General features: G+C 58.5%; 53 protein-coding genes and 4 pseudogenes (2 of these 57 cut by a window edge). 27 read left to right on the top strand and 30 right to left on the bottom strand.

What is annotated here, in order from left to right:
• From FIU86_RS20545 to FIU86_RS20535, 3 genes are all read right to left on the bottom strand, one after another.
• Window positions 1-20 carry the 5' end (the start) of a DUF6010 family protein gene (locus FIU86_RS20545; RefSeq protein ID WP_057796901.1) on the bottom strand. 409 nt of this gene lie to the left of the window's left edge, so only the first 20 of its 429 coding nucleotides appear in the window; it begins with the start codon at window positions 18-20; its stop codon lies off the left edge, out of view.
• Between the two features lie 323 nt (window positions 21-343).
• Window positions 344-1,045: a copper resistance protein B gene (locus FIU86_RS20540; RefSeq protein ID WP_057796902.1), complete on the bottom strand. Its 702-nt coding sequence runs from the start codon at window positions 1,043-1,045 to the stop codon at window positions 344-346.
• 26 nt (window positions 1,046-1,071) lie between these two features.
• A complete protein-coding gene (locus FIU86_RS20535; protein WP_057796908.1) occupies window positions 1,072-2,724 on the bottom strand; it encodes a copper resistance system multicopper oxidase in 1,653 nt (550 codons plus the stop codon).
• A 984-nt stretch (window positions 2,725-3,708) separates the two neighbouring features.
• Between FIU86_RS20535 and FIU86_RS20525 the strand changes: the two are divergent.
• The 4 genes and pseudogenes from FIU86_RS20525 to FIU86_RS20515 all read left to right on the top strand — a co-directional run.
• A pseudogene (locus FIU86_RS20525) lies at window positions 3,709-4,236 on the top strand (multicopper oxidase domain-containing protein); the annotation flags it as partial.
• Window positions 4,237-4,282: 46 nt separating this feature from the next.
• Window positions 4,283-5,008 (top strand): copper-binding protein, encoded by a 726-nt coding sequence (locus FIU86_RS20520; RefSeq protein ID WP_152477313.1) that lies wholly within the window; start codon window positions 4,283-4,285, stop codon window positions 5,006-5,008.
• Window positions 5,009-5,160: 152 nt separating this feature from the next.
• Window positions 5,161-5,334, top strand: a pseudogene (locus FIU86_RS22925) (helix-turn-helix domain-containing protein); the annotation flags it as partial.
• Between the two features lie 18 nt (window positions 5,335-5,352).
• Window positions 5,353-5,717 (top strand): annotated as a pseudogene (locus FIU86_RS20515) (IS3 family transposase); the annotation flags it as partial.
• A gap of 41 nt (window positions 5,718-5,758) precedes the next feature.
• Here the strand turns inward: FIU86_RS20515 and FIU86_RS20510 are convergent.
• Window positions 5,759-6,520, bottom strand: a complete 762-nt coding sequence (locus tag FIU86_RS20510; protein WP_152494673.1) for a hypothetical protein — start codon at window positions 6,518-6,520, stop codon at window positions 5,759-5,761.
• Window positions 6,521-7,019: 499 nt separating this feature from the next.
• Here FIU86_RS20510 and FIU86_RS20505 point away from each other — a divergent pair, with 499 nt between their 5' ends.
• The 4 genes from FIU86_RS20505 to FIU86_RS20485 all read left to right on the top strand — a co-directional run bounded on the left by FIU86_RS20505 (window position 7,020) and on the right by FIU86_RS20485 (window position 12,087).
• Window positions 7,020-7,553 (top strand): L,D-transpeptidase, encoded by a 534-nt coding sequence (locus tag FIU86_RS20505; protein WP_144435632.1) that lies wholly within the window; start codon window positions 7,020-7,022, stop codon window positions 7,551-7,553.
• 466 nt (window positions 7,554-8,019) lie between these two features.
• Window positions 8,020-8,682, top strand: a complete 663-nt coding sequence (locus FIU86_RS20500; protein ID WP_057796563.1) for a L,D-transpeptidase — start codon at window positions 8,020-8,022, stop codon at window positions 8,680-8,682.
• Window positions 8,683-9,324: 642 nt separating this feature from the next.
• Window positions 9,325-11,511 carry a cation-translocating P-type ATPase gene (locus FIU86_RS20490; protein ID WP_057796565.1) on the top strand — a complete coding sequence of 729 codons (2,187 nt, stop codon included), beginning with the start codon at window positions 9,325-9,327 and terminating at the stop codon, window positions 11,509-11,511.
• Window positions 11,512-11,577: 66 nt separating this feature from the next.
• Window positions 11,578-12,087 (top strand): murein L,D-transpeptidase family protein, encoded by a 510-nt coding sequence (locus FIU86_RS20485; RefSeq protein ID WP_057796567.1) that lies wholly within the window; start codon window positions 11,578-11,580, stop codon window positions 12,085-12,087.
• Window positions 12,088-12,090: 3 nt separating this feature from the next.
• Here the strand turns inward: FIU86_RS20485 and phnE are convergent, their stop codons facing one another.
• Genes phnE through FIU86_RS20465 form a run of 4 tightly spaced genes read right to left on the bottom strand, consistent with a single transcriptional unit; the run spans window position 12,091 to window position 16,380 of the window.
• Window positions 12,091-12,849 (bottom strand): phosphonate ABC transporter, permease protein PhnE, encoded by a 759-nt coding sequence (phnE, locus tag FIU86_RS20480; protein WP_057796635.1) that lies wholly within the window; start codon window positions 12,847-12,849, stop codon window positions 12,091-12,093.
• Window positions 12,849-13,631 carry a phosphonate ABC transporter ATP-binding protein gene (locus tag FIU86_RS20475; RefSeq protein ID WP_057796569.1) on the bottom strand — a complete coding sequence of 261 codons (783 nt, stop codon included), beginning with the start codon at window positions 13,629-13,631 and terminating at the stop codon, window positions 12,849-12,851. The genes phnE and FIU86_RS20475 overlap by 1 nt, the downstream gene beginning before the upstream one ends.
• A complete protein-coding gene (locus tag FIU86_RS20470; protein WP_057796571.1) occupies window positions 13,628-14,503 on the bottom strand; it encodes a phosphate/phosphite/phosphonate ABC transporter substrate-binding protein in 876 nt (291 codons plus the stop codon). Before FIU86_RS20470 ends, FIU86_RS20475 begins: the two co-directional genes overlap by 4 nt.
• Entirely contained in the window at window positions 14,503-16,380 is a 1,878-nt protein-coding gene (locus FIU86_RS20465; RefSeq protein ID WP_144435633.1) for a cytochrome c peroxidase, read from the bottom strand. Before FIU86_RS20465 ends, FIU86_RS20470 begins: the two co-directional genes overlap by 1 nt.
• A 96-nt stretch (window positions 16,381-16,476) precedes the next feature.
• On the opposite strand from FIU86_RS20465, the gene mntR reads away from it, so the two are divergent.
• Together mntR and FIU86_RS20455 are read left to right on the top strand one after the other, a co-directional pair.
• Window positions 16,477-16,947, top strand: coding sequence for a manganese-binding transcriptional regulator MntR (mntR, locus tag FIU86_RS20460; protein ID WP_057796575.1), 471 nt, complete (start codon window positions 16,477-16,479; stop codon window positions 16,945-16,947).
• A 280-nt stretch (window positions 16,948-17,227) separates the two neighbouring features.
• Window positions 17,228-18,136, top strand: a complete 909-nt coding sequence (locus tag FIU86_RS20455) for a cytochrome c oxidase assembly protein (RefSeq protein ID WP_057796576.1) — start codon at window positions 17,228-17,230, stop codon at window positions 18,134-18,136.
• 3 nt (window positions 18,137-18,139) lie between these two features.
• Here the strand turns inward: FIU86_RS20455 and FIU86_RS20450 are convergent, their stop codons facing one another.
• The 14 genes from FIU86_RS20450 to FIU86_RS20390 form a co-directional block, all read right to left on the bottom strand.
• Window positions 18,140-18,766 carry an SCO family protein gene (locus tag FIU86_RS20450; RefSeq protein WP_082631146.1) on the bottom strand — a complete coding sequence of 209 codons (627 nt, stop codon included), beginning with the start codon at window positions 18,764-18,766 and terminating at the stop codon, window positions 18,140-18,142.
• Between the two features lie 281 nt (window positions 18,767-19,047).
• Complete coding sequence (locus tag FIU86_RS20445; protein ID WP_236544575.1) at window positions 19,048-19,989, bottom strand: cytochrome c oxidase assembly protein; 942 nt, start codon at window positions 19,987-19,989, stop codon at window positions 19,048-19,050.
• A gap of 47 nt (window positions 19,990-20,036) precedes the next feature.
• Window positions 20,037-21,962: a penicillin acylase family protein gene (locus tag FIU86_RS20440; protein ID WP_057796578.1), complete on the bottom strand. Its 1,926-nt coding sequence runs from the start codon at window positions 21,960-21,962 to the stop codon at window positions 20,037-20,039.
• A gap of 24 nt (window positions 21,963-21,986) precedes the next feature.
• Complete coding sequence (locus tag FIU86_RS22655) at window positions 21,987-22,154, bottom strand: hypothetical protein (RefSeq protein WP_057796579.1); 168 nt, start codon at window positions 22,152-22,154, stop codon at window positions 21,987-21,989.
• Window positions 22,154-23,725 carry an apolipoprotein N-acyltransferase gene (lnt, locus tag FIU86_RS20435; protein ID WP_057796580.1) on the bottom strand — a complete coding sequence of 524 codons (1,572 nt, stop codon included), beginning with the start codon at window positions 23,723-23,725 and terminating at the stop codon, window positions 22,154-22,156. The genes FIU86_RS22655 and lnt overlap by 1 nt, the downstream gene beginning before the upstream one ends.
• Entirely contained in the window at window positions 23,722-24,192 is a 471-nt protein-coding gene (lspA, locus tag FIU86_RS20430) for a signal peptidase II (RefSeq protein ID WP_057796581.1), read from the bottom strand. Before lspA ends, lnt begins: the two co-directional genes overlap by 4 nt.
• 4 nt (window positions 24,193-24,196) lie before the next feature.
• Window positions 24,197-24,979 carry a ZIP family metal transporter gene (locus FIU86_RS20425; protein WP_057796582.1) on the bottom strand — a complete coding sequence of 261 codons (783 nt, stop codon included), beginning with the start codon at window positions 24,977-24,979 and terminating at the stop codon, window positions 24,197-24,199.
• A 22-nt stretch (window positions 24,980-25,001) separates the two neighbouring features.
• Window positions 25,002-25,460, bottom strand: coding sequence for a DUF411 domain-containing protein (locus tag FIU86_RS20420; protein ID WP_057796583.1), 459 nt, complete (start codon window positions 25,458-25,460; stop codon window positions 25,002-25,004).
• Between the two features lie 3 nt (window positions 25,461-25,463).
• Window positions 25,464-26,837, bottom strand: coding sequence for a M23 family metallopeptidase (locus FIU86_RS20415; RefSeq protein WP_057796584.1), 1,374 nt, complete (start codon window positions 26,835-26,837; stop codon window positions 25,464-25,466).
• Window positions 26,834-27,460, bottom strand: a complete 627-nt coding sequence (locus FIU86_RS20410; RefSeq protein WP_057796585.1) for an SCO family protein — start codon at window positions 27,458-27,460, stop codon at window positions 26,834-26,836. Before FIU86_RS20410 ends, FIU86_RS20415 begins: the two co-directional genes overlap by 4 nt.
• The gene (locus FIU86_RS20405; RefSeq protein ID WP_236544576.1) at window positions 27,460-27,927 is read right to left on the bottom strand and encodes a copper chaperone PCu(A)C; all 468 of its coding nucleotides are present in this window, start codon (window positions 27,925-27,927) and stop codon (window positions 27,460-27,462) included. Before FIU86_RS20405 ends, FIU86_RS20410 begins: the two co-directional genes overlap by 1 nt.
• A gap of 28 nt (window positions 27,928-27,955) precedes the next feature.
• Complete coding sequence (locus FIU86_RS20400) at window positions 27,956-28,615, bottom strand: thioredoxin domain-containing protein (protein ID WP_152477312.1); 660 nt, start codon at window positions 28,613-28,615, stop codon at window positions 27,956-27,958.
• On the bottom strand, window positions 28,612-29,034 hold the full coding sequence (locus tag FIU86_RS20395; RefSeq protein ID WP_057796587.1) for a disulfide bond formation protein B: 423 nt from the start codon (window positions 29,032-29,034) through the stop codon (window positions 28,612-28,614). The genes FIU86_RS20400 and FIU86_RS20395 overlap by 4 nt, the downstream gene beginning before the upstream one ends.
• A gap of 4 nt (window positions 29,035-29,038) precedes the next feature.
• On the bottom strand, window positions 29,039-29,608 hold the full coding sequence (locus FIU86_RS20390) for an SCO family protein (RefSeq protein WP_172977597.1): 570 nt from the start codon (window positions 29,606-29,608) through the stop codon (window positions 29,039-29,041).
• Between the two features lie 552 nt (window positions 29,609-30,160).
• On the opposite strand from FIU86_RS20390, the gene FIU86_RS20385 reads away from it, so the two are divergent.
• The 4 genes from FIU86_RS20385 to ccmI are packed head-to-tail and all read left to right on the top strand — an operon-like array spanning window position 30,161 to window position 34,338.
• Window positions 30,161-32,152, top strand: a complete 1,992-nt coding sequence (locus FIU86_RS20385) for a heme lyase CcmF/NrfE family subunit (protein WP_057796639.1) — start codon at window positions 30,161-30,163, stop codon at window positions 32,150-32,152.
• 4 nt (window positions 32,153-32,156) lie between these two features.
• Window positions 32,157-32,708: a DsbE family thiol:disulfide interchange protein gene (locus tag FIU86_RS20380; protein WP_057796588.1), complete on the top strand. Its 552-nt coding sequence runs from the start codon at window positions 32,157-32,159 to the stop codon at window positions 32,706-32,708.
• Window positions 32,705-33,190, top strand: a complete 486-nt coding sequence (locus FIU86_RS20375; RefSeq protein ID WP_057796589.1) for a cytochrome c-type biogenesis protein — start codon at window positions 32,705-32,707, stop codon at window positions 33,188-33,190. Before FIU86_RS20380 ends, FIU86_RS20375 begins: the two co-directional genes overlap by 4 nt.
• The gene (ccmI, locus tag FIU86_RS20370; RefSeq protein WP_057796590.1) at window positions 33,187-34,338 is read left to right on the top strand and encodes a c-type cytochrome biogenesis protein CcmI; all 1,152 of its coding nucleotides are present in this window, start codon (window positions 33,187-33,189) and stop codon (window positions 34,336-34,338) included. Before FIU86_RS20375 ends, ccmI begins: the two co-directional genes overlap by 4 nt.
• Window positions 34,339-34,436: 98 nt before the next feature.
• Here the strand turns inward: ccmI and FIU86_RS20365 are convergent, their stop codons facing one another.
• Window positions 34,437-36,539, bottom strand: a complete 2,103-nt coding sequence (locus tag FIU86_RS20365) for a protein-disulfide reductase DsbD (protein ID WP_057796591.1) — start codon at window positions 36,537-36,539, stop codon at window positions 34,437-34,439.
• 106 nt (window positions 36,540-36,645) lie between these two features.
• Here FIU86_RS20365 and FIU86_RS20360 point away from each other — a divergent pair, with 106 nt between their 5' ends.
• The 4 genes from FIU86_RS20360 to FIU86_RS20345 all read left to right on the top strand — a co-directional run bounded on the left by FIU86_RS20360 (window position 36,646) and on the right by FIU86_RS20345 (window position 39,754).
• Window positions 36,646-36,837, top strand: coding sequence for a hypothetical protein (locus FIU86_RS20360; protein WP_144435627.1), 192 nt, complete (start codon window positions 36,646-36,648; stop codon window positions 36,835-36,837).
• A 179-nt stretch (window positions 36,838-37,016) separates the two neighbouring features.
• Window positions 37,017-37,445 (top strand): helix-turn-helix domain-containing protein, encoded by a 429-nt coding sequence (locus FIU86_RS20355; RefSeq protein ID WP_057796592.1) that lies wholly within the window; start codon window positions 37,017-37,019, stop codon window positions 37,443-37,445.
• A gap of 616 nt (window positions 37,446-38,061) precedes the next feature.
• Complete coding sequence (locus FIU86_RS20350) at window positions 38,062-38,832, top strand: transglutaminase family protein (RefSeq protein WP_057796593.1); 771 nt, start codon at window positions 38,062-38,064, stop codon at window positions 38,830-38,832.
• Window positions 38,822-39,754: a cation diffusion facilitator family transporter gene (locus FIU86_RS20345; protein ID WP_057796594.1), complete on the top strand. Its 933-nt coding sequence runs from the start codon at window positions 38,822-38,824 to the stop codon at window positions 39,752-39,754. Before FIU86_RS20350 ends, FIU86_RS20345 begins: the two co-directional genes overlap by 11 nt.
• A gap of 544 nt (window positions 39,755-40,298) precedes the next feature.
• On the opposite strand, the pseudogene FIU86_RS20335 reads toward FIU86_RS20345, so the two are convergent.
• A pseudogene (locus tag FIU86_RS20335) lies at window positions 40,299-41,062 on the bottom strand (transposase); the annotation flags it as partial.
• 163 nt (window positions 41,063-41,225) lie between these two features.
• Between FIU86_RS20335 and FIU86_RS20330 the strand changes: the two are divergent.
• Complete coding sequence (locus FIU86_RS20330) at window positions 41,226-41,798, top strand: L,D-transpeptidase (RefSeq protein ID WP_082631147.1); 573 nt, start codon at window positions 41,226-41,228, stop codon at window positions 41,796-41,798.
• A 130-nt stretch (window positions 41,799-41,928) separates the two neighbouring features.
• Window positions 41,929-43,293, top strand: coding sequence for an ISNCY family transposase (locus FIU86_RS20325; protein WP_152477311.1), 1,365 nt, complete (start codon window positions 41,929-41,931; stop codon window positions 43,291-43,293).
• Window positions 43,294-43,298: 5 nt separating this feature from the next.
• On the opposite strand, the gene FIU86_RS20320 is transcribed toward FIU86_RS20325, so the two are convergent.
• Complete coding sequence (locus FIU86_RS20320) at window positions 43,299-43,643, bottom strand: hypothetical protein (RefSeq protein ID WP_057795665.1); 345 nt, start codon at window positions 43,641-43,643, stop codon at window positions 43,299-43,301.
• Between the two features lie 318 nt (window positions 43,644-43,961).
• On the opposite strand from FIU86_RS20320, the gene FIU86_RS22915 reads away from it, so the two are divergent.
• Window positions 43,962-44,258 (top strand): helix-turn-helix domain-containing protein, encoded by a 297-nt coding sequence (locus tag FIU86_RS22915; RefSeq protein WP_254704044.1) that lies wholly within the window; start codon window positions 43,962-43,964, stop codon window positions 44,256-44,258.
• Between the two features lie 521 nt (window positions 44,259-44,779).
• On the opposite strand, the gene FIU86_RS20310 is transcribed toward FIU86_RS22915, so the two are convergent.
• Complete coding sequence (locus tag FIU86_RS20310; RefSeq protein WP_152477310.1) at window positions 44,780-47,254, bottom strand: hypothetical protein; 2,475 nt, start codon at window positions 47,252-47,254, stop codon at window positions 44,780-44,782.
• The gene (locus FIU86_RS20305) at window positions 47,251-47,979 is read right to left on the bottom strand and encodes a hypothetical protein (RefSeq protein ID WP_172977591.1); all 729 of its coding nucleotides are present in this window, start codon (window positions 47,977-47,979) and stop codon (window positions 47,251-47,253) included. The genes FIU86_RS20310 and FIU86_RS20305 overlap by 4 nt, the downstream gene beginning before the upstream one ends.
• A 141-nt stretch (window positions 47,980-48,120) precedes the next feature.
• Between FIU86_RS20305 and FIU86_RS20300 the strand changes: the two genes are divergently transcribed.
• The 6 genes from FIU86_RS20300 to FIU86_RS20275 all read left to right on the top strand — a co-directional run bounded on the left by FIU86_RS20300 (window position 48,121) and on the right by FIU86_RS20275 (window position 53,935).
• Window positions 48,121-49,056: a helix-turn-helix transcriptional regulator gene (locus tag FIU86_RS20300; protein WP_172977590.1), complete on the top strand. Its 936-nt coding sequence runs from the start codon at window positions 48,121-48,123 to the stop codon at window positions 49,054-49,056.
• A gap of 92 nt (window positions 49,057-49,148) precedes the next feature.
• The gene (locus FIU86_RS20295) at window positions 49,149-49,931 is read left to right on the top strand and encodes a hypothetical protein (protein WP_152477307.1); all 783 of its coding nucleotides are present in this window, start codon (window positions 49,149-49,151) and stop codon (window positions 49,929-49,931) included.
• Window positions 49,932-49,933: 2 nt separating this feature from the next.
• Complete coding sequence (locus FIU86_RS22910; RefSeq protein WP_152477306.1) at window positions 49,934-51,298, top strand: VWA domain-containing protein; 1,365 nt, start codon at window positions 49,934-49,936, stop codon at window positions 51,296-51,298.
• Between the two features lie 21 nt (window positions 51,299-51,319).
• On the top strand, window positions 51,320-52,135 hold the full coding sequence (locus FIU86_RS20285) for a hypothetical protein (RefSeq protein ID WP_152477305.1): 816 nt from the start codon (window positions 51,320-51,322) through the stop codon (window positions 52,133-52,135).
• Between the two features lie 132 nt (window positions 52,136-52,267).
• A complete protein-coding gene (locus FIU86_RS20280; RefSeq protein ID WP_152477304.1) occupies window positions 52,268-53,263 on the top strand; it encodes a hypothetical protein in 996 nt (331 codons plus the stop codon).
• Between the two features lie 96 nt (window positions 53,264-53,359).
• On the top strand, window positions 53,360-53,935 hold the full coding sequence (locus FIU86_RS20275; protein ID WP_152477303.1) for a hypothetical protein: 576 nt from the start codon (window positions 53,360-53,362) through the stop codon (window positions 53,933-53,935).
• A gap of 344 nt (window positions 53,936-54,279) precedes the next feature.
• Here the strand turns inward: FIU86_RS20275 and FIU86_RS20270 are convergent, their stop codons facing one another.
• From FIU86_RS20270 to FIU86_RS20260, 3 genes are all read right to left on the bottom strand, one after another.
• Window positions 54,280-55,563, bottom strand: coding sequence for an MFS transporter (locus FIU86_RS20270; protein ID WP_172977589.1), 1,284 nt, complete (start codon window positions 55,561-55,563; stop codon window positions 54,280-54,282).
• 136 nt (window positions 55,564-55,699) lie between these two features.
• Window positions 55,700-56,851, bottom strand: a complete 1,152-nt coding sequence (locus tag FIU86_RS20265) for an HPP family protein (protein WP_152477301.1) — start codon at window positions 56,849-56,851, stop codon at window positions 55,700-55,702.
• Between the two features lie 238 nt (window positions 56,852-57,089).
• Window positions 57,090-57,185 carry the 3' portion of a DMT family transporter gene (locus tag FIU86_RS20260; protein ID WP_152477300.1) on the bottom strand. It continues 822 nt past the right edge of the window, so only the last 96 of its 918 coding nucleotides appear in the window; the start codon falls outside the window, past its right edge; it ends in the stop codon at window positions 57,090-57,092.

Below are 57,185 nucleotides of genomic sequence, written 5' to 3'. Positions count from 1 at the left end.
TGGCTTCTATCGTTCGACATCGAGCGGTGCGTCCTCGTATTTGGCGGGGTTGCGTCCGGGTCGCTACGACCCTAGGGCTTCCAGCTAATGGAAGCTCAAGACGTAATCGTAGAATCTCCATTTCACGCGGCGTCGACGGCCTGGCCCATCATCTCGCGCACTTCGACAGCGATCTCGTTAAGCTGACATTGCCATGCTGCGTCCGCTCTACCGCATGTGACCCGCGTGTCCCCGTCCACTCATCACGGTTTCGTTTCAAGTTTGGCTGTTAATCTCTCACGCTCCCTTTGGGAATTGCATAGTTTGAAGGTCGCCCGGGCTTGCAGCCGGGGCGACAAAATTTTCAGAACATTAGGCTCGTACCGAAGACGATCGAAAATGCATCAGTATCTTCACCATTTGCTTTGACGATGTCCTTCGTGTCGCCATAAGAGGCCTCGTAGTTAACGCCGACATAAGGAGAAAAAGCGCGGTCGATGACGTCATAGCTAAGCCGCGCTCCGATCTCCACTATAGCACCGCCAGCGCCGCGTTCGCGCGCCAGATCATCCTTCAGGGGCATATCAACTTCGATGCTCGGCGTGAAAATCAGGCGGTTGGTCAACAGTGCCTCATACTCTGCCTCGAAACGGAAGAATGGGTGATCAGACACGAAAAGATCGGCATCGATCTCGAACCACTGCGGCGCGAGGCCTTTGAGGCCGACCACACCAGCGTAGCGGTCAGGTGCCCCACCCGGCGTATCCGCATAAGCCCCCACTACGGCATCAAAGAAAGGCGAAACTGGAAACTGAAGTCGCGCCTGGTTTTCCAATTTTTCGAAATCATCCGATGTGAGGCCAAGCTCGGCTTCGCTTCTCCAGACGAATTTCAACTCATCCGATCCCGCGAGAGCATCAAAATCCCATACGAAGGCATCCTCACCATCCATCGCGCGATATTCGAACTGCTCCGCTTGGAAACCCCAGATAAGCGGCTCGGCGTATGTGACCTGAGCCCAGGGCAGAAAGAGGCCGGCAAGTCCGGCCAGTTTGAAACGTTTCATCTTGATTTTCCTTTTTTCTGACTGGTTCAGGCTGGGCGCCCTCTGACTACGACTTTGCGGAACATGCCACCGTCAGCGTGGTAAGAGAGGTGACAATGGAAAGCCCACTGTCCAGGGGCATCGACCTCGACCTCTATGTCGGTTGTCGTGCCGGGTTGGACGCTCACCGTGTGCTTGATGGGGTTACGCGCGCCCTGACCGGTATCGATGATCGACCACATCCCGTGCAGGTGCATTGGATGCGCCATCATTGTCTCATTGATGAAGCGGATGCGCACCCGTTCGCCATAATTCAGCACGATTGGGTCGGCATCCTCGTATTTTACTCCGTTGATCGACCAGATGTAACGCTCCATGTTGCCCGTCAGACGCAGTTCAATGGTGCGCGAGGCAGCGCGGTTCCGGTAAAGCGGCCGCGCAGCGCGCAGATCCGTGTAGGACAGGAACTTGCCGCCGTTATAGGCCTTGGGTGTCAGCCCGCTGCCTGGCGCATAGAATGGGTCGCCATTGCCTGACATATTCATGCCAGAGTGCTCCATGCCGTTCATGCCGGGCTTATTCATACCCTGCATTTTTGAGTGCTCCATTCCACTCATGGTCTGCATGCCACTTGCGTTCTGCATGACGTGGTCACCCATATCCATCCCCATCATGCCGCTCATGTCGGCCATTGTGAGCAATGGCTTGGACCTGAGCCGCGGCACGGCCCCGGCATAACCTTCTTTTGGCGATAGAGTCCCACGAACGAGCGCAGTGCGACCCATTGATTCGGCAATGATGCTATAAACTTTGTTTTCCCGCGGCTGGACGATGACGTCAAAAGTCTCCGCCACGGCAACACGCAGTTCATCCACCGTGACCGGCTTGACGTCGTTGCCGTCAGCCTGGACCACGCTCATCTTCAGGCCCGGGATACGCATGTCGAAATAGGTCATGGCCGAAGAATTGACTATTCGCAGGCGGACCTTCTCACCGGGCCGGAACAGCCCTGTCCAGTTTTGCGATGTGCTCCGCCCATTGATCAGAGCGGTAAATCCCTGCACATCCTCAATGTCCGTTGGCATCATCCGCATCCGCCCCCACATCCCGCGATCCTTTAGGGCTGCTTTCAGACTATCCTGGCGCGCGTCCTCGATCAGGGTTTGCAAGGTGCGTTGCGAGCGATTGTAGTAATCCGGCATCCTCTTGAGATTCCGCATAATCCGGCTGCCCGGATGCGGGTGCTTGTCGGCCAGTTGCACGACATAATCACGATCCGCCCGAATCCGTTCACCGTCGCGCGGCTCGATTATGATGGCCCCGTAGGCACCATCGGGTTCCTGAAAGCCCGAGTGGCTGTGGAACCAGTAAGTTCCCGCTTGCTGGATCGGAAACCGGTAGGTGAAGGTTTCACCCGGAGCGATACCGTTGAAGCTGATACCGGGGACGCCGTCCTGCTGGAAGGGCAGGATCAGCCCATGCCAATGAATTGAGGTGCTCTCGCGGAGGTTGTTGGTCACGTTTATGGTGACTTCCTCGCCTTCCTTGAACCGCAGGATCGTTGGAATCTGGCTCTTGTTGTAACCGACCCCCATTTTCCGAAAGTTCCCAGTGTCGATCCGAACCCGGTCGACAGTGATATCATAGGTCCCTTTCGATGTGATCTTTGGCGATCCGTGCGCGCGCAATGCCGTCGGCATGGCAAGCGCGGCAGCCGCAGTCAAACCGAACTGACGCCGGGACAGACCTTTTGCCAGATGTTCCGACGAACTGAGCGCTGTATCGGAAAGCGCGCACTGTTTTGCTTTGAAGAGTCGCATACTCTTCTCCTTTGCGATGATTGAGTCGAAGGTTCGCCCGATCACGGCAGACCTCGAGTAGCTTCTGAGAAGTGATCCCGCGAGTACCCGAGGTGTTTCAGGACCACCCGAACAGGGGAGCCCTTCACACGTTCACGCCGTTTCTTATTTGGACGAGACCGGAAACCTGAGCCGTAAGATGCAGGGATGAGAATCGAAGCGCGTTCAGACTCGCGGAGGGGGCGAAGACGCTTCCGGCTTCAAGCCTTCTGCGTCGACCGCGCGAGACCCATGATAAACGTGCACGACAAAGAGCTTCGGTTCGGGTAGTGCATGATCGGCGTTAGAAAAAGTGACGCAATGCACCATCATACCAGGGCAACCGGGGATAGTATCGTCCGACACAAGATGTGCGTCACAATCACGAACGTCCATCGCGGCAACGTGGCTCCAATCTTCTTGCGGCGAGCCAGCTTCAGGTCCGACAAACGGCATGGCCGCTACCATCAAGACGATGAGCGACAGAATATGAGCCATTCGTGTCAATCTGAAAAAACGCATACATCCCGAACCTTTCACAATTAAAAAAGCGCGATTGCCAACAAAGATCAAGGATACATTTCGTTACAAAAATTATGCTTCTAAAGCATTGGTTTTTCTTGACCTTCCAGCGCCGGAGCATAGCCTGCTCGATCAGGACCCACGCTTCAAAAGGCTGAATATGCTACTTTCACCAATGCTATTCTTTGAAAGGCACAGGTTTCATTCGGCCGCTAAGGCAGTCGCGGCGAGCCGCAAGTTTTTGCAAGCGCAGCCGGTGGAGAACATGCGGCAGGCGAAACCAGTCCGTCGCATAGATTTATCGTTCATACTGATCGACCGGGCTGCACAGGCGGTGGCTGGGTTCCACCTGAAGCCCAATGGCCGGAGGTCAGCATCGACATCCCCGTGGGCGCGATGCGCGCCTATGAGTTCGTCGCGGACCATCTGGGTGACTGGGCGATCCACTGTCACAAGTCACACCACACGATGAACGCCATGGGCCATGACGTGCCGACGTTCATCGGGGTCAACAAGAAGCCGCTGACGCAGAAGATCCGTCAGTTTCAGCCGGAATACATGCCTATGGGCACGAACGGGATGGGCGATATGGCGAAAATGGAAATGCCGCTGCCCGACAATACCATCCCGATGATGACGGGTTGGGGTCCTTACGGCCCCATCGAGATGGGCGGCATGTTTTCGGTCGTAAAGGTGCGGGACGGCATCGACGCGGACGATTACTCCGATCCCGGCTGGTACGAGAACCCCCCGGGCGAGATGGCCTACGAATGGACCGGCGAGTTGCCTGAATTCGCCTCCAACAACAGCCCCAGGACCATTCTCACACAGAAACCAGCCTCGAAGGGCTGAGCAGCCCTTCGTCATCTCTAACCAAACCAACCTACAGGAAAATGAAATGAAAAACCTTCTTCTGACATTAAGCCTCGCGATCGCGCTTTCCACACAGGCCTATGCTACAGGCACGCACGGCGGTGGACATGATGAAAACCAGCCTACCGAACAGACAGAAATGATGGTCGGCATGCCGGGTGACCCCGCCAAGGTGGATCGCACAATCGACGTCACTTTGCTCGAAAACGATGAGGGCCAGATGCTGATCGAGAGCGAAGAGATGACCATCAAGGAGGGTGAAACCATCCGCTTCAACATCACCAACAAGGGTGAGTTGGAGCATGAGTTCGTACTCGACACGGTCGAGCGCAATGCCGAGCACAAGATCGAAATGGCCAAGATGGACATGGAACACGACGATCCGAACCGTATCCGTCTCGATGCGGGCGCGTCGGGTGAGGTTGTCTGGACTTTCGCGAATTCTGGTACGTTCGAAGCAGCATGCCTGATCCCGGGCCACTACGAAGCCGGCATGCATCGTGAGGTAGCGGTCGGTGACCAGATAGCTCAGGCTGACGTGGAGTACACGAGCGGGACCATCAAGAAAATCGACGCGGAGGCCGGCAAAGTCACAATCATTCACGGCCCTCTCGTTAACCTTGATATGCCCGCGATGACCATGGTGTTCCGCGCTGACGAAGCAATGATGGCCAAGATGGCGGAGGGTCAGGAAATCGAGTTCGTTGCCGACCGGGTTGAGGGAAAGCTTACTGTCACGCAGATGAAGTGAAGATAGACAATGGGGCCGAGGCGAACACGCCCGGCCCCAACGATTTGAGGCAATAAAATCAAGCGCTACGGAGGTAGCCGAGCAATGTAGATATGCCGTTACTCGCGGGACATTTTCTTTAACCTCCGAGGTTTGGGAAGAAGGAGATGTTCATGACCAAGGACCAACGCAAGTTGAGGATACTTCGACATGCGGAGGAGATCGGTCACGTCGCGAGGACTTGCCGCTATTTCGGGATAGGTCGATCCAGCTTCTACCGTTGGCGTCAAGACGTCTTACGAAGCGCTCAGAGAGAAGCTATAATCAACAAACGGGATGTCCCACGAGTAACCGCACCTTACACCCTCCAACAGGCCGTTCTTCAGAGACAACCCGGATCAGGCCTGGTGCTTCACTCGGATCGCGGATCGCAATATCTGTCCATTCGCTATACCGAGTGACTCGCAGAGGCGGGGTAGAACCTTCCGTGGGAAGCGTTTGCGACAGTTATGACAATGCCCTGGCCGAGACGGCCAATGGCCTGTTCAATGCTGAGGTCATCCACCGACGCGGGCCATGGCGCAGTTTCGATGCAGTGGAATACGCGACCCTGTATTGGGTGAATTGGTTCAACAACCGTCGTCTTCTCGAACCCATCGTATACATTCCGCCAAGAGAGGTCGAAGCAAACTATTACGCGACCCTGGAAACATCAGACATGGCCGCGTAGCTAAGATCAATCAGCCTCCGGCAAACCCGGCGCGGCTCATATCACGCCTCCAAGAAAGTCGTGTGTTTACTGTTCTGCGGCAGGAGGAAGATCGAGGTTGCCAGGAGCGAGAAGACCAACTCGTAGACCTCCCATTTACGAGGAACGTCGATGACCGCAATCACCAGGCTTGCTGTAACGGCGAGCATTGCGTGACGTGTGCCGGGCACCGGGGCGGCAATGTGATTGGCGGCACGTTTGATCCAGCCGACGCGCAAGTAGAGCAGTGGCAGCACGGTAATGTAGACCAGCACGATTAACGTTAGGATCGGACCGAAGAGCGTCTTGGCGAGGTGGAAATCGCCCCAAGGCGTGGGCACAATCAGGTTGTGCAGGTTCGTTTCCTGCTGCTTATTCATCTCCTCGAAGGTCTCGCCGGTTTCCCAGCCGATTATACGTTGGCCCCAGGAAATCTCTTCGCCGGCGGCAAAGAAGAAGACAAGCGCATAGAACAGCGTGCAGGCGAAGGCGAGGCCCGCGCCGCGCGCCTTTAGCGACCGCGCGTTCATCACCAGGACGACGCTGGCCACGCAGAGAAAGAGAGCAGTGCTGTATTCCACCAAGCCGTCTTCACGCGCGTAGGTGAGCGAGAAATAGTCGGTGCTGTAGAAATAAATAACGACCGAAAGTAACAGCACGGCGGCGACAATGCCGAGCAGGATTTTGTCGATACGCAGGATTGTGGACAGAGTCATATAAGGCGTGCCTTTCTCAGCAGATTTGGCGCCGGAATATGCGAGGCGGGACCGCGCATCAAGCGCCAAGCTTTTTACTGAGTCGAACCTACGTTGGGCACAGGTGTGAAACCACATCTTGACGCTGGACTCACGATAGGTTGAAGCAATATCCAACCTTCGAAAAGTCATCGTTCACACGTAGTGGCCTTTCCAGTAGCTCTCGCTCGTGATTTGGATGCAAAATCAGGAGCAAGTTTACGAACACGTTTCTATCGAAGTACTTGAGCGTCTCGCCACTATCGCCCGTGACCGAATAGGCAAGATTGTATCACGCTGGAGAGCGGTGTTGAGGATTGCCACGCAGATATCCACTAAGTGCTCGGCATGCTTTGGGCAAATAACCCTTCCGAAAGTTCGGATCGTATCCTCGGAGCAACAGTCAAACAGCTCGCAGTTGTGAACACACGATCGTGTGTTCTACATATCGACGCAATGTGTTCGCAATTTCATGCAACGCAAACTAGTAGGGTACATCAAAATGAAAGGCTTTAGCAGGCGAGTGTTCGTATCTACCAGTGCAGCCAGCATGTTGGCTCCTACGATTGGTGCAGCAAGTCAACCCTCTTTTCCAGAGCGCTTTCTTCCTCAACTGGTAAACGCACGTCGGACGGATTGGCTGCCCGGAGATCTGCATTTAGTACCGGATGATTTTTTTTTGTATTTCATGCTCGAAGAAGGTATGGCGATCCGCTACGGAGTAGGAGTTGGACGCAAGGATTTGTACGAATCAGGCGTGTTCACAGTAGCGCGCAAAGCCAAATGGCCGTGGTGGCGGCCGACCAACGCCATGATCCAAAGAGAGCCGAATAAGTATGCACGATTTAGAAACGGTTTGAAGGGAGGACCGAATAATCCTCTCGGCGCGCGAGCGATCTATTTATACGATGATGACGGCCGAGACACCTATCTTCGAATCCATGGAACCAATGCACCAGAAACCATCGGGTCGGCCGTTTCAAACGGATGTGCCCGCCTCACCAATAAGCACGTAAAGGACCTGTACGATCGTGTTGCGATAGGTGCACGCGTTTATCTTTACCCCAAACTGAACGGCATTTGAAAAAGTCGTTTGCAACTTGAGGTCAGCGAAACGAAAGTACGCGGTGCATGTCTCACCCCGTGAGGTTTTGATACCCACATGAATGATGCAATCGTATCCTGTTCGCATGCAGAATTTGGACCAATTTTTCACGTCGAAGCCTACTTTCGCAAGGATCAACCAATCGCTAGCCTATCTGACCCTGACTAGAGGCTGTGGCTCGGAAATATGTTGAAAAGAGCTTCGTCAGCCCCTTGAGAAGTAATTGGATCAGCTGGTTTTTCACGCGACGAGGCTGGGTTAGTGGGAACCGTGTTCGCAGAACTTTTTTCTTGAACCTTTAGGAGCTTTAGGAGTTACGACGCAAATGTACCGAACTAGACCTTGGGAAGGTTGCTGACGATGCCTTATTCCTTACCTGGGTAAGTAGAGGCACGATAAGGATATATTTTATCCTTTAGTAAAATCTTGCGAAGGAAACAGAAAAATGCTGACGAGACGCCACTTCATCCAAACAACGACTGCGCTATTCTCGGCCTCAATCGGTCAGCCGCTCTTTGCCGATACGTGGCCAACAGAATCACAAAAGGCGGCTTGGGACAAGCAAGTCACACCGTTCGGCTACGAGCCAGCCACGACTAACCCATGGGGTCTGCATCCAAGGTTTTTGCCGCAGCGCGTCGTCGCGAAGCGCAATCTCGTGCCGGGCGACATCCACGTGGACGCAGTGGCGCGATACCTCTATCACATCGAAAAAGGTGGAACTGCAATGCGCTACGGCGTGGCCATTGCAAAGGGCGACCTTTATGAGCCGGGAACTTATACGATTAAGCGGAAGGTGAAATGGCCTCATTGGACGCCAACCAAAAACATGATTGAACGCAATCCGGAGTACGAGCAATACGCAGATGGTATGGAACCTGGCCCGACCAACGCACTTGGGTCACGTGCGCTTTATCTTTTTGTCGGCAGTAGGGATAGCTATCTACGTATCCATGGCACACCGTATCCAAAAAGCATCGGCGGTCGCGCAAGTTCTGGCTGCGTCCGGATGGTCATGGCTCACATCAACGAACTTTATCCCAACGTCAAGATAGGTTCGACAGCGTTTCTTTACTCGGCCGAGGATAGTGTGACAGCGCAAAGTTGAAGGCGTGCACTGAACTCGACGCATCCGCGACCCTCTGGACAAGCAAATCAAGACTGGAGAGACGTGCAGATTGGTCCGCCGCCGGCCGCGCGAAGAGGTACCAAAGTGGTCTCTACTGGTCCACTGTGCTGATACCAGTAGCACCCATCTTCCGGAAGTCGACGAGCCGACGTGAGATCCTGACCGGGTGCAGCAAGGGCCGCTACAGACGCGGGAACATTGCCAACCTTGTTCTGAGCGCCATCATCTGTCGGCGGCACCGCGCAGCCGGCGAGTACCAGAATTGCTGCAATGATAGGCGCTTGTCGTTTTTGCATTTTTAACCCGCTCTTTCTGATTTCATCGCGCCTTAGTGGTGCGGTGAACGTTCGGACGCTGCAATTTTCTGCATGAAACGTCCTATTCTAACTCTTGATGCTCTAGTTGCTTTAGGAGCTATAGCAATGTGGAATCAATGAATCCCGAGGTCAATCCATGTCTTTTGATGGCAACCGCAACGATCACAGCCACCGGAGTGATCAAAAGCAACCTCACGCAACAGGCAAATCCTGTTGCGATGCGAAAAGAGATGTTGCGTCGGCTGGGCTAGCGCCGTCCGGCGGAAGGAGCTTTCAGGTATCCGGGCTCGATTGCGCCGAAGAGGTGGCGATCCTGAACCGGGTTGTCGGGCCGAAAGTGGGCGGAACCGAACACCTGGCATTCGACGTTATCAACGGGCGAATGACCATCCTCGATAGCGCCAAGAGGATACCAGACGACGAGGTCACGCAGTTGGTCGCAACGACCGGCATGAGCGCGAAGCCTTGGGATGCCGACAACGCAGCAGAGGACCAGGCGGCGCATCTGGCACGTCAGAAGCGCTTTACCTCGTTGAGCGGCGGCTTCTGGGGGGCGGGATTCCTTTTTCACATGGTCGAGACCGGCATGGGTGGCGCGCTCGGGCTCTTTGCGGGCCATGGCGATGTGCCGATGCCCATGGCGGAAGCAGGGATCTTCGCCCTCGCGATTCTTTTCGGAGTTTGGCTTGTCGCGCCCAAGGCCTGGTCTTCGGCGCGGAGGCTTAGCCCCGACATGAACCTGCTCATGGTGCTGGCCGTCGCCGGCGCCATCAGCCTCGGAGAGTTTTTTGAGGCTGCGACGGTCGCCTTCTTTTTTTCGCTCTCTCTCTATCTTGAGAGCTGGAGCGTGGGGCGGGCGCGTAACGCGGTTTCCGCGCTCCTCGATCTGGCGCCGCCAACGGCGCGGGTCCTTTACGAAGACGGATCGGAATCCGACGTTCCGGCTGCGGCTGTGGCAGTCAATGCAAGGTTTATCGTGCGCGGCGGCGACCGTATCCCCCTCGACGGTGAGGTCGTGGACGGGGCAGGGGCCGTCGATCAGGCCCCAATTACTGGGGAAAGCGCGCTAGTACCCAAGGAACCCGGCGAAGAGGTCTATGCCGGCACGATCAACGGCGAGGGCACACTGACGGTGCGGGCGACGAAGGCCGCCTCGGATACGGTGCTCGCGAAAATCATTCGCATGGTAGGCGATGCCCATGCCCGCCGCGCGCCGGTCGAACAGTGGGTGGCCAAGTTCGCGCGCATCTACACACCAATCGTGATGGCTCTGGCGATCACCATCGCGCTGGTGCCACCACTCCTGCTCGGCGGCGCCTGGGACTACTGGTTCTACAATGCCCTGGTCCTTCTGGTCATCGCATGTCCTTGCGCGTTGGTCATTTCTACGCCGGTTTCCATCGTTGCGGCGCTGACCGCGTCGGCACGGGCGGGGGTGCTCATCAAGGGCGGCGCCTATGTCGAAGCGCCGGGGCGGACCACGGCACTGGCGATGGACAAGACCGGGACGATCACCATGGGAGAGCCTGAGGTGGCGGCGGTTCACCCACTGGTCGGTGTTTCCGCACGCGATCTCATGGCGCTGGCAGCAAGCCTGGAGGTGCGGTCTTCACACCCGCTGGCACGCGCCATACTCTCGCGCGCCAAAGCCGATGGTGTTTCCGTGTCTGCCGCAGAGGACACCCGCACCGTGCCCGGGCGCGGTCTGGAAGGACGCGCCGACGGGCGCGCTATCTGGCTCGGCTCGGATCGGTTCGCCGAAGAGAAAGGGTTCGGCAATGCCATTCCGGCGGATCTGCGGGATCAGATCGGGGAGACAGGGAGCACCCTCGTTGCCGTGGGTGACAAGGCCGGCGTGACCGGCGTACTGGAGCTTCGCGACCGCATCCGCCCAGATGCAAAGGGTATCGTTGCGCGCCTGCATGCGCAGGGTGTGGAGACCATCGTGATGTTGACGGGCGACAACGAACGCACCGCGCGCGCGGTGGCAGCCGAAGTCGGCATCGACGAGGTGCGCGCCGAACTTTTGCCGGAAGACAAGGTGACGGCCATTGAGGAACTCGTCGAAAGCCACGACATGGTAGCGATGATCGGCGACGGTGTGAATGACGCACCGGCCATGGCGCGTGCGCATTATGCCATCGCCATGGGCGCTGTCGGATCGGATGCCGCTATCGAGACGGCCGACATCGCGCTTATGACCGACGACATCGGCAAGGTACCTTGGCTTATTGGCCATTCGCGCCGGGCCATGACGATCATCCACCAGAATATCGGCATATCGCTGGCGACCAAGGCGCTGTTCGTCGGGCTGACCGCGTTCGGGATGGCCTCAATGTGGGGCGCCATTGCTGCGGATGTAGGCGTGTCTCTGCTTGTCGTGGCCAACGCGCTTCGGCTCCTGAACGGCCACCGGGTCGAAGCGGGGCCCTCGGGCGGTGAACCGATTGGCGAGCGGATGGCGAAGGGAGCACTCGCGCACGGTCATTGATCCGGCGGTTTCGGTAGGGTAACGTCTGACATCATCCAGACCTCGCAAAAGGGGCGTCGAGCAGTGATGAATACCAGAATTTCACGGCGGGTCTTGCTGTTGGGCGGTTTGGCCGCCTTCCTTTCAGGCTGTGCCAGCAAGTTCCGGTCGTACAACGGACCACAAGTGACCCGGTTACGCATGTACAAGGCGCAGCGGCTGTTAGTTCTTGACGGCGCGGATGACGTCTTGCGGACCTATCCCATCGGATTGGGCTTCGCGCCCGAAGGCCACAAGCAGTTTGAGGGGGACGGCCGCACGCCGGAGGGCTCCTACCTGATTGACCGGCGCAACCCAAACAGCCTCTTCCACCTCTCCATCGGCATTTCATATCCCAATGAAGCCGACATCGCGTTTGCAGAGGCGCAAGGAAAATCGCCGGGTGGCGACATCTTCATCCACGGGGGGCCCCGCAAGGGGATCGACCCGATGAACAAACGCGACTGGACCGCGGGCTGCATCTCCGTCACGGACCGGCAGATCGAGGATATCTACGCCATGGTCAGGGACGGGACACCGATCGACATCTATGCCTGAAGGTCAGGCAAAACGACGGCGCAGCGCGACGTTGATAGCTTCGATGGCGATGACCATGACGAAGACGGCAATCGTGACGCTGGCCGCCTTGTCATACTGGAAAGAGCGCACGTAGGTCTGGATGTAAAAGCCGATCCCGCCCGCGCCGACAATCCCGAGGATCAGCGACTCGCGCAGGTTCAACTCGAACCGGAAAATCGTGTCGCGGGCGACGACCGGCGCCATCTGCGGCCAGATCGCGTATCTGAGCCGCACGAGCGGCCCGGCGCCCGCGCTTTCCAGCGCGGCGATCGGCGCGCGGGACACGCCGTCGATCGCCTCGGCATAGAACTTGGCGAGCATCCCCGTTGCATGAAAGGCGACCGCGATGATGCCGGGCAGCGGCCCAAGCCCGACAGCGCCCACCATGAGCATGGCCACGAGGATCAGCGGAATCGCCCGTATGAAGGCAAGCAGCGTTCGGATCGACCGGAACACCGCAGACGATACCATCGTCTCGGACGCGAGAATGCCGAAGGGAACGGACAGGACCACAGCTCCGAGGGAGCCGAGGATCGCTATTCTCAGCGTTTCCGCGCTGCCCTTCTTGATCTCGGCCATCACCGTCGGGTCAGGTGGAAACATCCGACCGAGGAAATCGGCAATGCGCGGGCCAGCCGACATGAGACGCGACAACTCGACATCGGCCGTCGCGAAGGACCACAGGATCGCCGCGGCGATCAGACCACTCGTCGCAAAGCCGCCAAACCCGCGGAACGCCATCATGATACCGCCCTGAGGCCGATTCCTGGGATTGGCTCAACCTCCCGATAGAGTTCCGCTGTCGCATCCTCGTTCAACTCGGAGGTCGGCACATCAAAGGCGATCCGCCCGCAACGAATGCCAATGATACGCTGCGCAAAACGCCGCGCCAGGTCGGGTTGGTGAGACGCAAACAGCGCCGTCGCGCCGCGCGCTTGCGCCGCCCCGGTCAGCAGCGCCAGGATCTCACCTGCACGCGCAGGGTCGAGGTTGCTCACCGGTTCATCGGCCAGAACAAGCCGTGGTTCCTGCGCCAGACACCGCGCGATGGCGACGCGCTGCCGCTGCCCGCCGCTGAGGCTGTCGACCCTGCGATTGGCAAGATCAGCAATGCCGCAATCGGCAAGTGCCGTGCGCGCAATCTCCAGATCGTGCTTGGTCGGTGATCCCATCAGGGCCCGCAGCGGCGACATGCGCCCCAAGCGGCCATTCAGGACATTGCGCAGAACCGCGGACCGTTCGACTAGGGCGAATTCCTGAAAAACGAAACCGGTATCCGGGCGGCGCGCGCACATTGGCGGATGATCGGGATCAAGCGGTGCGCCCAAGATCGAAATCTGCCCGCACCAGCCAAACAGCCTGCCATCAAGCAGTGCCAGTAGGGTCGTCTTGCCCGCCCCGGACGGGCCGAGCAGAGCCACGCTTTCGCCCGTCGGAATATTAAGCGAAACCCGCTCCAGCGCCGGGACGTCCGCGCCCGTATGGGCAAAACTCAGGTCGTCGATTTGGATAGCAGTGCTCATTCCAACAGCCCGTATCGCCGCGCCATGTCGCGCACGCCGTCATAGGCGGCGCCGTCGGCCCTGACATAGCCGTCCGGTCCATAAAGATAGCGTAGCTTGTTGCGGTGCTCCGGCTCATTGAGCCGCAGCATTGCGTCAACAAAACGGTCCCGCAGAGCGGCGTCGAGCCCCGGGCGAGCGATCACCAAATGGCTCGGGATCGGTGCGCTTTCCGCGATCCAAGTTACCTCCGCCTGTTGCTGCGGTGTCAGAAGCAGGTCGGCATACTGGCTGGCGCCCGCGGCATCGACCAGGCCTTCGGCCATTGCCTGCATGGCTTGTTGGTAGCCCCCCGCGAAAAAGACACGGCCGAAAAATTCCTCCGCTGCGCTAGGACCTTTAACCACCCCGGCCTCTACGAATTCGGCGAGCGGATAGAGATAGCCCGATTCCGAGATCGGATCGGCAAAGGCGATGTCGCGTCCGCGCAGGTCTACGAGCGCGCCGATACCGCTGTCGCGCCGCACGAAAATGCGGCCTGTATAACTCGGTGCGTCGCGGTAGACCTCGGACAGGAGCGGCTCGGCACCGATTTCGGCCTCGGCCAGAACGAAGGGCAGGGCGCCCATGAAGGAGATATCCGCGTCGCCGTTTCGCAGCGCCTCGACCGCCGCTGCGTGGTCGATGGTAACGAACCCCTCGACCGAGACACCGATCTCACTGGCCAGCCAGCCGGTGATGGCCTCGATATCGCCAAGCAGCTTCTCCGGGTTCTCCTGCGGGATGAAAGCCAGCCGCAACGCAGTGTCCTGCGCGGCGAGAGGTGTCGCCAACGACACCGCGCCCGCGCCGACCAAGGTCAGTATCGTTCTACGGGTCAGTTGAACTGGCATCAGAATGCCCTCTCTTCGATTGCGGCGGCTTCGGACTTGAACGCGGTCCAGCTTGCTTCGGCAGCCGCCCAGTCATCGGCACGGACGGCGGCGCCGACCGCGGCCAGCCGCTCAGCCAACGCGTAGACCTCGGGCCGCGCAGCAAGGTTCGACATGGTGCTGGCGTCCGCCGAGAGGTCCGCGGCCACGGTGTCAGTCAGCAGCAGGATGTGCTCTGCGTCCCGCCGCGGCAGTAGCGTGTCGAGTGTCGAGGCGAAGGTCGTCAATTCGGCGAATGCCAGCCGGAAAGCGGTATTCTCGGTGTCGAACGCCTCGTAGGGTTCGTCCGCCGCACCCACGGTCTCGAGATAGGCGGTCAGGGACGCGCGGTCTTCCCCGGTCAGCCCGAGCGCTTTCGTTTCGTCGAACCAGTCCACGACAGCGGCCAGCGTCGGCAGAGATCCGTCATGGAAGTAGGGCGCGGTATAGGCCGTGCCGAGCAGCGTGGGCGTGTCCAGCGCACCGGCACGGGCACCTTCATAGGCTGGCGCAACGGAGCCTATGTCGTGGGCCTGCCGGTCGAGGAAGTTCGCATCTGGCACATGGCAGCTGGCGCAGGAGCGATCGCCGAGCCCGGCAAAGGGCGTGTTGAAGATCTCCTCGCCACGCCGGGCGACTTCCGGGGCCGCGTCGGTCAGGCGGCCATCACTCGTCAGCATGGAATTCGGCAGGAAGTCGAACTCGAGCATGTAGGCGACGAGAGCGTCCAGCATGAAGGGCGTCGGTTCATCCCCGCCGAACTCGTTGACGATCACGTTGCGGGTGAAATCGCGCAGGGAGGCGAAACGGCCATCGCGGCCGTAGGGACCTGTAAAACGCAAGCCGCGCAGGCTCGGAATGTCGAGCGGGTCGTCGCGCCGGTCGTTGAAGATCGGGTTGAAAAAGGCGCCGTCGACGTCGATCGCGCCTGGCTGGTGGCTTGCGCCCGGAACGAAAAGCCGCTGGTTGATGTCCGAGCGGTTGTGACACGTCGAGCAGGTGATCCCGAGATCGCGCGCGGGGCTTCCGAAGATCTGCGCGCTGTCGAACAGCATGTCGCCGAAAGCGACGAGCGGCAGGTCGGTCTCGTCGATGTCCTGCTCCTCAAAATTGAGGACGAGCAGTGGCAACGGGTCCTGATCGAAGATGTCGGAGCCCGGTGGCAGGCTTGGCGGCACCTCGATGGCGCGACCGCTGAGCACGGCGGTTTCCGGCAGGGCGCTTAACGCCCGACGCGGAGCGAAGCTGTCCAAAAGATAGTTTTCCGCAAGATAGCTGGAGATCACTGTGCGCGCCGCTTCCATGGTCTCGCGATCCGCAGATGTTGAGCCTGCGCCAAGTACGCCAGAGAACCCGGTGCTGCTATTGAGCTCCAGCCAAGCCAGGCCGATCCGTCTCGCAGCCTCCGAATCGGCGGCCGCGACGCCGTCCTCGAACGCGCGGTAGAGTTCGCGTGCCGTTCGTACGGCCTGCTGTGCTGTCGCCGATTCTTCGGCCGCGAGAGACCGGTCCAGTTCCTCTTCGATCCTGAGCGCGATGAGCCGCGTCGCCTCGGCAAAAACCGCCTGCCGGTCTTCGCGCATCATGGCGTCCATGAGAGCGTCAGGCTCGATTTTGCTTTCGCGGTCCAGCCACGCCAGCGCTCCGACAGAGAATTCCGAACCCCGGTAGGGTTCCGTCCAGGCGGTCCTGATGTCGTCCCAGGGCAGAGGCGCGAGGTTTCCAAGAAAGAGCGTCAGCCGATAGGCCGCTGCGTCGGGAAGCCAGGGCGCCTCCTTGGCCGGCGTCGCCGCGACAGGTCCGGACAGGAGGAGCGCACTTGCGAGTGTGGCGAGCAGCACTCTCATAATATTTAGCATCACCACGGTCTCCAAGGCAAAAGTTAGACATGGCTAAGTTTTCTACCCGAAGCAAACAAGTTGTCAATCCCGCTGTTTCGCCGCACAGTCCCAAGTATGACAAAGTTGCAATCACAAGAACGTGAAACGTTCGAAATTGTAGAAAGGGCTCCCGAATCACAGGCTGAGGGTTTCGCGACCGTGCGTCAGGCGCATGAGAGTGAAATGGCAGAAGATTACGTTGAACTGATTGCGGAACTGATCGAGTCGCGCGGTGAGGCAAGGCCGGTGGAAATTGCCGAACGGTTTGGAGTAAAGCCGCCGACCGTGACCAAGAACATATCGCGGCTCAAGGCTGCTGGCCTGGTGCGGCGGGAACCTTATCGCGCGATATTCCTCACCGATGCCGGGCAGGAGTTGGCCGAAGCCTGCCGTCGACGCCACAGGATCGTAGTCGCGTTTCTCCTGAGCCTCGGGATCGACGAGGAGACCGCGGAACGCGATGCGGAGGGTATTGAACACCACGTCAGCGAGACAACGCTGAAAGCATTCGAACAAGCGCTCGTGCCTTCCCAGAGTGATACTTAACGCCTCAATAGGTTCTGCGCGAAAATGAAACAACAACCTCAAAAATATTACACCAAAGATCGAGTTACGATCGCTGCAAGCGAAAACTTACGACCAACAACTCATATTACAGTGATCTGCAACTGGGACGGTGCGATAGCGACAGAGCTATGCGGAGGCTTGGCCGGCGGCTGATCATTGGCCGATCATCACCTCAGGCTCTGACAGGGCGGGCACACAAATTGCCACATACTTGTGTCTTGCGTTGCGTCTTCCAATCGATCAAAAGACCATCGCGACCATGACCATTCAGAAACTCGAAGCCAATGCCTTGCCAAGCGACACTTTGGCCTATGGCAGTATCGTTCTGCTTGGCGCGGCTCTCTGGGCGCTAACCACCTACTTTCCGGCGCAGATGCCGGCGATCCTGCCCTATCAATTCTCGTGGCTGATCTATCTCGCGGTGACGCTGTCGGGGCTCTGGTTCGCGCGCGGGCTCCGGCGGACCGCGCCGGGAGACCGCGTGAGCCGATTGCGGCAGGCGGCTTTCTGGACGGGGTTGGTGTTGTTGTGGGGCGTTACGCAGACCGGGTTCGAATATCTCGCACAGCGCATGTTCTTCACTAATCGGTTGCAGCACGTCGCCATGCATCATGTAGGCCCGGTCCTGCTGGCGCTCAGCGCGGGTGGCCCGGTGCTGCTGGCGGGAGCGCCGGAATGGTTGCGCGCGCTCTGTGCCAGCCGCTTGGTGATTGTTATCTATCGCACGATCCAGCAGCCCGTCATAGCGGTGATACTCTTCGTCGGACTGTTCTGGTTCTGGCTGATCCCGCCGGTGCATTTCGCCGCCATGCTTGACCCGGTGCTCTACCAGGTGATGAACTGGTCGATGGCGGTGGACGGCATCTTGTTCTGGGCGCTGGTACTGGACACTCGGCCCGCGCCGCCCGCGTGGTTGCGTTTCGGCTGGCGCGCTGCGCTGGCCGTGGGCGTCATGTTTCCGCAGATCATTCTAGGCGCGCTCATCTCCTTCGCCACGGTGGACTTGTTTCCCTATTACGCATTCTGCGGGCGGTATTTCCCTTCGATCTCTGCGGTAACGGATCAGCAGATCGGCGGCATCGTCATCTGGATTCCTCCCGCGATGATGAGCGTTCTGGGCCTCTTGGTGGTGGTGCGAAATATGCGCGCCGCCAACGCAGACCTTTAGCCTTCAGGCGCTCATCACGCGGCGGATGTCGCCGGTGGCCCCAGCGATGTCGGCCTGTAGCGTATCGAAACCGGGCCATATGACGCGCGCGTCGCCTTGCGCATCGAAAACATAGACAGACTTGCCGTGCGATACATCATAGGTCAAGTCGTCCGGCTGATGTGGTTCGATCTTGTAGGTGACTTTGAGGCGCCGGGCAAGACGGGCCAGTTGGTTGGGCGTGCCGATCAGCCCGTCAACGCACGGCGTGAAGGCGGCGGCGTATTCCGTCATCACCTCGGGCGTATCGCGCTCGGGGTCCACTGTAACGAAGAGTATCGACAGTTTCGCGGCGTCCTCGCCCAGCTGATCGACCACAGCGGACAGGTTGGAGAGTGTCATCGGGCAGATATCGGGGCAGAAGCTAAAGCCAAAGAACAGCGCGACGACCTGTCCTTCGTAATCGGCCTGTGTCACGCGCGTCCCGTCCTGAGCCCGGGTCATGGTGAAAGACAGGTCGGGTAAAAGCCCGCTTACATCCTCGCCATACCATCCAGCCTCGTTACAGGCGGCCAGCGGCACGACCAGTCCTGCGGACCCCATGCGCCGGAGCAGCGCTCGGCGGGTCATCGTCGCGTCAGTACGGGCCATATTTTACCAATATCGCCACGCCAAAGGCCGTTGCGAAAAAGAGACCGGCAACGCACAGCAAAATCCAGAGCACCATTCGATTGCTCGATCTGGTCGTTCGCTTGACATCGCTCGCCGTAGGGTCCGACGTCTCGGTTGCTTCGGTCCCCTCATCCATACCGGTTTGCTATATCATTTCGGCGCGTATCACAACGTGCCAAGCCGCAAGCGGGATGCGACAAGGTGCCTCGTGAACAGTTCTCGTCATGCCTGCGCATTGCGTGCTGGCGGGATGGCAACGATCACAGTGCATACACAATCGTCACCACCGTTATCATGACGATCAAGAACATGACCAACGCGCCTAGGGCGAGCGTCCGGCCCATGTCACGATTTGGCTTTGCAACCTTCAGACGCAACTCTTCGGCCGTTTCCGGAAATTCGAGCGCGGCGGAGTTCGAGGCGCGCGTCAGTTCGTATCGCGCATCCCAGCGACGCACTTCCGCAGCGTTCCAGCCGTTCATGACCAGAATGATCGCGGCGATCATCACCATCGAGGATGGGACCCAGATCACGTAGCCACCAATCGTTTCATCGGATAAAGTTGCAGATAAGCCGGTGCCTGTCGTTTGGTAGGAGGCATAAAGGGCCACCTCCTTAAGTGTCGTGAGGGAACCCAGAAAAATGTTTGAAACAATCACCACAAAACCGGAGATCAGCCTCGCTCCGCGTCGCGCACCGGCAGGGGGATCCCTCCAGTCGAAAAGCATGCCGAAATACCAGATCCCTGCCAGCACCATCGCCAGATGTGCGAGCAGCTCGACCGCCGCGATGCGCTGCGCAAGTCCGTAAAGGACCGGTATCTGCCAGACGAAGAGCGAAGCGATGAGCAAGGCAGTGGCGGTTGCCGGATGCGCCATGAACCGCACGAACCAGGCGTTCGCCAGCGCGCCGAGGTATCGACGCCACCGACTTTCCAAACCGGCTTGCAGGATGCGCCACGGCTGCGAAACAGCGATGAGCAGTGGTCCTGCAAGGCGAAGGAGAAGATGTTCCACCTGGTGCACCGAAAAGAGGCTGTGCCCCAATGAAGCCAGAGACGCATTCGTGGCCACGAAAATGCAGGTCAAGCCAGCGAAGAACATAGCCTGCCGCCAAAGAGAAACCGTCCCGCGAATACGAGCGGATCGCGCGAGGCCGCGCATGTAGTACCATGCGGCCAAGCTGACGGAAACAAGGGACACTGGCGAAATCGCATATCCAAACGGGTCGAAAAGGAGGAAATATGTGATTATCGGCTCCTCCCTTGTTTTACTGCCCGGCTGTAGGCGGATAAGGGTGAAAGTCGCGAAGTTCCTACTGCGCCACCCCGGGCCAAAGATAGATCGGTTGACATCACGAGGTATTTGCTCTGCATCCACCTAGGAAACAGGTTGTCGTAGAAACGTGACAGCGGATGGCCGGACTGACCGGCAGGCGTGATGAAATAGGAGAGGCTTTCATCCGAAAACGACATGACTGCCTGAAAATTAGTGCCGACGCTGGAGGCGACCGGGCGGTCATTGTCAGAAGCGATCAGTGTATAAGGGTCACCCGAGTATGGCGCTTCGAGAGACAACAAATCGCTGATAATCCCGTTCGACTGGATTGGCGACCACTGCATATTCAGTGTGTGTTCCGCGCCCCAGAACCAGACTGAAGGATCGCTTCCGTACCGGTCAACAAGCTTGGCAATGGCATCATCCAGAGCTGCACGAGCCTGATCCTGGCAGGTCTCAATGCGGGCGGACGGGCGGATGTCGCACCAGATTGCGCTCCCTCTTCGATCTGAAAGGACCGCGGATAGGAAATCAGGATTCGGTCTGGTCCAGACCGCAGTTGCAGATGGAAACTCATCTTGAAGTATGCGTCTTTGCAAAGCACGTACCCATGTCCAGAACACGAGCGGTTCCAGTGAGTAGCGACCCATCTCGCCATTCCATTGAGAAAGCTCGTCCAAAACTTCTTCGCGAAGCTTTCCGACTTTGTTCTCCTTGATGTCGCTTGCGGAACTCACGAACCAGAGCTCTTTTGCCATCAGCGGAAGAAGGGTACGCGCGACAGCGCTGACCGTGTCGCGTTGAACCGCAATCGCGCTCTCGACAGTGAATACGGGCCGGCGATCATCGAGAACTGCAAGTCTGGCGTCTTGAAATGATCCAGGACGCTTGACCTCGCTTTCAGGCCAAACCGCCAGAGTTGTCCGGTCGACCGCTAGGACCTCCAATCCATCTGGCACCTTGTTCATGGTTGCGTTCAGAGCATAGTTCACACCGGCGGACTTGGCCAGACGGTCGAGCATCATCAAGAAATCACTTGTCTGCGCAGCTTTGGAAACTTCTGGTTCTTCTATTTCATTTGGCGAAAAAGATCTGAACGCCCAGGCGACGCGCTCGTTGTGACCAACGACAATGAAAGGCACGCCTGGCATCGTAGCGCCAATCGCGACCCCTTCCGGCGTTTGAAGGTCTGCCAAGTACCATTCGGACGGCAGTGACAAAGGACCACTGATATCCGCCGCAAGCATCGGTGCTCCGGTAGTAGTCCGATCTTCGGGCAACGCCCACGCAGTCAGTTTGACCCTTGGAGAAGCGGCAAACAACTCGGGTGTCGCGGGTCGATCTGACGGAATCTGGTTATCTGGGAATCCAGACAGTTCGTTCTGAAGTTTATCGGGGCGAAGATCGTTCAGAAATGCGTTTGCGACATTGATGCTATCAACGGGCCTCCACGCCGCGATCGTTCTCTCATCCGCGATCAACAGTTCAGGTGCGCCTCTGCCGCGCCCGCCTTCGGACACCAGCCCAAGCCAGGCGTTGACACCTGCGGCATATGCTTCGAGTGCATCCGATGTCGACGGTTCAAGTTCAGCTATCTGCTCAAGTGGCAATAAACCTTGCGCTGTCCGCCTTGCCCTCAATAATTGCCCCAGCCGGTCTTGCGCGTGAACGAAACCGAGCGCGAAATAGCTGTCTGCAGCGGAGCCGGCGGAAATGTGTGGTATAGCTGAAGCATCTCTCAGGACGTTAACCGGGCCTTCTATACCCGCAACGCTAAAGTTCTCTTCATAGTCAGGAACGGAGGCATTGAGCAGAAAGTAGCCAGCACCCCAAACGAACAAGCCTGATGCAAAAATCGACAGGAACAAATATAGTGAAATGAGGATCAGCCGTCTCAATTCGTCGCCCGTACAAAACTAGTTTCAGGATATGATGCGCAAGAAGATCAACGAGGCGAAATAGGCGAGCAAGCCGAAGACAATGCCGGAGCTTGTCGCATATTGAAGCATATCCAGGCGGTCCCCTTTCCGTCGCCGCGCCAGATAGCCACCCCAAATCGTACCTCCGACAAATCCCGCGAGCACCAGCATCACAATTCCTCCGATCTTGTATTTTCGCGATTGAAACGTTGACATGTGAATCCGACGGCAAAGGCTATGCCCCAGGCCGCACAGATGAGCGCTAGCGACGTCCAATCACCGAAACGTGCGTAAGGCGTGGGCGCATGCGCTGCCGGAAGCCTGGCATCTATGACACCAGTTTGCCCGATGTCGAGACGGGCGACGATCTCTCCGCTGGCATCGATAATCGCGGATATCCCAGTGTTGGCCGCGCGGACCACGGGAAGCCCTTCCTCGACCGCGCGCATGCGCGCGGAAGCGAGGTGTTGCTCAGGTCCAATGCTGGTTCCGAACCATGCATCATTTGTACCGTTGAATATCCAGTCAGGACGGAGAAGCTCATCGACCACCTGGCCCGGAAAAATGATCTCGTAACAGATCGCCACCCCGACCAGAGGTGCCCCAGGGATCGCCAGTGTGCGTGGCCCTGGTCCTGGCGTAAAATCGCCTAACCCTTCTGTCAGCCGCTCAAAGGGCAGCAAGCCTTTCAGGGGCACATATTCCCCGAACGGAACGAGATGATGTTTTGCATATCCCGCCAGAATCTCACCGCTGCCGTCATAGGCTTGTACAGTGTTGAAATATCTGGTTGCCCCATCTCCCTCTACGCGGTCCGGCGCACCTGTCAAAAGGACCCTGCCGTCTGGCAAAGCCGCAGATATTTGCGTGCGCGCAATGGCGTCCTCGTCCAGAAAACCGGGGAAAGCCGTTTCCGGCCAAAGCAGCAGATCGAAACGGCCGGGTCGCACAGACAATCTCAGGTATTTTTCCAAGGTTCGCTTGCGGCTGCCCGGTGCCCACTTCTCGACTTGCGGCACATTGCCTTGAACAATGCGCAATGTAATGTCTGTCGGCGGAACGTCTTGACTTGACCAAAGTGTACCGCCACCCCAGAGACCCGTCATCGCAACGGAAAAGAGCGCGAAAACGGACAGACGTCTCTTTGGCGCTACCGCAATCAAAACACTTGGCAAGGTGCCGATGAAGACCGTGAGAAAGCTCATGCCGTAGCTTCCAACCCAGGCCGCTGGCTGTCGCAGCGCGGCGTGATCGACCAAAGCATATGCAGCAAGGTTCCACGGAAATCCTGTCAGAACATGACCCCGCAGCCATTCCGTGGCCATCCAGCAGGTCGCAAGCAAAAGGCCCGCCTTAATACCATGGAGAACTCGATGCTGCATTATGGCGGCAAAAAGCATAGCTGCGCTGGCCGGGAAAATCGCTAGCCCGGCGGACAGTCCCACTACTGCTGGGATCGCCAGTGCGCCGAAACGTTCGGCATCGACGTAAAAGCTCTCGGCGATCCAGGAAATTCCAATCCCGAATTGGCCCAGTCCGAAAGCCCAACCGACAAGGAAAGCGCGCGAGGTTGAGATGTTCCGGAGAACAATAAAGAGCACGGAGAAGGAGACAGGGACCGCGATGAGCCAAGAAAACGGCGGAAGGGTCAAAACCGTCAATCCGCCGGCAACAAGGGCAAGACCTGTGCGCGGGAAGAGGTTTGGGTCCTCACTAACGAACTGCGGCAAACCTGGCTTCATGAATCGGTCTGAAGTCGAGCGCCAACCCACGGCGCACTGAGCAGCACCACGCCGCCAACCACAAAAATATCGGCCATGTTGAAGGCAGGCCAATGCGCCGTCCCGATGTAGAAATCGAAGAAATCCGTCACTGCACGAAAGCGCAGGCGGTCCAGAATATTGCCAAGAGCACCGCCGATGATCGCACCATAGGCAATGGCCTCGACCCGGCTGCTGGAACGGATCAGCATGGCCGCCAACCAGACGCAGATGCCAAGCGCCAATACGACAAGGCTCCACCATGGCGCACCGCCGAGAAGCCCGAAGGTCACCCCGTCATTGCGCAGGTAGATGAGATTGAAGCCGGGAAAGACCGATACACCGGAACTAAGTACAGTCGCATTGGAAACAACGATTGCCTTCGTTGCCTGATCGACAAGAAAGGCGATTAGAGCAGCAAGCAGACCGACGAAGAGGCAAGTTCTCATACGCTTATCCCAGCCAGACGTCGAGGAACAACATGATGACAAGACCAACCGCGAGGCCGAGCGTCGCCCTGTTCTGATGGCCGGACCGGTGGGTTTCCGGAATGATCTCGTGGCTGATGACGTAGAGCATCGCACCTGCTGCGAAGGCGAGACCCCAAGGCAGCAGCGGTTGCGAAAGACTGATAATGCCCGCGCCGAGAAGCCCACCGAAAGGCTCGACGAGACCGGTCAGAGCGGCGATGCCCCAGGCGCGAAACCTGGAATATCCCTCGCCGAGCAACGAAACCGCCACCGCCAGACCTTCGGGGGCATTCTGTAATCCAATACCGATAGCAAGTGGCAACCCGCCCGACAAACCGTCAGCCCCGAACCCGACGCCGACGGCAAGCCCTTCGGGAAAATTGTGGATCGTGATCGCGATGATGAAAAGCCAGACGCGGCGCAGCGATGCGGCGTCTGGGCCTTCCCGCCCCGACTTGAAATGCTCATGCGGCAGCCGTTCGTTCATCAGAGCAACGGCGCCCATGCCAAGCAGAATCGCAACGCAAACGATGGCCGCCGGGAGAGCACCGTTGTCGAACTGTCCTTCGGCTGCGTCGAGAGCTGGAATGATCAGCGAAAAAAACGAAGCAGCGAGCATGACACCCGCTGCGAAGCCAAGCAGCAGATCGCGCGTAGCCCGGGACGGGATGCGCCCAAAAAGAACTGGGACCGCCCCGACCGCAGTCAGCGATCCGGCGGCCAGGCTTCCAAGAAAGCCAAGGGTAATTGGAGAGAAAGGTTCCAAGCGCTGAAGTCTCGGCGATACGTCAGTCAGCGGCCGAATAGCTGCTAAAGATCTCGGTCGATCCATCGCCGCGGATCAGGAAGACGTCATAAGCCTCACGATCGTCTTCCGGTCCCATGCCCGGCGAGCCATAGGGCATTCCCGGCAACGCCAGCCCCACTGCATCAGGACGCTCATCCAGAAAACGCTGAATGTCTGATGCCGGCACATGACCTTCGATCACGTAGGCGTCGACCAAAGCCGTATGGCAGGACACCATGCGCTGAGGCACGCCATTGTCGAGTTTGAAGCGCACAAGAGATCCCCCGAACATGTCCTCGCCTGTCGGCGCGAATCCGCTTTCCTCCAGATGCTTCATCCAGGAGTGACAACAGCCGCAGCCGTTTGTCTTTCGGACGTCAATCTGGATCGCAACGGCGACAGCTTGCCCCGCGGGAAACAAGGCCAGCGTGACTGCAAGGGCGGGAGCCAATCGTTTCATGGATCAAAGCCTTTCGGTTGTCGTTTCGGCAAATTCGCTGGCGAGCCTCTCAGCCAGAAGTGAACGCGCCTCACTCAGTCGCTCAAGCGCGGCCGTGTCGTCCGCTTCACGCTCGGCCGCCTCTGCTAGTCGGTCGTCAGAGAGAGGATCGGTCGGGCGACCGTCGACCAGAACCTCATAATGCAGATTTGGGCCGGTTGCGGTGCCAGTTGCACCGACGCGGCCGATCAAATCTCCGGCCATCACTCGCTGCCCTTGTTCGAGTGTGTCCGGCACCTCGCTGAGATGTGCGTATCGTGTCAAGGTGTCGGATCCATGCGCTATCTCCACCACCCGGCCATATCCACCACGACGTCCGATAAAGCTCACGCGTCCGGGCGCCGTTGCTTTTACCGGCGTACCGCTTGCCGCGGCAAAGTCGACGCCGGTGTGCATGCGCACATTCCCATAGACTGGGTGTGTGCGACGGCCAAAGACGGAACTCAGCCGCGCTCCTTCCACCGGTTGCGCAAACACGCGCAGCACTTCTCCGTCGACATAGATCGTCGCTTGACCGCTGCCGTCGTCCGGCCAGACGATCTCGTAGACCGATCCACCAAGATCCAGCTCAGCGAAGGCAAGCTCAGGCTGACCAATCCTCTTGTTCCCGTCTCGGGCCTCGCGCCAAAGGAGGCGCATCGTCTCGCCACCCGCGAGATCACGACGGAAATCCACGGTGCCGCCCAGCATCTGCGCCAGGTCCACCGCAAAACGGGCGGGGATGTCTGCCGTGTCCAGGGCAGCGAAAATCGAGCTCTCGATCACCGCCTTGCCGGCGAAAGTCACCAATTCGGGGTCCGGCTCCAACACGCGAGCGGCAAGCAGTTCGCCGAAGACCGCCTCTATCCGGACACCGTCTTCGACGGCGAGTTCTACACGACGCGGGTTGTCGTCCGTTGTGGAAACCACGGTAACGATGTGACCCGGACGCAGACGGCGCAAATCGTATTCCGCGCCAATCGCCAAGGCGATTTCGGCGCGATCCGAAGCATCCAGCCCCGCATCGGAGAGGACCGCATCAAGCGTCTCGCCCGACGCAATCTCGCGCGACCAGGTGACCAGCGAGGGCTCGATAGATGGCAAGGAGGTATCTGTGGGGGAAACGGTCAGGAGGGGCACGGGTCTGAACTCGAATGCGATATCCGCCTGGGCGAGTGTGGGGCGGACCGAATTGATTTCGGCAATCCGGGGCGGCGTGAGCGGATCGGGAGTCCAGAGGGTCGCTTCAGCAATCGAAGGGGGCACCGGTTCTTTGGACAGAACGCCAGAGATGGCGATGCCGGCAACCGAAATCGCGCCTGCGACCGCCACGGCCGCCAAGACAGTTCCTATCTTCATTTTGCCCCCTCTACGTTTTCTGTCAGTGCGCGCCGGATCTTTGGCACCGCGAATTCTCTTGGTTCGTGATAGTCGATCATCGTGACGAGCTCACCCTCGGCATCGAACAGGAATACGCTTGCCGTATGGTTCATCGTATAGCCGCCGCCCTCAGTCGGGACGCGCTCAAATGAGGCACGAAACCCTTCTGTGGCGCGGGCAATCTGGTCTTCCGGCCCCGTCCAGCCACGAATGACCGGATGAAAATAGCCGACATATTCGGCCATGGCCTCAACCGTGTCCCGCTCCGGATCGACCGTGATGAAGACAACGTTCATCTCTGATGCTTCGTCGCCCAGTTCCTCAAGCCAGCCGGAAATATCCGATAGGGTCGTCGGGCAGATGTCCGGGCAGTAGGTGAACCCGAAGAATACCATTGTCGGACGACCGATCAGGGTGCCAGGCCCTACCTCATTTCCCTCGTGGTCGGTCAGCCGAAACTCCATCGCCGATAGGGGCAGGGGCCGCTGCCCTTTTGGTTCAGGCGCACCAAGCCCGTCCACCCGCCACCAGCCCACGAAGAGCGTCATGCCAAGGACGCCGGCACCGGCTGCGCCGTATAGAAGGAGCTGCCGACGTTGCATCAGCCCTCTGGTCCACGCGCGGCGATCCCGAGGATTGGGACCTCGACCGTCACCTTGCCGCCATCCGAGAAGGTCAGTGTCAGCGGGAAAGTCTCGCCTTCGGCCATCGGCTCTTGCAGCTTCATGAGCATGGCGTGCAGCCCGCCCGGCTCCAATGCCACGCTTTGGCCGGGCTCAATCGTGATCTCGCCTGCAGGCGCCATGGAACTGAGGCCAGCGGAGTCGGTTTTCGTCTCATGGATCTGGGGCATCATTGCCAGCGGTGTCGCAATTTTGGTCAGCGTAACGGCGTCGTCACCCCTGTTGCGCACGGTCATGTAGGCAGCCCCCGGACGGCTCGTGCCGATCGAGGCGCGGGACCACGCGCTCTCGACGACGACATCCTCCGAGCCGGCAAATCCCGGGGCCGACAGGCCCGTGAGCAGCAAGAGAAAGGCCAATCCCTTGATGTGTGGAAGTTTTTTCACGACAATTTCTCCTGCATCTGACCGCGTATCAACTTTGGCTGGCCGCAACTTCCGTCGCCACCAGCCGCCGTAGTTCCGCCTCACCGAACGGGTCTAGCGGTTTGGCATTTACGTAAAACGTGGGCGTTTGTCGCACGCCAAACGTTTTGACATCGGCACGGTCTTGGTTCAGCACCGCTACAACATCGGGGGCCAGCATCTGCGTCTGGGGCGCTTCGACATCCAGACCTCCGCTTGCGGCAATCTCAAGGAGCAAACCCGGCTCCGGCGCACCATGGGACGCCCATCGGGGCTGCTCTTGCAAGACCGCTTCGAGCACCGGTTCGAACACGTCCTGCATCCGCGCAGCTTCAAGAACACGGATCGCTTCCACCGAAGCGTCCCCGTGAAAGGCAGTGTATCTAATTACGACACGTACCGCATTACCGTGCCCAGCCATGATATCCTTGACCACGGGATAGAATGCGCGGCACGCCTCGCAAGCTGGATCGAAAAACTCGACAATCGTGACAGGCGCCGTCTCGGGGCCGAGGATCGGGGAATAGGGCCGGATCAGCCCATCGGCCAATTGCGGGTCGACGGGGGCGGCCTCGGCAATCGCCTCGGGGCGGGTTGCGTACCATGCGGCACCGCCGAAACCGGCGGCACCGAGAGCGAGAACGGACAGGATGAGGCCGCGTCGTTTCATTTTTGTGTTTCCTTCAGTGAGACAGCCGACAGCAGACCGATCATCGCGAAGGCGACGAGCGCCATCAGTGGGATAGGAATGCCGAAGAACAATTGATTGTCGTCGGTACAGGATGGGCCGCTCGCAGTGCAGGGCTGGATGCGTTCGGGAATCAGCCCGAAATAGAGGCCGAGGTGCCAAAGTGCTATGGCGGCGCCACCGATAGCCAGCGCGATCGCGTAGCGACCGACGCGCCGGTCCTGCCACCACAGCCCAAGCCCGAGAATTATGGCCAAGGGGAACATGAAAGTGCGTTGAACCCAGCAGAGTAAGCAAGGAGTCTGCCCCAGCACCTCCCCGATGAAGAGTACGGCGAGAGATGCGTTTAGCGCGATGAACCAAGCCAGGCCGAGAGCAGTCTCTCCGGAAAGTCGGGTCATAAAATCAGAGCCTCTCTCTTAGGTCGGCGAGGATATCTTGAGCGGGGGTGCCATAGGGCCAAGATTTTGCGAAGCCTGCTTGCGTGTCGAAAAGGAAAAGATGTGATGTATGCCCCATTGTATAGCCGTCTGATGCTGCAGCTTCCTCGATCCGCTCGTAGAAGATTGGAAAGGTTTCGGATGTCTCATCGATCTGTTCCGGTGTGCCTGTGAGCCCGATGATGCCCGCGTCGAACTTTGGCACATACTGCGCCAGTGCGGTCGGGTTGTCTCGTTGGGGATCTATCGTGATGAAGATTGGTTGGACTTTTGACGCGTCATCTCCCAAACCCTCCATCACCGCTGCGACCTCTGAGAGCGTCGTTGGACAGATGTCAGGACAATTTGTGAAGCCGAAGAAAACCAGCATCCACTGGCCTTCGAAGTCCTCTTCTGTAAAAACCATTCCATTGTGCCCTGTTAGTTCGAACTCCGCAAAAAACGGCGGTTCACTTACATCTCGCCAGCTGGCGGCACGGTAGTCAGCCGATAACAAAAACCCGATAAAGGCGAACGATGCCGCACCCGCCAGCATCCACAATATCTTCTGAAGACCTGAAAGCACCACGCAGCTTTGCACAATTTCTGCTCCGATTTTTTCTTTCTCGTACATCCTGCAGCAGCTGTAGGTTCAAGCTCTTTTATCCTTCTGAGACGGCACGTCACGCGACTGTGAATGGGAAGTTGCCATCCGTTTTGAATGACTGCCCAGATTGTCATTTGTCGTATTGGTTAGGTTCGCGATCGACGTCACGCTGGTGACGATCTGCAAGCATCCACGATGCCAAGGTCCGTGCAAAGCGTTTTAAATATTAAAAGATAGCAATCAGCGGATCTGAGAGCCAAAGCAAAAATTAAAACGTTTGAACCTACAGCTGCTTCAGGAACTACGATGAAGTCGAATCAACACAGTGGCTCCAATCGCGACTTGGACACAGAAAGTTTCCGGTTGGGTCGATGTCAATAATTCGCGAAACCGTTCTCGACTGGCCGAAGTAGATCGAAATGATAAGAAATCTCGTTGACCAATGCCATAGTGGAGAAGTCGTTCTCCGTGATCCGAGAGCGCTCGTCGGGAACATGCAACATGACGCCTGAGATTGGACAGTTTGCGCTAGTCTTGGCGCTTGCAGTCGCAATTGTTCAAAGTGTCCTGCCAATTGTAGGGGCGAACACGGGGCGCGTGCTTTGGATGGAAAGTGCGAAGACGACAGCCGCGATTCAGGTGACATTGGTTGCAATTGCGTTTGGCGCACTCATGCGCTCATTTGTTGTCAGTGATTTCACTGTTCAAAACGTAGTGGAAAATTCCCACTCGCTAAAGCCGATGATCTTCAAGGTTGCGGGCACTTGGGGCAGCCACGAAGGGTCCCTGCTTCTCTGGACCCTTATTCTCGTACTTTTCGGGGCTGGGGTCGCGCTGCTGGGCAGAAACATTCCGGTTGGTCTCAAAGCGCGAACGTTATCGGTTCAAGCCTGGATTAGTGTCGGTTTCCTGAGCTTCATGCTCTTTACATCCAATCCGTTCGAGCGGGTTTTCCCGCCGCCTCTGGATGGCACGGATCTTAACCCGCTTCTGCAGGACATCGGGTTGGCGATGCACCCCCCGCTCTTGTATTTTGGGTATGTCGGCTTCTCGATCGTCTTCTCCTTCGCGGTCGCGGCTCTGATAGAGGGCCGGGTGGATCCCGCATGGGCGCGTTGGGTGCGGCCATGGACTCTGACGGCCTGGATCAGCCTCACTGCGGGGATCGCACTCGGCTCTTGGTGGGCGTATTACGAACTTGGCTGGGGCGGCTGGTGGTTTTGGGACCCGGTTGAAAACGCATCCTTCATGCCTTGGCTTCTCGGCACGGCACTCCTGCACTCGGCTATTGTCACGGAAAAGCGGGATACGTTCAAAAGCTGGACCATTCTTTTAGCCATCCTGACCTTTTCTCTGTCACTTCTTGGGACATTTATCGTCAGATCCGGCATTTTGACATCCGTTCACGCGTTCGCGGTCGACCCAGCGCGCGGCGTGTACATTCTCGGCCTTCTTGGTGTGACAATTGTCGGCTCACTGACACTTTACGCATGGCGCGCGCCTCAGCTTGGATCGGTTGGCGTCTTTCGGCCAATCAGCCGCGAGGCTGGGCTTTTGCTCAATAATCTTCTGCTCGCGACCGCAACGGCGACCGTCCTTTTTGGAACACTCTATCCATTGTTTGTGGAAGCGGTGACTGAAGAAAAGATCTCTGTAGGACCACCGTATTTCAACGCGACTTTTATCCCTTTCATGCTGCCGCTCGTCATAATAATGGGAGTTGGCCCATTCCTGTCTTGGAAACGGGCCGATCTTCCCGGTATCTGGCAACGGCTGCGTTTGATTTTTGGTATCGCGATTGGTGTCGCGGGGATCGTTTGGTACCTTCAGACAAACGGGCCCCTGCTCGCTGTGGTCTCAATAGGGATTGCAGCCTGGGTTTTTTTTGCGACTTTGCGCGAATGGGCGCTGCGTATCAAGCTCTTTGATCTACCGCTTTCTCAGTCGCTGCGTCGCGCGCGGAACCTGCCGCGCTCCGCGCACGGTATGACGCTCGCGCATCTCGGCGTTGCAATGCTTGTGCTTGGATTCGTAGGTTCAACAGCCTGGAAGGAAGAACGTGTTCTTTTCGCAGAACCGGGGTCGACCGTGGACATCGCAGGTTTTGAGGTAATATTCGACGGCGTCGAACGGTTCCGTGGTCCAAACTACATCGCACAACAAGGCCAGCTTCGCGTCTTGAAAGATGGACGGGAGATTACGCTTCTTCGTCCGGAGCGCAGAAGCTATCCAGTTGCGGGGACGTCCACAACCGAATCTGCAATCCGATCAACGCTAAGCGGTGATCTCTACGTCACCATCAGTGAACCTGCGGCCGAAACGGCGTCGGGCCAGTGGAATTTGCGCATCCTCTACGAACCACTGGTTAATTGGATATGGATCGGAGCGACGATGCTGGTGCTTGGCGGGTCCCTCTCGCTATCGGACCGGAGATTGCGGGTGGGTGCGCCGTCGCCAAAGAGCCGGTCGTCAGCGCTTCAACCGGCGGAATGATACGATGAAGAAAATCATTCTCGCGCTGCCAGCGCTGATCGCAGTAGTCTTGGGTGGATTTTTGTTCTGGGGGCTCAACCCAGACCGTGATCCTAACGCAATCCCTTCCGCTTTGGTCTCCGAACCAGTTCCGGATTTTGAACTCCCACCGGTAGAGGGTACTCAGACACCCGGACTGTCGTCCGCAGCCCTTCGTAGCGTTGGCGAGCCGGTTTTGGTCAATGTATTCGCTTCATGGTGCGTGCCCTGTCGTGCTGAGCATGTGGTGCTCACAAGGCTTGTCGAACAGGACGGTGTTCGGCTGATGGGGATCAACTACATGGACAAATCAGCAGATGCAGCCAATTGGCTGGAGGAGCTTGGCAACCCCTATGAGAGGATCGGATCAGACAGCGAAGGCCGCGTCGGGATTGAGTGGGGTATCTCCGGCGTACCGGAGACTTTCGTGATCGATGGAACGGGGATCGTAGTCTATCGCTATGTTGGTCCCATTGTGACGCCAGAGGCACAGGATGAAATTCGTGCTGCGTTGGCCGCAGCAGGTGGTCAATCATGAAGGGTTGGCTCTATTTACTCGTACTGGTGCTTGCCGCGACAACCGCGGCCTGGGCTGTGGAGCCAGATGAGTTGCTGGATGATCCGGTGCTTGAGTCGCGCGCCCGGGAGCTTTCAAAGCAGTTACGCTGCGTTGTCTGCCAAAATCAGGATATCGATAGCTCGAATGCTGGTGTTGCCCGAACGATGCGCACCTTGCTGCGCGAACGTCTGATTGCAGGTGAAACAGATGACGAGATCATTGCGTTTTTCGTAGATCGCTACGGTGACTTCGTCCTTTTCAAGCCGCGACTGAAACCCGCCACATATTTGTTGTGGTTCGGACCTGCGGTTCTTCTTGCCGTTGGGATTAGCGTTGTCTTTGTCACAATCAGGCGCCGAAGCAGGGCGGTTCTTGATGGCACTGCTGATCCACTGAGCCCCGATGAAGAGCGTGAGTTCGAGGCCATTTTTAAGGAGAATGAAGGACGGAGAGGCCCATGATTTGGTTGGTGTTAGGCGCGATGGCATCCATCACCGCCCTCCTGTTCTTGTCCTGTCTCTATCGAACGGGTGAAGTCCTGAATAGAAAGGATGGAGCGTTGGTTATCCTCAAGGATCAGCTTTCCGAAATTGATATTGATCAAGAGCGGAATCTGATATCCGTTACCGAGGGGGACGCGGCCAGGGTTGAAATCAAACGCCGCATTCTGGCTGCCGGTCGGCTTGCGACACGTGAGTCGTCGCGCGCAAGTGGGCGAAGCATCATCTTCGCGTCCGCCATTGCTACGCCATTGGTAGCCTTTGCTTTGTATTCTCAAATCGGCTCGCCAAAGATCGAAAGCCAGCCTCTGGCGTCTCGCGCATCTGAAATCCAGAAAGCCGCAAACCTCTCAGAGTTAACCCAGAGATTAAAAACCCGGCTTGAAGCTGACCCGTCGGGTGGACCAAGTGATGGTTGGGTTCTGCTCGGTCAGACCTATATGCGTACAGCTCGTTACGATGATGCCGCCGATGCATTCGAACGCGTCACAGTTCGCGACAATGTAGATATCTCAACCCTACTGCTATTTGCCGAGGCCTTGATCGCAGCCGAGAACGGGATCGTGACGCCGCAAGCGGAAAGCGTGATCGAACGTGCATCAGAGATGGACCCTGATGATCCAGGCCCAATTTTCTATAGGGCCCGGATCCTCGAACAGGACGGGGTTCCAGAGGAAGCGAGGGCGCTTTTGATCGAGCGTCTCAAGAGAGCGGATCGCGCCTATCCGTGGATGGAACTTTTTCTGTCTGTCGCCAACCGATTGGGGGAACAGGTCGGAGAGACCCCTGTCACTCTAGCTGATTTAATTCCGGATCCACAGGACGCACGGGGCCCCCGTGCGGTCGATATCGAGGCCGCCCAAGATATGTCAGTCGAGGAGCGCAGCACTTTTGTCCGCTCCATGGTTGACCGCTTGGCGGCGCGATTGTTGAATGACCCAGCCAATCTTGAAGGATGGCTTCGGCTAGCGGAGGCGTACAGTGTGTTGGGTGACTTTGATGCTGCCCAGAACGCCGCCGGCAAAGCGCGCAGCTTGGCCGAAAGCCTTCCGGAAACCGACCCGACGCGTGCCGCCGCCACGGCCCGATTGGATCGGATCAAAAAATAAATTGAGGCTGCGAATTCTCAGATACATAACAGCTTCCCTTCACCTGAAACTGAACCATTGCAGGTTCTGCCTCTCTTGAGCGATGCAACGGCACTATTTCATCGTTTTCGGACAGCGCTGAGATCGGCAGCCGACAGCGCTTCGAGAACCGCATCCACGGATAGCAATTCAGATAGAATGATACCTTCAGGCGCATCTGGACCGTAGACGATGTTGAACGGAATTGCGTATCTGCCGTGTGTCTCGAGATAGGATTGGATTCTCGCGTCCGGTCGCGTCCAATCCGCGCGCATCGCAATCACCGCTTCCTCGCCAAGTGCTCCCAAAACTGGTTCACGATCTAGGACCAGGGTTTTGTTTGCTTTACAAGTGATGCACCAATCCGCAGTAACGTCCACGAATACGGTTTTGCCTTGCGACACTTCACGCGCGATCCGGGACCGGTCGAACTCGACCCAGTAAGAATTGATCGAGTCTGTTACATCATCGGAGCCTTTTGGCAGCAGTGCAGGGGCCGCCAACGTCATGCCCAAAACCGCAGTCATTCCCCACAGCAAACCGTTATTGGGCTGGGCCTGATAGGCTCTCGTAGCCAGTACGATGAACCCAAGACCCAGCAGCACCAAGCCTGTGAGGGTTGGCGACGTCACACCAATCAAGACCCAGCATAGCCATGCAACGGTTCCGGCAAGCAGCAATCCGAGAACAATTTTCAAGCTTATCATCCAAGGTCCCGGTTTGGGCAGTCGGGACAGAAAACCAGGCCAAGCGGCAACCAGAATATATGGCAGTGCAAGCCCAATCCCCATCGCTGTGAAAACCGCAAGTATATCGCCTGTCGTGCCGGAAAGCGCGAAGGCAATGGCTGTCCCCAGCAACGGGGCGGAACAAGGCGTTGCAAGTATCGCAGCCAGAGCGCCGGTGGAGAAGTCTTCGGCATACCCCCGCCCAAAGCGGCCAGATAGCCTCGCCATCCAACTGCTGGGCAAAGAAATTTCAAAAACTCCAAACAAATTAGTCGCGAAGAGTCCGACAACGAGAATGAGTGCTGTCAAGAAATATGCATTCTGAAATTGCATACCCCATCCAACGGCATATCCGAGCATCTGCAGCGCTATGACCGCAAAGGCCAGTACCCACATGAAAGCAACAGTTCCCCCAGCCGTAGCGACAAACCCCGCGCGCAATTGTGAAACGGAGCGATTCTTCATTCGAAGCGCCGATCCGAATTTGATCGATAGAACTGGCAAGACGCATGGCATTACGTTCACTATCAACCCTCCCAGGAAGGACAGCAAGAGAATCGGGAAAAACTGACCCCTATCTTGGCCGGTTTCGGATGCGTAAGGTGGAGCAGGTACAATGTCGGTGGTGTTCACATCATCGAATGTAACCGCGACATCGTCGTCCACGACAGTAATTCGAAGGGAGGATTGTTCCTCGCTTAACGCGAGAATCGGAATACTTGCCCAAAGACCGGTACGATCATTTGTAAGGCGGATATCGGGCGCACCGAATGCAGAGCCTGCATCAGACTCCGGAAAAATATCGGGATTGTTCCAGCCAGAAGGCCGCGTCATGTGAATAACCAAAGATTGACCCTGCTTCAGCGCTGCGCCCGAGATCGCTATTGCGCTTTCTGTTCCTACGACAGGTACGCGAGCGGCCCATGTCGCGATTTCGGTCGCGGCTCTAGCGTCGACGCCGGATCCCAATGGAACAGGGAGAGTCAGTTCAAACCTTTCCGGGACGCACACATTGGAGCAGATCAGCAGATTGACGATTGCCTTCAGCTCGGCTGACCTATCAGAATCCATAAGCTGCAATTGTAACGGAAATGTAACTTTCTTGCCGTAGCCAAAGTTTTCAATTCCGAAGGCGCGAAAACGCGTGGGTGCGGGCCAAAGCATGTCGACGGATTCAAGGTTTGTGGACCCTTCCCAGTCGATCTCCGGCGGCAGGCCAACCTCGCCGGGTGACCGCCAGTACGCTTTCCATCCTTCCTCCAATTCAATCTTCAAACCCGCCGAAAGAAACAGCGATCCCGGGGCGATTCCCGCTTCCGCGACGATCAAGCGCGCCGTCAGTGCTTCGGACCGATACGCATTGGACTCCAAGGCGCGAACAGGACTTGCCACTAAAACCAGAAAGATTGCAAAACTCACAAGCAACCCGCGATACCAAGCCAAGGCTATACGCATTCTCTGACCTCTTTATCTAAGCGTTCTGTCTGGGCAAGATGACGCACTGTGCAATGTCCTGACGCCTTGCGATGCCTTCAACCTGTCAAGCAGGGAGCATAGCCAATTGTCCAACCGACTGGTCAACAGCGATGCCTGTTCGGGCTTCGTGCAAAACAGCAGTTCTTTCGAATACAGATTTGGCCCGCGTCCCATGATGCCGCAGTTATTGGCTAGTGCCTTGCAAAAATTGATCCTGTTCCGGATCCTCACCACGCGCCAAGACCCCAAAATAAACTCTGAAGACTTGAAAATCTAGCGCTACTCCTTGAGTTCCGATTCTTGATATCTAACATGCGTACATCCTCTAGCCGCTGTAGGTGCAAGCATCATTGGCACTTCTCGATTGGTCACTCACCGGTCTGCGAGACCCAGTTGGAGCTTGCGATACGCGCCGCGTAAATCTACACTGACTGTAGGTAACATGGGGAACCTGCAATGCTGACAATAGGGACGCTCGCGAAGAAGACTGGAACGAAAGTGCAGACCATCAGATACTACGAGCAGATCGGCCTTATGCCTGAACCCGGCAGGTCCCAAGGCGGCCAACGGCGCTATGGCCTCGACGAACTCGACCGTCTATCTTTCGTCCGGCACGCACGGCAACTAGGATTTTCTCTGGACGCGATCCGTGAACTCCTCGATCTCAGCGATCATCCGGAAAAGTCCTGCGCGGAAGCCGATGCAATCGCCCGCCGGCAGCTAAAGCAAGTCGAGCAAAGATTAGCCCGTCTAGAGGCTCTTCGTACTGAATTAAAAAGAATGGTGCGCGAATGCAGCGGCGGGCAAATGTCGGATTGTCGCGTGCTGGAGGTGCTTCGAGACCATTCCGAGTGCTTAACCGATCACCAAGAAATTGGCGCTTGATATTCCCGCCGCAAAAGCCCATCCGCTAACGATTTTGGCCTGAATTTTAGGTTGTTTTACGACGTGCGCTTGAGTGCTACTTGGGGGTTCGACACTTGAAAATTTTACTGAGCGCGTGCAACACGCTAGTTGGATGGCAGCTAGCAAAGATGGTGTTCGGCGAGGAGCTATTTGACGCTCGATCTGCTGGTGCAGGAACCGCTGACACCCACGGCATCTGGAAGAACTGCTCCGCGACCTGTTGACCGTTATTTAGCATGCGGCTGACGCGAAAAAGGCCTGCAGGGGGGTATACTGTCCAGCCCTTGTGTGGGGCCGAGAAGTGGAAGACTTTGCAGCTGCACAGGCCAGCATCAATAGTTGAAAAAGTCGAACGGTCCTGAACCTCCCCCTCTAAATTGGTCCACCGTTATGTTTAGGAAACGGAGGACAGAGAATGGCAAACAAGTGACACAAGCCCGACGAAATAGTTCAGCTGTTGCGGCAGGTTGACGTTCTTGTCGGAAAAGGGATGCCGCGTGCGGATGCGATCCACGAGGTGCGCATAGGTTTGGGGTTGAAGCTATAGCCACTGTAGCAACTATTATTCCCGACATGTTAGTCTTGGAGAGATTCTATGACGAAGGTCGAGCCTTATCTAAAAAAAACGCGATTGCTGAATTATGACGCAACTTCAATTCGGCAGTTGACCAACGGCCGCCACTGGAAAGCTCTTGCAGAACATGATCGCATTGGCGCTGCCTACAACTTCGTCAGGGACGAAATTGCCTTTGGTTATAACCGTTCTGACGACATTCAAGCCTCCGAGGTGCTGGAGGATGGCTACGGTCAGTGCAACACCAAGGGTACACTCCTCATGGCTTTGCTTCGCAGTGTCGGCATACGTTGCAGGCTTCATGGGTTTACCATTCACAAGGCACTTCAGAGGGGCATCGTGCCAGAACTTGTCTACCCGCTCGCACCTTCTGAAATTTTACATTCTTGGGTCGAGGTCGAAACAGTTGAGGGTTGGGTAAATCTTGAGGGTTTCATTCTAGACACTTCTTTTTTGCAAACGCTTCAACGGAAATTCGGCGATGAGGAGGCGCTATGCGGTTTCGGTGTTGCGACGGAATGCCTGAGTGCACCGCCTATCGGTTGGAACGGTACCGACACTTACATCCAGGACAATGGTATTGTCCGTGATCTAGGCACGTTCGATGAGCCAGACGAGTTTTTCTCAGAGTATCGTCAAGACTTCGGTTTTTTGCGCAACTGGCTCTTTCGCCGCTTCATACGGCACTGGATGAACGCGCGAGTACGTGCGATTCGGAGCGGAAAACTACCAAGAGACTCCCAGTCCAGTCGACGAAATCACAGTCACGAGGAGGCAGACCGTGCCGCATGATCACGGCCACGCGCAAACTGACCCAGCAACAGGCGACCGACGCGTATTTATTGCCATCTGGGCTAATGGCCTTCTGACATTCGCGCAGATTATCGGCGGGATACTATCCGGAAGCCTCGCGTTGATTGCGGATGCGCTGCACAATTTCTCAGACATGGCATCGTTGGTTATTGCCTTCGCCGCGCGAAAGATTGCTCGTCGGCCCGCAGACGATCGCATGACATTCGGCTACGGAAGAGTCGAGATCGTCGCGGCTTTAATCAACTATACAACCCTTATCTTGATTGGATTGTATCTCATCTATGAAGGTGGCATACGTTTGATTGATCCCACAGAAGTCCAAGGCTGGACAGTGGTAGTTCTGGGTGGTGTGGCACTGGTGGTCGACACTTTGACAGCGCTGCTCACCTATTCGATGCAAAAGGGCAGCGTGAACATTCGTGCGCTCTTTTTGCACAACCTGTCCGACGCCTTGGCTTCTGTAGCGGTAGTCATTGGCGGCTCTTTAATCATTATTTACGACATGCGATGGGTCGATCCGGCGATCACCATCGGCATCGCTTTTTATATCCTCTATCTGGCTATTATCGAGATAGGCGAACCTATCCGGACATTGATGCTCGGTAGCCCACCCAGCATCGACAACAACGCTGTCCTCGAGGCTTTGCGGAGTGCGGAAGGTGTCGAGGACGTGCACCATGTTCATTTATGGCAGATGCAAGAGCACGAAGTGGCACTCGATTGTCACATCGTTTTGACGGCAGATGGATGGAGCAAGACAGAAAATGTCAAGGCCACACTCAAAAGCCTTCTGAGAGGTGATTTTGGCATTCGTCATTCTAGCCTGGAGTTCGAGCATGTGGATCGCGCACATAAAAACGCCGCCCTTTATGGCCACGGCAACGTCGCAGAAGCAGAGTAGATTAAGAGTCACCGAAACGCACGTAACTGGGACGGATTTCTTAGTTTCCGCCGAAGTTGGCACGCGGGTCAAAAACGAATTGTGCCGGTTCTTGTGACCTCAGACCCGACTCTCCCGCGTCTCTGTGAGACCCTTGATCCGCCTCTCGACGGCATCCAAATCCGTTCGCCGGGCACGTGTCAAAGCAGATGGCCCCTTCAGACTTCCGGATCGACACACTTCAAACTACGTACATCCCGGTAACAACCTCGCGTAAACAGCGAGGCTGCAAAGCTTTCGGCCAATGACATCCTGAAGCTTTTTCGATCCAGTGTCAGGTCCGTCACGATCTTCTTCAGGCGGGTGTTTTCGTGCTCAAGTGCCTTCAACCGGCGCATCTCTGTAACCGCCGGACGTAATTTGCCCAAAACCGCCGTTTGAATTTTCCCCGGACGTAAGGGTCAGGGCCAATTCCGAACCTCATATATTCGGAATTGGCGCTGACCCGGGACACAGGCCTGATGCTCCGAACAGAAAGCGCCGGGGGCAGGCAGGTGAAGGGACTGAGGGAGATCGTGGTGGCGTCGCCGTGCAGGCGCTCGGGCGCCAGAGAATGGGTCCGGATCAGGGCGTGGATCGGCTCGAGCGCGGCAGCACAGGCCCCGACCTTATCATCCAGGGTCGATAGACTGAGATCTACACCCTGCCAGGCGTAGCGCTCGGCCTAGCGGATGAGCGGTTGGTGCGGTCGGAACTTCTCGAACAGAACCATCGCCGGCAGGTTCGGCTCAGCCCATACCCATGGCGTCGGATGGAATGGGGCGGGTAGCTGATTGATCTTCTCGCGGACGGTCCGGGCCACCTTCCATTGCCGGGGGATGACCTCAAGCGTCTCGGTGATGCCTTCGCCCAATTTCACGATGCGGTCCGACCCGCAGAAGGAGCAGGTGGTAGGCGCTTCGATGACCATGCGCTCGCGCGGTAGATGGTTCAGTGAATGCTTGCGCGTCGGGCGTCGGCGTTCGAGGCCGTCGACGGTCGAGGTCTTCGCCACATTCAGGGCTTCAATCTCGTCTTCGGTGGTGGCCGCCTCGAGCTCTTCGAGCTGCAGCTCCAACTGGTCGATCAGCCGGGCTCGGCGTTCCGAGCTGTGGCCAAATTGCTCTCTCCTGAGTTTGGCGAGTCCAGCTTCAGATGCTTGATCATCGCTTTCGAGGTCGAGACCACGGCCCAGATCTACGCCAGCTCGCTCCCGGCAGCCTCGGCGCGGGGCTCCGAAGCGGCAAGCGCGGCGTACAGCCTGGCGATCTCGGTGGCGGCATCTGGCATGGCTAAAGCGTACCGTGCGAGCAAGTATACTCCCAAAAATATGGGTTTGGAGGCGGCCTATCCGGCTTTTTTCGTGCTCAAACTCACGTTTTCTTGAGTTGAACCTAAAGCAACTAGAGCATGCAAAACTGTCTTATGGAAGCGGCAAAGGAACGCTTAAGAAATGGTACGATTCCTCAATAGAAGAATGGCTTTGCGTTCGATCATGGGAGCTGGATTATCAATTTCGGCCGGCCCCGGCTTGTCTCAGAACAATGCAGAGCCGGATACAGTTAAACGGAATATCTCTTCATTTTCGATAGACGAGTGGCAAGATCACTTCGACAATCTTCAGAACGGAGCGATATTGTGCGATACGGTTTCCAGAGCGCTGCAGTTCTGGTCTGAAGACGAAAGCATTTACAAACTTTATCCAACGAGCGTACCCATGAGCGAAGAGCTCACACGCCGCGGGTATACTCGCGTAGTCTACAAGGATCCTGCGCCCGATTGGCGACCAACACCTTCAATGCTTGAGCGCGACCCAACCTTACCAAAATATGTGGCGCCAGGGCCAGAGAATCCGCTAGGTATCAGGGCGCTGCGTCTTAGTTGGCAATATTATAGAATCCATGGCACCCAAGACACACGAAAAATTGGCAGGAGGTCCTCCAGCGGATGCATTGGTCTTTATAACGAACATATCGTGGAATTGTTTGATTTAGCCAAAGTCGGCACGCAGGTAAAAATAATCTAACTTGCATCTCTGAAATTAACATAAGATACATTATGCGCCATTAAATTGTGTAGCCGCAAAGCTAAAATGTCACCCATGAGCAATTCAGGAATGTCACTCTGCCCTCAAAAATCATTGAGGGTGAGCAGACATGGGATGGGTGGTTATGAGCGAGCGCGAGTTGAACCGCGTGGAAGTGCTGGCGCAGGTCGATGACGGACGGCTGAGCGTTGATAATGCGGCGAACATGTTGAGCCTGACACGGCGGCAGATTTTCCGATTGTTAAAGCGATATCGGCAGGACGGCGCATCAGCGATCCGGCACAAGGCGCGTGGTAAGCCGCCAAACAATCGCATTCATCATGCCAAGCGCGACTATGCGCTGACCTTGATCAAGGAACAGTATTCGGATTTCGGGCCGACCTTGGCCGCTGAGATGCTGTCCGAACAACATGGGTTCAAAGTATCCCGCGAGACAGTTCGCAAATGGATGCAGGAAGACGGCATCTGGCTGTCGCGCAAACAACGGCGGACATTCCACCAGCCGCGTCTACGTAGGGAGTGCTTTGGCGAGCTGATCCAGATCGACGGGTCTGACCACCGATGGTTTGAGGATCGGGGCGATCCCTGCACCCTGCTCGTCTTCATTGATGACGCGACCAGCACGCTGATGGAACTGCGCTTCGTGAAGTCAGAAAGCACCTTCAGCTATTTCGAAGCCCTGGAAAGCTATCTGCTCAAACATGGTCGGCCTGTCGCTTTCTACAGCGACAAACACACCGTTTTCCGCGTTCCAAAGCCGAACGAACACATGACAGGCATGACGCAGTTTGGGCGCGCTCTGGCCGAGCTGAACATCGAGATCATCTGTGCCAATTCTTCCCAAGCCAAAGGCCGCGTCGAACGCGCGAACCGGACACTGCAAGATCGACTAGTCAAGGAGCTGCGGATCGCAGGCATCTCGGGCATTGAAGATGGCAACGCGTTCCTTGTGGGTTTCGTTGAACGCTACAACGCCAAGTTTGCAAAGGCTCCGGCCACACCAGACAACCTGCACCGCGCCCTGAACATAGAACCGGATCGCCTCGCCGAGGTCTTTTGCCTTCGGGAAAAACGCTATGTCACCAAGGATTTGACCCTGAAGTACGACCGCAAGCGCATCCGGCTCGAGGTCAACGATCTGACGCGCGGTCTCGTCGGCAAGTACGTGGATGTCTACGAGATGCCAGACGGGCGCATTCAGGTCCGCGCAAAAGGCGTTGCCCTGCCCTGCGCCATCTTCGATCCGCACCAACAGCGCGTCACGCACGCCGCGATAACCGAGAACAAGCATCTGAGCGCCGTTCTGGCACACATCAAAGAAGAACAGGAGAAGGCAGCGCCACCGCCAAAGGTCAAACCTGTCAGCGCGAAGAACGGCTACAAAAAGACTGGCCGCCGCCCGCCTGGAAGGCCTTCCAAGATGGAAGCGTACTACGAGCGCAGGCGTGCCGAGAGAGCAGCTCAAAGCCAATAAATGTGTTACGACCGGCTTGCGATCATCTCGGCGAGTTTCTCAATCTCGAGGTTTGTCTTGTAATTTGCTTCCGCCAACTTCACGACAGTTTCTTCAATCTCGTTGTCAGAAATCGCAGCGTCTTGGGCTGCATCAGCGAGCTCGCTAAATTGGTCCGGCCCCACGTTGAAGACACTCCGGCGACCGATGTGATCTATGTAGCTGGTGAAACCAGTCTGCTGCAGAACAGAAGCAACACGCTCAAGGCTGCCAGAGCAAAGATTGTCGAAAGTCAAAATCTCGCCCTTCTCCGCGTGCATCTCCGGTCGGTACCAATTCTCATAGATGCAACGCGCCAGAGCGAGCAACATGCCGCGTCTTGAGTATTCAGGTTTGGGAAGCCAGGGAGGATAATCCATGGCCGAAGCCTATGCATCCAGACCTAATGTATCAACCGTTCAGGGATATGACCGATACCTTCGGGATGGTAGCCCGCAAGGCTTTTCAGCCCTGCGATATTTGAGGTCTCCGGGCTGCAAAGCCTTGCTCCCGTAGCGCCCTGTGGTGACACTTCTGCTTTGCACAAGCAGTGACATTTCTACTTGGTTGCAACAAAATTGTACCCGGGGCACATTCTAAACTGGGTTGCGACAAATCCCCTATCTTGCTGAAAATCAAGGAGAACGGACATGGCCCACACAGAGCTGAATTTGCGCGAACGACGCACGATTGAGGACATGCTGAATGCAAAGCGCTCAATTGATGAGATCGCGATCGAGATCAGCAGGCATCGCTCAACTGTCTATCGCGAGATCAACCGCAATCGTTTTGAAGACACCGAGCTGCCGGAGCTGAACGGTTACTACGGCATCCATACTCAGCACATAGCCAACGGCCGTCGTGCGCGCCGTCGCAAGCTATTGCGCTTGTCCGCTCTGCGAGAAGCTGTGATCGACCGCCTCAAGGAAGGTTGGTCTCCTGAGTAGATCGCCGGCCGCCTTTGGTTCGAAGGCCGGCCAGTCCGCATCAGTCACGAAACCATCTACGCGCATGTCTACAGTCGTGAAAGCCAATCCGACGCGCTGGCGCGGTATCTTCCCAGCCGCCGCAAGAAACGCAAGCCACGAGACGCTAGACGGCCACGGGGCCTTGTGTTTCCGCCGGATCGCTCAGTCCATGAACGCCCAGAACACGTGAACACGCGTGAGATTTTTTGTGATTGGGAAGGCGACCTGATGATCTTTGAACGCTCGGGCACATTTTAAACTGAATTGCGCCAAGACATCGCTCACCCTTCAGCTTGGGACGACGATGTCTCTGACATCGCGATGGTTAATGCAACGGACCGCTCGCACCGGATTTATACACTACACCATAGCCTTGATTACGCGGATGTTTTCCGACGGTGCTTAGTTATGAGTTTCGCAGAAAAGCGGGAACGTGCGGATGTCGATGACAGGCCTAGCCGACGCTTCGCGCATCAGAGATGTGTCGGGACCGATTGCTTTCACTCTTGCCCCCTGCGCGCCGTGGGGAAGAAATCGCCTGCCCGCAGGAGCCGCGTCGATCTGGTCGGGATCGCGATCGCGAACTCTCCGGCAGCGCGCACGGGTGTGCCGGTTTCGGTACCCTCCTGCTCGAACGTATCTTCGGTGCCCGAGCGCAGCGAATGGTGCACGTCGTGCTGCAACCCGGTTCCGGCCACCAGGAAATGCCCTTCGATCCGGCCTTCTGTGACTTCGGTAATCGTCACCGTCCCGGCGATCACTTGCGGAAATATGGTTTCACTTCGCCCGGTGAAAGCCTCCTGGTACGGGATGAAATCATGGAAATCTCCCTCATACGCCGAGAAAATCGGAAACCAGCCGACGCGCTGAAGACCTGCGAGCTTGGTGGGATAAGTGCGCCCGGCCTCTAGATTCTGCGGGGCGACGGGCAACTCGAGGTGAAGGGTCGCGGTCGCGTTGGGCGGCCAGCCGCCCCACCCCTCATGCGCCACAGCAAACCCGTCGAAACTGCCCATGAGTGTCGGGACCGAAGGCGTATAGAGCGATAGGATCGACGTGTCGCGTCCGTTCCGAGTCGTCAGAGGATCGGCACAGACCTCACCGTGCATCGACCGACCGCCCGCCACGATCGACATGTGGCCGGTCGAATGACCTTCTGGCAATTCCGCCCCCATCATCGCGGGCACCAAGGCCGCGATCGCGTCCGAAGTGCTGTCCTCATCGTCGAATGCCCGGCTGATCTGGTCCACTGCACCCATCATCCGCGGATTGGCGATGGACAGGACATCTTCTGCATTGCAACTGCACCCGCCCACGGACGCGACCCGTGACGGCGCCAGCGCGACTTCGCGCGCGGGCCAAGCATGGCGACGAGGATCGTCAGAGCCGGTCGGCGGCCGGGTCTTGTGCGCCTCGATCACCGCCGTGACGGTCAGCGGGCCGGGCACGCGTGCAGTGATTGTTTTGCCTGAGATCTCGACATTGTCCGAGGCCAGGAAATAGAGGTTTTCGGCTTCGTCCTCGGCGAACCCGACAAGGTCGATTGCCGCCGTCCGTCCAACCTCGATGCAGGTGGGGATTTCGATCTCGACCGGCTCAAACCCGACGCGCAGGATATATCCGAAACTCGTCGCGTCGTCGGGCGTCGGCGGCACGTTTGCGACCCTGACATAGCCGGCATCGAACGTACCGTCCGCAAGGGTCAGGTAACTGTGCTTCAATCCGTCGATAACCTCATGTTCAAAGATTAGCCGCAGATGCTCTGGCTGCGGCGCGCGTTCGACCGAGATTCGAGCGAGCACCAGGCGGTCATGCTCGGCAAGCCTACGGTCGAAATCCAGCGTGGTCCGGTCGAGCAGCGTCGCATCAGCGGCGAATGCCGGAACGCTGCCGCGGATGTCGTGATGATCCGAGACGCTGGCCCCCTGCCGGATTTCGGGCGTCGCAATCTCGGTGAACATCATGTCCTGCTCGGTCTCAAATTGCCGCCAGGTCGGATCGGGCGCCTTCAGGCTCGACCATTTGAACGGCACTTTGGCGCCCCGCGGGACGAGAATGTTCATGCCCGCCAGGTATTTCGGGAAGGCTTCGGGAAAGGCCCACCCCGGCGGCATCCTGTCATAGAGGTAATCCATCCCCGACATTTCGGGATTCGTCATCTTGTCGAACTTCGACAGGTAGCCGACCCAGTCTGGCGATCCGGTGCTCAGGCCGACCGTCAGCAAGAAGTGGTATTTGCCATAGCCATAGGAAAATCCCCGTGCATCCATGCTGTTGTCATAGAAGGGCTTATCGAGACGCATCGCATGAGCGCCTTTCTTGGGAAAGCCGCGCTTGATGTTCCAGGCATTGCCGACGGCACGCGACATGGCCTCGTTCAGCCAGAGTTTGTCGAACGACGGATCGATGCGCGTATGGAGCAGTTCATGCGCTATCGTGCCGCCTGCCTCGTGGCCAAAATAGAAACGGTTGATGTCATAGGCCAGATCGCCAAGCCGTTCCCGCGTCTGCGCGTCCAGTTCCAGAAAGACATTGTTGCGCGTTGGCAAAACGCTGTCCTTGGAAAATACTTTCTTGGCATTGCCGACAGGCAGGGTCAGCGACTTGATGCCGCCGCCGTGGGCGGTCACGTAGCCCGCGGCGCCCGAAATGGCGGACGTTTCGAGCCGGATCAGGCCACGCCCGTCCAGTCGTTCGATGTCCGAGGTCGGAAAGCCCAGAGAGGTCAGCCAGGCATCTGCTCGTTTCGCCATGTCGGCTACGAGATGCGCATAGCCTTCAAGCTGCCGCGCATCGAGCGTATCCTGGTCAGCAGACAAGCAGCCTGCAATCGCTGAATTGCACCTGACGGCAAAGGCTTCGTTGGCCACGGTAAACCCGGTCTCTAGAAGCCCGCCGCCGGTCCTGTCCTGCGCGGACGCCGTCGCCGCCACGAACACGGCAATCGTCGCGAAAATAATACGCCGGGCGCTCATCTGACGCGAAGCTCCAGTTCCATCAGCACGGTCATTTCCGGCACCTGCACATATTGCACCATGTATGCACCGGTTGTTTCGGGCGCATTCAGGGCCATCACGTCGACGCTGCCCCGCTCGGACCACCAGATCCAGCCGGGACCGCCATCTGACAGCGCAACCCTGTCATTGGCGGCATCGGGCACTTCGGGCAGCGTGATCTCGATGGCATCCGCCGGACGGACGGCAATGCCGAGCGGCATGGCGGTCCGCTTGGCCTGCTGCCCCGTCGCCTCGGAACGCTCGGTCTGCGACGGCCGGGACGGCGCGGGCGCGGTCTGCGCATCCGCCGTCGGATCGGGTGCCGGACGCGATGTCCGCGCCCGTGTCCGCGCGATCAGCGCGCTGTTCAAGGGCGACAGCGTCAGGGCCGCCCGCACGGTTTCGCCGTTCCGGATCGTCACACTTTGCTCGGCCGCCGCATCGCTGCCCATCTCCCAGACGGTCACGCGGTATTGCCCCGGCGGCAGATCGAAGCGCATGGAGGGGACCGCGCCATGCTGCTCAGCCAGCAGGAAATCCCCCGTGCTCTCGATCACCCAGCGGGTGTCGCCCGTGGGCGGGTCGAGCGCGAAACTCTCGGGGTCGAGCACGGAGATATCGATTTCAAGAGCCTCCGCCGACGCCGCTTCGGCAGTCAGGCAGACGAGGCCGGTGGCCATCAGGCGGAGAAGGAGAAGCGACATGGAGAGACGATATCTGTCGGCAAAGTCCCCCGGTATAGGGCGGCAGCCCTATGCGATGAGCGGGAATGCACTTTGGGACGCACGTGCGCTGACGCCCCGATCATCTTTCGACATCTGGTGCACATGCCCTATAAGACGATAATGCAACTGAACCTGGCCGACAGCGACCTTGCGACCATCGTCGCCGCACAGCACCACCTGCTGACCGAACGGCTGGACGACGCGGCCCGCGTCAAGCGCATCCTCTCCAACCTCCAGACCTTGGTTGGGGCCGCGCGGGCCTTTGCGGTCTATCCTCTCGGGCAAAGGCTGCAATTCGTCGAGATCGATGTCGGCCCGCAGATCGAGGCGTACCTCGGCGAGGTGTTCAGGGGATTCGACAGCGACGGCAATGTTCTAATGTCCGATGCCGAGTTGGAAGAAATCAACTGCCGCCGCCGCCAGATGGGCGCAGGCGTGCATCACGAGAACCGCCTGAAAGAGCGCGCGCTGATCGAGAACACACGCTTTTTTCGCGAGGCGTTCCAACCCGCCGGTATGCACCACGTGATCGGCCTGACCTGCCCACTGCCCATCGCAGAAGCGGTCTTCGCCTTCGGATTTGAAGGCAATGACGACCCGGGTTTCAGGGGCACGCGCACCGTGGATCTGTTGCGGCTCGTCCTGCCGGCGTTTCAGCAGGGCTTCGCGCAAGCCTTCGACCGGGCCGCCACCGAAGCGGCGCTGTATCGGGCGCTGGACGCCTGTCCCGGCAGCCGTGTCGAAACCAGACCGCCAGAAGACGGCCCGCGCGGCGCGACGTTTCCGGGGCCTGCCTTGCCGGGCGCCGCGACGTCATGGATCGTCTTTGACGACATGCCCGCACGAACCGCGGACAGCATCGCCCGCACGGCGGAAAAGCACGGCCTGACGACGCGGCAGACGCAAGTCATGGAACTGATGCTGAGGGGGCTTTCCTCAGCCGAGATCGCCGGGCAACTCGATATTTCGGCACATACCGCGCGGCGGCATTGCGAGGCAGTGCTGTCGCGCCTGAAACTGCACTCACGCGCTGCACTCTGGACGGCGCTTGTGTGAGCCGACTCGCACGGCGTAGGGCGGTCGCCCTATTCTCCTGCTCTGCAAAGTCGGGCTTCCTGCGGGAAATTTGTTCAAGATGGAGGAGCCGCATGGCCATTCCGAAATCTCGCGACTTTACGATGTTGCCTTTGATCCTCGCCAGCCTTCCGATGGGTGCTCTGGCCCAGACCCAGCCGGTTCCGGGCCAGGCCGAGGGAACGGTGGATGGCGTGCCGTTTTCCGTACCGCTGGACTGCTCGGGCTGGCAAAACGAGATACAGAGGATGGTCTCCAGTGCCGGTGATGATCGGCGCAACAGCGACGAGAACGGCGATGGCTACGTGTTCAGCTTCAGTTACCTCCTGCCCGCGGATCGTGCGAACGGCACGCTCGTCGTGGACGGTCGCGAGCTTCTGATCAATCCCGGTCCTCGTCCCGGTCCCGACGCGCCCGCCTGGGTGGTGGACGACGACAGCGCCCGCTTCTCGGGACCGACCTTCGGGCAGGATAGCGCGCAGGTCGAAGTGACCGTCGATTGCGCCCCGCGCGAGGCCGCCGCACGGGGCTTCACAGGGCGCGTGACCGGCGAGATCGACGGCAAGACCGTCGACGAAGCGCTTTTCTGCGGCGGATGGGACGGCGCGACCGCCATCGAGGCGCGGACAGATGACGCGGCTGCTGCGACTGCCGAGCTTTTCGTCATCCGCGAATCCGGGGAAGGCACCATCGAGATCGAGGCCGAGGGCGAACTCTATCGTCTGGTTGCGGCGCCCATCGCGGGCACCGAATTCGACGTGACCGAAGACCGTGTGCGCTTTTCACAAGAGCTGACATCGCGGCAAACCGGTGAAAGCTACACCGCCGATCTGACCTTCGACTGCACGGGCCGCTGATCATGGGGCAGCTTCGCAGGAAGGGTCTTGCCGCGCTAACGGTCGCGTCCATCGCCACGGCAGCCGCGGCCCAGGACGGCAGCACGACCATCGTGCTCGATGGCTCCGGGTCCATGTGGGGCCAGATCGACGGCGTGGCGAAGATCACCATTGCGCAGGGCGCGCTACGAGAACTCCTGGGCACGATTCCCGAGGACGCGACGCTCGGCCTTGTCGCCTACGGCCACCGCGAGCGCGGGCAATGCGCCGATATCCAGACACTAGTGTCCCCGGATGCCGGGACGCGCGAGCGCATCCTAGCGCAACTGGACGTCATTCAGCCCAAGGGCAAGACGCCGCTTTCCGATGCGGTGCTGCACGCCGCCGAAGGCTTGGTCTACACCGAGGAACGCGCGACGGTCATCTTGATCTCGGACGGAATCGAGACCTGCGATGCCGATCCCTGCGCCGTGGGCCGCAGGCTCGAGGCAACGGGCATCGACTTCACTGCGCATGTCATCGGCTTCGACGTGGATGGCGAAGCGGCGGCGCAACTGGAATGCCTCGCCTCCGAGACGGGCGGCCAGTTCCTTCTAGCCGAGGACGCCGCCGAGCTGTCGGGCGCGCTTCAGCAGGTCGCGGTCGCTCCGCCGCCTCCACCCGTGCCCGTCGCGGTGACGTTTCGCGCGGAGCTGGAGGATACCGGCGCGCCGCTGGATGCGGGATTGGTGTGGCGTGTCGCGCCATCCGGCGACGGCGAGGCGCTTCTGGAAAACGAAGCCGTCGGCATGCCAGTTCTCGAACTTGCCCCCGGAAGCTATACCGTGGGCGCGCTCTGGACCGAAACCGAGGATTTCCGGGAAACGACGTTCCGCGTCGAAGGCGGCATGGACCCGTTCACCGTGTCCGTCAGCTTCGCCGCGCCGCAAGCCACGGCGACCGTCTCGGCCCCCGAGACCGCAGTGGCAGGGTCGGACATCGAGGTGGCGTGGCAAGGGCCGGGCGAGGATCGCGACTATGTCTCCGTCCACACGCCGGGACAGGATGCCTATGTCAACTACAGCTATATCGAGGGCGGCTCGCCCACCTCGTTGCAGATGCCGATCATTCCTGGCCAATACGAGATCCGGTACTACGACGCCGAGCGCGCCGCGCTCGCGACGACCGGGATTGAGGTCGAGCCCGTCGAGGTATCGCTGGCCCCGCCCGCCGAGGCAGAAGTCGGCGCGGCCGTGCCCATCGCCTGGGAAGGACCGGACTACGCGAGTGACTACATCGCGGTGGCCGCGCCGGGCGACAGCGGATACGTCAACTACGCCTATACGCGAAACGGCACGCCCGCGAGCCTCGTAATGCCGGGCACGCCGGGCAAATACGAAGTGCGATAAGTCGCATCGCAGGGCAACACCGTGCTGGCCCGCGCCAAGATCTCCGTGACCGATGCGGCGGCCACAATCACCGCGCCCGACGCCGCGATGGCGGGCAGCGAGATCACTCTTGGCTGGACCGGGCCGGGCAATCAGAGCGACTACATCACAGTTTCCGCGCCGGATGCCGCGTCGGGCAAATACGCAAACTACGCCTATACCCGCGCGCGCGAACTGGCCCTGACGGTGCCGGCCAAACCCGGCGTGTACGAATTGCGCTACATCCTCGGCGAGGGGCAGCAGACTCTGGAGACCCGCACCATCACCCTGACCGAGCCGGTAGCGACGATCGACGCCCCCGAAAACGGGGTGCGGGATACGCGAGTCGAGGTATCGTGGTCGGGACCGGGCGGATCAGGCGATTACCTGAGCCTTGCCCGTTCGGACAGCCCGGACACGAAGTACGAAACCTACGCTTATGTCCGGCACGCCCCAAAGGTGACGCTTGGCCTACCGTCGGAGCCGGGCTCCTACGAACTGCGCTACGTCCTTGGCACCGCGCGAAAGGTGATCGCCCGGCAGCCTTTCGACGTCACCCTGCCCTTCGCGCGTCTCGTGGCACCGGGTTCGGTGCCAGCCGGGGCGTCGGTGCAGGTGGCGTGGCAAGGGCCGGGTGGCGGATCCGACCGGATCGTTCTCGTCCCGGCCGGGACCGACGCGGCGACGACTGCCGACGGGCTTCAAGTCACGTCCGGCAATCCGTTGACGGTCGCGATGCCCGACGCGCCGGGCGCCTACGATCTTCTGTATCTCCAAGGGCAGGATGCGCTGGCACGGCAGCCCATCACCGTCGAATGAGCCTGCCATATCGGGTTCGTGACCCCGTTCGCGACGCGGTAAAGCAAGGACCGAAACAATGCATACGCCCTGGTCCGCGAGAGCAAGCCTGCGGCAACAGATTGAAAGCCAAAAGAATTCAAGGGGAATTATATGTGGGACTTTTCGATGCGCGATGCGCTCGGCCTTATGCGAAAAACCTTTCCTTTCGTGCTGTTTCGAATGTTCGTCTATTTCGCGATCGCCGTCGCCTATGTTGTCGCGACCGGAACCGGCGCCGGCATCGGCTGGGGGATCGGCGCGGCGGGCGACGCGGACTTCCGGGCCCAATCGGTGTTTTGGGGCGGCACCATCGGGTTTGCCGCCACCGCGGGGATCATCCTGTTCCTGCGGCAATACATCCTCTACATCGTGAAGGCCGGACATATCGCCGTCATGGTCGAGGCTCTCGAAGGCCGTGACCTGCCTGTCGGCGGCGCGCAGGTCTCACATGCGCGCAAGATCGTCCAGGACCGCTTCGCCACCGCCAATATACTCTACGGTGTCGACCTGCTGATAAAGGGTGTGTTGCGGGCCGTGACCGGACTTGTCCAGGGTATCGCTAACATGCTGCCCATACCGGGCGTCAATCAGGTGATGGGCATCGTCCGCGCGTTCTTGCGCTTGGCGGTCGGCCTGATCGACGAGGTAATACTGGCCTATCTCATCCGCGAAAAGTCCGAGAATCCGTGGAAGGACGCGCAGACGGCACTGGTGCTCTACGGGCAGAACTACAAGCCGATGCTCGGCAATGCGTTCTGGCTGATGCTCTTCGCCTACGGGCTGAGCGCGCTGGTGTTTCTCGCCATGCTCGCGCCCGCGGCGGCGGTGGTCTACATGATCCCCGGCGCCTGGGCGGCAGGCGGATTCGTCTTCGCGATCTTGTTCGCTTGGGCCTTCAAGGCGGCACTGATCGAACCCTTCGCGATTGCCTGTATGCTTCAGGTCTATTTCGCGAAGATCGAGGGCCAGGCCGCCAATCCCGAATGGGAAGCCAAGCTGTCGGGCATGTCCGGCAAGTTCACCCGGCTGGGCGAGAAGGCGGCCGGCTGGGCCACGCGGAACGCCGCGGATGCGTCACAGGCCGGTCTGGACCCAAGATCGCAATGACGCCCCGCTTCATGTCCATGCAGGGCGCTGGCCAAGACTGGTCCTGGCCTTGAGGCCCTCGCCCGAACGATACGGAACTCCAGATCGGAAATCGCCATGAAAAAGCTTGCACTCGCCCTCTTACTCCTCGCCGCTCCGGCCGCCGCCGACAGCATTTGCGACATCCCGCCCGCACGATGGGAGGCCGAACTGGGTCCGCTGCTCGTCGGGCCCTGGACCTTCGAGAACGGGCCCGGCATCGGGAAAATCGGCACTTTAGTTCGTCCATTGCCCCCGGAACCGGATCAATCAGCCGACGTTCTGCCGCGCGACGAAACCCTCGGAATGCTATTGTATTCGTCGGAAGCGACGTTCTTCTACGACATCACCTTCGCACCCGAGCAGCAATGGAATTTTGGCGGCGCGCCAGAGTCGCCGTTTGCCGATCTCGCCCAGCTGTCTGCCACTGATCTTGCGGGTCTGGCCGGTGACGATTGCGCCATCGACGACCTGCCCCGCGTACTCATGCAGGCCGAGGTCGAGATCGACGGCACCCCAATGGAGACAACCATCCGCCTTTTCATGATAAGTGAGGACATGTTGATCGGGGCCGGATCCTGGAACATGCAGCCCGATGGCGTGCCGATGGAAGGCCGCCGCGTTATGCGGATGACGCGGATCTTTGTCCACTGACGCCTGTTCACCAAGTCGAACTATGCAGAGAAACCCCGGCAATTCACTCAATCGCTAAAACCCTGTCGGTATCTTCAGGCGCTGCTTAAGTCCTGAAATTCGAGAGTCTCAGAATTTCAGATTATATACCCCTAATCTTCCATGAAGCGCCGTCCGGTCGTCTACAAGCGCCGACAATTGACTGCCCTTCCGTCTCCCGTTGGGCGATCCTCTCGCGACACCAGCAGCGCCGGTGGCGCCTTTTTAAATGGCGACCGTGTGAGAACGATGGAGGTATAGGCGAAAAGCAGGACCCATCCCTTTTTGGCGGCTCTCCTATCCCACCGGTGATGCAAACCTGCGGTTCACTCTGTCTCTGGAGCATTAGGATTCCACTCGGGAATAGGTGGCGCGGAGGCCGGCCAACTTTGGAAGCTTTCCTGGCTTTCTGCATCCGGACGCCCTCGTTGGGCCAAGCGCCAGAGAACGAAAGCAGCAAAGAGGCTCGCTTCCGCCAGGAAGAACGCCCAAAGCCCCGACGTACCGGCAAACTCCAAGGCAGCGGTCGCCACCGCCGGACCAATTGTTGCTCCGCTCGCCCACATAATCAGAATCGTGGATGAAACCATCACGTGATCGGCCGGATCCGTGTGGTCATTGGTGTGAGCGGTTGAGATCGTGTAAAGCGACTCCGCGAGCCCACCCCAAATCGCGAACAGCACGAGAAGTGCCCAAAAACCTTCACCGCTGAGTGCTGCGCCGCCACCCGCAATCACAATCGACACCGTCGAGACGCCAAGCCCTGCGCCAAGAATGACTTTACGTCGATCCATACTGTCGCTGAGCCAGCCCAGTGGCCATTGTATAACCATGTTACCGCCCTGAAGGGCTGCAATCAGAAGAGCGATGTCGCCCGGCTCCAGTCCGACCTCAGTGCCATACATCGGGCCAACGCCCATCATCGTCATGCCAAGCCCGCCCGAAACGAACGCCCCTACCAGGCCGACGGGAGAAATCCGGTAAACCGCAATCGGGCGGACCGCTATGCGCTCGGGCGGCGCTGGCTGCTGCAATCGCGTAAGCCCAACCGGGATCACGGCCGCTGCGTAAAGACCCGCAAGCAGCATCAGGGCCGCCGTTCCTTCGATATCCACCACCCGCATAAGAAGTGCGCCGCCGGCGAGTCCAAGCGTGTAGCTTATGTAAAACAGGGCCATGACCCGCCCGCGCCAATTCGTGATGGTCACGGCGTTCAGCCAGCTTTGAGCCACCATGAACATTCCGGTCGTGCAGAATCCGCCCAATACCCGCAGTCCGCCCCAGGAATACAAGCCTACGTCGAGGGCCAGAAGAAGCGCCGAAATCGTGCCGATGGCCGCCAGCGATATGAATGCACGCACGTGACCGCTGCGACGCACCATATGCCCCGACAGAAGGCATCCAAGCAACATGCCCGCAGCATACGCCGTCACAACGAGCCCAACGTTGCGCTGCCCGAGTCCCGCCTGATCGAGGCGTACCGGCACGTAAGTTGCCATCAGTCCGTTGCCAAGCGCAATTAACGCCATTCCGGCGACGAGCCCTCCAACCTGAACATAAGGACTCGGCCACGGTCGCTTGGCTTCGGTTACGTCGTGCGTTTTAGTCATTTCGCTCCCGATTTGACTGCAAGTTGGGGCCAATTCTCCATAGTCGCGTTTCACTGACGCGGCCTCCGCCATCGCCCGATCCAATGAGTAGATCAAGTACTTTTACCGCAACCGAATTCCGTAGCCGCACATCTACCTAATTCGGGTTTGTTCGCACGACGTTTCTCGCCAGCGCCGCGACAAGGTCCGTTAGTGTAACGATGCCGATTATCTTGTCTTTTTCCAGAACAGGAACCGCATCCGTCCCCCCGTCGGCCATCATCGGCAGCAACGCCCCGATGGGCGTATGTGCCATCGCACGGGGACCGGCGACACTCATGATGTCTCCGGCCCTTGTCGGATTTTCGTGGTTTCGGTCCAGCAGACGTCGCAAGGCGGCAGCGTATCCGCGGTCAAGGCGCAAGGCATCCTCTCTTGCCTGGCGGATCAAGTGGATCTGGAAGATGACTCCCAGGAACTTCTCGCCCTGCTCGACGACAGGAAGGGACGTGAAACGATGCTGCCGGAACAGGTCCGCGACATCGCTCAGCGACGTTTCGGGGCGGATCGTGACAAGGTCGCGCGACATGATGTCCTGCGCAGTCACCGGAACGGAGTGATGTGCCGCGGCCTGCATCTCCGCTGCCCCGATCAGGCGCGCCAGGTCCTCGACGCCAAGGTTGAAGGACTGGCTGTAGCGCTCCAGGATGTTTGTCAACTCTTCCTCGGACAGCCCCAGCCGTTCGGTCGGATTTCGGTCGCCAGTCCCGTGTTTGCTTGGATCATCGAACTGCCGAAAGGGATAGTGCCGCCCCGTCAATCGCGCATAGATCGCCGCAAGAACCACGAGCGCCACGGTACCCACGCCAATCGGTGCAATCGCGAACCAGAACCCCAGATGCGCGATGGCATCGGGCGACAGGGCCGCCGTCATGGCCACCGCACCCGCCGGCGGGTGGACGGCGCGACACAGCATCGTCGCGGTTACGGCCAGTCCCACGGCAAGGCCTACTCTCAGGGCGGGATCGTCGACCCATAGGCAAACGGCGACTCCGACCAGTGCGGCTATCGTGTTGCCGACAATCGCGGACCAGGGTTGCGCCAGCGGGCTGTTCGGAACCGCGAACAACAGAACGGACGTGGCGCCGAAGGGTGCGACAAGGTACAGCCCCAGTTCCAGGTCGACAGTCGGCGACAGCACGAACAGTCCGGTCAGCCCCAGCCCGATCAGGGCACCCAGCCCTGCCCGAAAGGCCTCGATGCCGGAAACACGCGCAACCGCAGGGCCAAGTGATTTCAGAATGTGCAACGAACCGCCTCCCGGCAAGACATGCACAATCTTTCATCACAGTGCGAAAGGTTCAACGGGCCGAAGGCACAATGACTTCTGCCCGATGACAAACCATGCCTCCGCTCCTGCCCTGTCAGAGGCACTCATGGGTTTGACGAGGCTGCCTGCACCTGAGATCGAGCGTTCCTTCGGTTTCATCCAATCCCGGAACGAGGCAGCAGAGCGCGACAGTTCGGCCTGCTCATTTCAAAAGTTTCTACGGCGACGTGATCGGTGGCGGCTTCCGGCGTTTGCCCGAGATTGCGTTGCCGGCAATCGCCATAAGCAAAACGGCACCACCGATCAGGGTATT

The organism is Roseovarius sp. THAF9 (assembly GCF_009363715.1).
In the GTDB taxonomy this organism is placed as follows: domain Bacteria; phylum Pseudomonadota; class Alphaproteobacteria; order Rhodobacterales; family Rhodobacteraceae; genus Roseovarius.
This window is presented reverse-complemented; position numbering and strand designations above follow the sequence as displayed.

Excerpts from the sequence above, each read along its gene's own strand:
- FIU86_RS20540 (WP_057796902.1), bottom strand. The coding sequence starts at position 1,045 with ATGAAACGTTTCAAACTGGCCGGACTTGCCGGCCTCTTTCTGCCCTGG.
- FIU86_RS20535 (WP_057796908.1), bottom strand. The coding sequence starts at position 2,724 with ATGCCGACGGCATTGCGCGCGCACGGATCGCCAAAGATCACATCGAAA.
- FIU86_RS20520 (WP_152477313.1), top strand. The coding sequence starts at position 4,283 with ATGAAAAACCTTCTTCTGACATTAAGCCTCGCGATCGCGCTTTCCACA.
- FIU86_RS20505 (WP_144435632.1), top strand. The coding sequence starts at position 7,020 with ATGTTGGCTCCTACGATTGGTGCAGCAAGTCAACCCTCTTTTCCAGAG.
- FIU86_RS20500 (WP_057796563.1), top strand. The coding sequence starts at position 8,020 with ATGCTGACGAGACGCCACTTCATCCAAACAACGACTGCGCTATTCTCG.
- FIU86_RS20485 (WP_057796567.1), top strand. The coding sequence starts at position 11,578 with ATGAATACCAGAATTTCACGGCGGGTCTTGCTGTTGGGCGGTTTGGCC.
- phnE (WP_057796635.1), bottom strand. The coding sequence starts at position 12,849 with ATGGCGTTCCGCGGGTTTGGCGGCTTTGCGACGAGTGGTCTGATCGCC.
- FIU86_RS20475 (WP_057796569.1), bottom strand. The coding sequence starts at position 13,631 with ATGAGCACTGCTATCCAAATCGACGACCTGAGTTTTGCCCATACGGGC.
- FIU86_RS20470 (WP_057796571.1), bottom strand. The coding sequence starts at position 14,503 with ATGCCAGTTCAACTGACCCGTAGAACGATACTGACCTTGGTCGGCGCG.
- FIU86_RS20465 (WP_144435633.1), bottom strand. The coding sequence starts at position 16,380 with ATGCTAAATATTATGAGAGTGCTGCTCGCCACACTCGCAAGTGCGCTC.
- mntR (WP_057796575.1), top strand. The coding sequence starts at position 16,477 with ATGACAAAGTTGCAATCACAAGAACGTGAAACGTTCGAAATTGTAGAA.
- FIU86_RS20455 (WP_057796576.1), top strand. The coding sequence starts at position 17,228 with ATGACCATTCAGAAACTCGAAGCCAATGCCTTGCCAAGCGACACTTTG.
- FIU86_RS20450 (WP_082631146.1), bottom strand. The coding sequence starts at position 18,766 with ATGGCCCGTACTGACGCGACGATGACCCGCCGAGCGCTGCTCCGGCGC.
- FIU86_RS22655 (WP_057796579.1), bottom strand. The coding sequence starts at position 22,154 with ATGCTGGTGCTCGCGGGATTTGTCGGAGGTACGATTTGGGGTGGCTAT.
- lnt (WP_057796580.1), bottom strand. The coding sequence starts at position 23,725 with ATGAAGCCAGGTTTGCCGCAGTTCGTTAGTGAGGACCCAAACCTCTTC.
- lspA (WP_057796581.1), bottom strand. The coding sequence starts at position 24,192 with ATGAGAACTTGCCTCTTCGTCGGTCTGCTTGCTGCTCTAATCGCCTTT.
- FIU86_RS20420 (WP_057796583.1), bottom strand. The coding sequence starts at position 25,460 with ATGAAACGATTGGCTCCCGCCCTTGCAGTCACGCTGGCCTTGTTTCCC.
- FIU86_RS20415 (WP_057796584.1), bottom strand. The coding sequence starts at position 26,837 with ATGAAGATAGGAACTGTCTTGGCGGCCGTGGCGGTCGCAGGCGCGATT.
- FIU86_RS20410 (WP_057796585.1), bottom strand. The coding sequence starts at position 27,460 with ATGCAACGTCGGCAGCTCCTTCTATACGGCGCAGCCGGTGCCGGCGTC.
- FIU86_RS20400 (WP_152477312.1), bottom strand. The coding sequence starts at position 28,615 with ATGAAACGACGCGGCCTCATCCTGTCCGTTCTCGCTCTCGGTGCCGCC.
- FIU86_RS20395 (WP_057796587.1), bottom strand. The coding sequence starts at position 29,034 with ATGACCCGACTTTCCGGAGAGACTGCTCTCGGCCTGGCTTGGTTCATC.
- FIU86_RS20390 (WP_172977597.1), bottom strand. The coding sequence starts at position 29,608 with ATGCTGGCGGGTGCGGCATCGTTCGCCTTTATCGGGTTTTTGTTATCG.
- FIU86_RS20385 (WP_057796639.1), top strand. The coding sequence starts at position 30,161 with ATGACGCCTGAGATTGGACAGTTTGCGCTAGTCTTGGCGCTTGCAGTC.
- FIU86_RS20380 (WP_057796588.1), top strand. The coding sequence starts at position 32,157 with ATGAAGAAAATCATTCTCGCGCTGCCAGCGCTGATCGCAGTAGTCTTG.
- FIU86_RS20375 (WP_057796589.1), top strand. The coding sequence starts at position 32,705 with ATGAAGGGTTGGCTCTATTTACTCGTACTGGTGCTTGCCGCGACAACC.
- ccmI (WP_057796590.1), top strand. The coding sequence starts at position 33,187 with ATGATTTGGTTGGTGTTAGGCGCGATGGCATCCATCACCGCCCTCCTG.
- FIU86_RS20365 (WP_057796591.1), bottom strand. The coding sequence starts at position 36,539 with ATGCGTATAGCCTTGGCTTGGTATCGCGGGTTGCTTGTGAGTTTTGCA.
- FIU86_RS20355 (WP_057796592.1), top strand. The coding sequence starts at position 37,017 with ATGCTGACAATAGGGACGCTCGCGAAGAAGACTGGAACGAAAGTGCAG.
- FIU86_RS20350 (WP_057796593.1), top strand. The coding sequence starts at position 38,062 with ATGACGAAGGTCGAGCCTTATCTAAAAAAAACGCGATTGCTGAATTAT.
- FIU86_RS20330 (WP_082631147.1), top strand. The coding sequence starts at position 41,226 with ATGGTACGATTCCTCAATAGAAGAATGGCTTTGCGTTCGATCATGGGA.
- FIU86_RS20325 (WP_152477311.1), top strand. The coding sequence starts at position 41,929 with ATGGGATGGGTGGTTATGAGCGAGCGCGAGTTGAACCGCGTGGAAGTG.
- FIU86_RS20320 (WP_057795665.1), bottom strand. The coding sequence starts at position 43,643 with ATGTTGCTCGCTCTGGCGCGTTGCATCTATGAGAATTGGTACCGACCG.
- FIU86_RS22915 (WP_254704044.1), top strand. The coding sequence starts at position 43,962 with ATGGCCCACACAGAGCTGAATTTGCGCGAACGACGCACGATTGAGGAC.
- FIU86_RS20310 (WP_152477310.1), bottom strand. The coding sequence starts at position 47,254 with ATGAGCGCCCGGCGTATTATTTTCGCGACGATTGCCGTGTTCGTGGCG.
- FIU86_RS20305 (WP_172977591.1), bottom strand. The coding sequence starts at position 47,979 with ATGTCGCTTCTCCTTCTCCGCCTGATGGCCACCGGCCTCGTCTGCCTG.
- FIU86_RS20300 (WP_172977590.1), top strand. The coding sequence starts at position 48,121 with ATGCAACTGAACCTGGCCGACAGCGACCTTGCGACCATCGTCGCCGCA.
- FIU86_RS20295 (WP_152477307.1), top strand. The coding sequence starts at position 49,149 with ATGGCCATTCCGAAATCTCGCGACTTTACGATGTTGCCTTTGATCCTC.
- FIU86_RS22910 (WP_152477306.1), top strand. The coding sequence starts at position 49,934 with ATGGGGCAGCTTCGCAGGAAGGGTCTTGCCGCGCTAACGGTCGCGTCC.
- FIU86_RS20280 (WP_152477304.1), top strand. The coding sequence starts at position 52,268 with ATGTGGGACTTTTCGATGCGCGATGCGCTCGGCCTTATGCGAAAAACC.
- FIU86_RS20275 (WP_152477303.1), top strand. The coding sequence starts at position 53,360 with ATGAAAAAGCTTGCACTCGCCCTCTTACTCCTCGCCGCTCCGGCCGCC.
- FIU86_RS20270 (WP_172977589.1), bottom strand. The coding sequence starts at position 55,563 with ATGACTAAAACGCACGACGTAACCGAAGCCAAGCGACCGTGGCCGAGT.